Source organism: Micromonospora sp. CNZ295 (assembly GCF_004217535.1).
Genome location: NZ_SHKZ01000001.1, coordinates 1602781 through 1658434 on the forward strand (window position 1 = coordinate 1602781; position 55654 = coordinate 1658434).

A 55654-nucleotide genomic window follows, 5' to 3' on the forward strand; every position below is an offset into this window, starting at 1 on the left:
CATCGGCGGCGGAACGGGTGCGGTCGCGGAGGTCGCTGACCCTCGGCGAGGGGGCACGGTCCTCCGGTCCGCCGAGCGCGTGGCACCGGGCCGGGCCAGGATCCTCCGGGGATTCCAGGCTTGTGCGCGCGCTGCGTGCGATGCCGGGTCAGGCCAGGGGAGGGCCGCGTCGGGTGGCTGCGCCCGGGGCCGCCTCCGATGGTGCGGCAGCGTGGGCGGGGGCCGGTGCGCCGGCGAGGGACCCGCCGCGCGACCCGACGCCGGAGTACGCGGCGGGCGGGGGCACCGCCACCACCTCGCCGACGGTGGGCGCGTGGACCGTCCCGATCGAGGGTCGGGCCGGCTGCGGCGCGGCCAAGACGCTCGTGGGGTGCGGCGACGTGACCGCGACGATGTCCGTGCGGCGCTGCGACGGGGCCAGCGCGGCGACCGGCGACAGGGCCGTGCCGTCCACGCCGGTCGCGGCCATCCCGGGAGCTGCCGAGGCGGCCGGCGGCGCGACCGTCGAGGCGGCGGCGCCGAGCCCGGCCGAGAGCGCCAGAACGGCCACCGCCAGCCGGGTCATCTCGCGCAGCGATCGCAGCACGGCATCCCATAGCGGGTGGGCGGACGCGGCGGACGGCACGGGACCAAACCTATCCCCGGACCCGGCCGGTTGCAGCCGGTCGAGGGCCCGAGACGAGTGAGCACCGCCACGCGTGCACTGTGGACCGGCCGACCACGGACGGCGCAGGGGGCCACCGTCCGGTGGCCCCCGCCATGAATGGGGTTCAGCTGCCGAGCACCGGTGGTGCGCCCTCCGGGCCGTCGGACCAGACCATCTCGTCCTCGGTCAGCCAGGTCAGCCGCCCCTCGGCCGGCTCGTCGTTGCTGCCGTGGCCCGCGCCGAGCACGCCGGGACGGTTGGCGCCGGCGCCCCGGGCGGTGTCCGTGCGGCCCATACCGCCGATCGCGCGGTCGCCCGGCGCGCCCCGGCCGGCCGGGCCCTGGCGGAGGCCGCCGGTATCCCGGCCGGAGCCCTCGCCGCGGCGGCCGTCGATGCTGCGCCCGACACCGGTCGCGGAGCGCGTCTCCGGGGTTGCCGTGCCTCCCGCGGGCCGTGCCGCCGCCGGGGCGGTGCTGCTGGACCCGGCGAGCGAGCCGGTGCCCACGACTCCGCCGGCCGGGGTGCCCCCCGGGAAGCCGAAGTTGAGGCCGGGACCGGTGCCGGGGGTGGCCGGCGGGGCGCCGCCCGGACGGCCGAGCGCGGCGAGGCCGGCGGTCGCGCCGCCTACCAGCGCCCCGCCGACCAGCGGGTCGACGCCGGCCAGGGACGTGCCGCCGCCGGGGCCGGGTGCGGCGCCGAGCGGACCGGTGCCCGTGGTGCCGGAGCCGGTCGGGGTTGCCCCGCCGCTGCCGGAGGTCGGCCCGCCGGAAGCCCGGTCGGGATTCGCCACGGTCACACCGCCGGTCTGTGCGGTGAGCCCGGTCGCGGTGGGCGCGGCCGTCGGCGTGCCGACCGCCGGACCGCTCCGCGGCGCCGGAGCGCTGCCGTCGACGGTGCCCGGCGTGTCCGGCGGGGGCGGCGTCGGCGGGACCAGTCGCCCGTATGCGGACAGGTCGTAGCCGGCGGCCAACTCGGAGACCACGTTGACCATCCGTTGGTGGGCCTTCTCCTGCTCGGCCTTGTCCTGCTGGTGGCCGAGGAGACCGCCGACCACCATGCCGGGTACGCCGAAGATGGCGCCCTTGGCCGCGCCGGAGATCGCCTGGTCGTGGTCATCGGTCTCGGCCGGGCTCTCCGCCTGCTCGCGGGCGGTGCGCAGATGGTCGGCCATCAGGGTCAGCCCGCGGCTGACGTCGGCCATCCCCTCACCCAGCGACTCCGCCCAGGTCGTGACGAGACCGACCCGGCGCTGGAACTCCTGGCCCGCCGCACCCGTCCAGGTGTTGGCGAGCTTCTCCAGGTCGCCGGAGAGCTCGCGGCGCAGGTCGTCGACGATCCCCTTGAGCGCCGTCCACTGTGCCGCGACACCGTCGATCTGGCCGGGCTGGCCGGCCATCACGCCGTTGTAGAGCTCCTCGTGGCTCACGCCCTGGTAGCGCTGGGAGTATTCAGACACGCGGCTTCTCCTCCCGGGTCAGCGCCTCGTCGACCCCGGCCAGCGCGGCGGCGATGTCGGCGGCGTTGGCCTCGTTGCGGGCCTCGGCCGTGCGGTAGCGCGCGAGGATCGTCGCGGTCGCGCTCTGCGCCGCCTCGACGGCCGTGCGCAGCCGGGCGACGTGCTGGGAGTAGGCCAGGTGGATGTCGCTGTACTTCCGGGCGTTGTCGGTGGCGTCGGTGAACGTCCCCAGAGCGGGCGGCCGGCACTGCATCTCGGTGTCGAGCTTGCGCACCGCCCGCTCCGCCTCAGCCAGCCGGTCGGCGAGCTTGCGGTGAAAGTCCTCAAGGGACAGCAGGTCGACTGTCGTGCGCCCGGTCATGGCAGCATCCCCGTACGTCGTGAGTCGATAACCGTTGGCAACGCTCAGATTAGTCGACCGGTGCGACGCCGGGCGACCCACCGATGGTCCGAATGCCTCAATCGGCGGTCGGTGATCCGACCGGGTCGGCGGCCGGGGGCGGGTCAGCCGGGGCGTACCGGGTCAGCGCGTCCTCCCGGGCCAGGGTGGGGCCGGTCGGGATGAGGGCCAGCAACGACGGCGGCACGACCAGCGGGGTGACCCCCTCGTAGCCGAGCGCGGTGAGCGCGCCGGGGCCGAGCGGGTGCCGGATCCCCTGGGCGGTGACCAGGTGGACGGTCGCGCCCGGGGCGGCCGTGCCGCTCTCGCCGGAGCCGGTCGCGGCCTGGACCAGCACGCCCTTGCCGCCGGACAGCAGCACCGCCTCGGCGGTGCGTACGCCGTCCCGGCCGGACTGGCGGACCGGCTGCGGCCCCTGCGGCCCGCTGGACAGCTCGGCCGGTGCCCGGTCGAACACCTCGACCGTGGTGGTGGGCGGCCCGCCGTCCGCGCTCGCGCGGTAGGTGGCGCAGAGCACGGTGCGGCCGACCGCGACCGGGTGCAGGGCGGGCAGCGCCTGCGGGAGGCCCTCGGCCTCGACGCGCTGGTCGGTCAGCAACCGCCCGGCCTCGTCCGGGGTGATGTCCGTCACCGTGCCGCCGGTCCGGAGCAGCAGCAGGGCGCTCACCTCGCCGATCGACGCGAGACCCTCCCGGGTGAGCACGTAGTGCCGGCCCGCCGCCCGGTAGACCTGGCCGATCCGGGCCGGTGCGCCGCCGATCCTGACGTCGCTCGGCTCGTCGTCGCCGGCGATCGGCGGCTCACGCAGCACCGGCCCGGCCGGCACCGCGTTGAGCAGCTGCTGGCCGACGGTGAGCGTGGGAGCTCCGGCCATCCGCAGCGCGGCGACCGCCGGGTCGCCGCCGAGCAGCTGCAGCCGGGCGTCCCCGGTGAGCAGGTGCCGCTGGCCGTCGACCTGCACCAGCACCGCCCGGTCGCCCAGGGCGGTGCCGCCGGGCAGCGGCCGGTCGATCACCAGGCGGGTGGTGGAGCGCCCGGCGCCGGACTGGTCCGGCACGTCGCAGACCGACCACGGCAGGCCGCTGAGGGACTTGCGGTCCGGCAGGGCGTCCGGAGCGCCGACGATGCCCACGGTGCGGCCGCGGGGACGGTCCCGGATCGAGGCCTGGGACATGGTCCGGATCTCGGGGTCGGCCTCGCCGAGGATCAGCCGGGCCGAGGCGTAGTTGAGGGTGGGGTGCAGCTGGCCGTCCAGGAAGACGTACGTGGCGCCGGTCTCCCGCTCGATCACCAGAGTGTTCGGTTCGAGCGGGGCGGTGTTGCCGGTGAGCTGCCCGTACGCGCCGACGCCGCCGAGCACCACGGCCGCGGCGATCGCACTGCCGAAGACCGCCATGCCGAGTCGCCGCATCGGCAGGTTGCTCGTCTCCGGGTCGCCCGAGAGCAGGGCCGAGACGATGCGGCGGGTGACGAAGCGGTACGCCTGCACCTGGTCACGGCGGGTCCGCATGGCTAACCTCCGGCGGGGGTGGGTCCGCGACGATCAGGTCCGAGTCGGCGCCGCGGGCTTCCCTACGATAAGGGGCCGGCGGCGGGCCCTCGGGACCCCCGCCCGCGCCGGTGACGACGCCGCCGCGCACCGTCCAGGAAGGACTGCCACCGATGACGCAGGTTCAGGCGCCACCGGGCCGCCCGCCGCAGACCGGCGCCGCACCCGGGACGGCCGGGCCGACCCCCGGGCCGGCCGGTTCCGCACCGCGGCGGGGCCGGCTGGGTCCGGTCGGGGTCGGGCAGCTCGTCGTCCTGGAGCTGTGCGTCCTCGCGGCCGTCGCGGCGCTGGGCGGCCCGTCCTGGCTCGCCGCCGCCGTCGCCGTGGTCGCCGGCCTGGTGGTGCTCGCGGTGTTCGCCCGGCGGGGCGGCCGTTGGTGGTACGAGGACCTGCTGCTGCGCCGGCGCCTGCGTCGGCGCGCCGAGCGGGCGCGCAGCGGCGTCGCGGCGGGCACCGTGGCGGATCCGCGACTCGCGCCGCTGGCACCCGAGCTGTCCGTGGTCGAGCTGACCGACCGGGGTACGCGGCTGGGCGTCGGCCAGGACGCCCAGGGCTGGTTCGCCGCCGTGGCGGTGCAGGGCCGGCCGGGGCCCGGCCCGGTCGAGGCGTCCGTGGTGGACCGGGCGGTCCGGGTGCTCACCGAGTTCACCGGGCCGGTGACCCGGGCCCAGGTCGTGTCGCACACCCTGGTCTGGTACCCGGCCCCGGGCGCGCCGCCGGCCGCCCACCGCACGATCTGGGTGGCCCTGCGACTGTCCGTGCGGGACGCCCGGGCGGAGTCGGTCAGCCGGGGCGGCGGGATGGCCGGCGTGCACCGGACGCTGTCGGCCGGGGTCGGCCGGCTGGGCAAGGCGCTGACCGCCGCGGGCCTCACCCACCGCCCGCTCGGCCGGGACGAGCTGCGGGCCGCGGTGGTCTCGGCCGCCGGCCTGGACCTGGCGCCCGACGCACCCACCGAGACCTGGACGGGGCTGCGTGGCGGCGGCTGGACGCAGCGCTGCCTGACCCTGCGGGCCCGCACCGGGACCCCGTTCGCCCCGCTGATCGACGGGGTCACGGCGACCTCCGCGCCGTCGCACACGTTCGCGGTCGGGCTGCTGCCGGGCGGCCGGGTGGCGGCGCCGCTGCTCCGCGTCGCGGCGCCCGACAACCACGTCGAAGCGCTGGTCAAGGTCGTCCGGGAGGTCGCCCGCAAGTGCGGCGCCCCGGCCCGCCCGGCGGACGGCCAGCACGCGCCCGGCGTCTACGCCACCGCACCGGTGGCCGCCACCGCAGACCCCCCCACCCCGACCCCCTGACCCACCCCACCCGCCGCTCCCGCTCTCGCCCCGCGGTTTGCGGGCGCGGGGGTTGGGGGTTAGGGGTTAGGGGCGGAGGTTGACGATCCAGCCGTACAGGCCGACGACCCAGACGGCCAGCGGCACCAGCGAGATGATCAGCAGGATCTCGACGATGTCGAGCAGCCGGCCCCAGACCGGGGAGATCGGCTTGCCGGCCACGGTCAGGCCGTAGATCAGGCTCACCACCGCCGCGAGCAGGAGGCCGCCGAGGATCAGACCGAGGCGCAGCGCGGTCGAGCCGTCCGCGAAGGCCGCGGCGGCCGCCAGGCCGAGCCCGGCGGTCCCGGCGAACAGCACCGGTGTCCGCTGCGCGCGCCCGAGGAACGGCCGGGCCCGCAGCAACGACAGCAGGGCCAGGACGAGGCACAGCAGCACCGCCGGCAACCGCCCGTCGAGCGCGAGCACCACCTGGGCGCCGAGCACCAGTAGCGACACCGTCCACAACAGACCGGTGAGGAACTCGTCGGCCCGCTCGCTGAGCTGGAGCACCCGCCGCCCGTCGACCGACTCACTGTCGGTCTTGAGGTCCTCCGGCCCGGTGGGGATGGACGGCACCGGCAGTCGCGCCAGCCGGTACGCGGCCATCGGCAGCGCCGGAACGGCACCGAACGCCACCGCGGCCACCACCGCGGCGGCGGCCGCCGGCCCGATGCCGAACGCGAGGCAGTGGAGGGCGCCGACCGCGGTGGCCGCGCCGACCGCGACCGCGCCGAAGAAGACCGGCAGCCGGTCACCGACGGCCAGCGCCGCCACCGCCGCGCCGACCACGACCGCGGTGGCGGCGAGCAGCACGTGCGGCGCCGCCAGCTCGGTGAGGGTCCGGTCGCCGGCGAGCAGCAACAGGCCGCCGACGGCCGCGTAGCCCAGACCGGCCAGCGCCAGCGCCGACCCGGTGGCGCTGTCGGCGGCGGCCCGGGACAGCACCGCGGCGCCGACCAGCAGGGCGACCGCGACCAGCAGCGCGGCCAGCGCGCCGGGGAGCTGCGGGGGGCCGGTGAAGAGCGCCGCCAGCGCGCCGCCACCGAGCGCCGCCGCCGCGAAGAGCACCGCGAACGCCCGGGTCGTGCCCACCTGCCAGGCGCCGGGGCGCTGGTTGGTGGCGGTCGCCACGGCGTCCACCACGTCGTCGAAGACGATCTCTGGTGCCGAGGCGCTGCGCGGGTTGAAGTAGAGCACCTCGCCGTCGCGGATGCCGAGCTGCCCGGGGGTGCGGCCGCCGTCGAGGGGCGACCCGCCGAGCCGCGACAGGCTCCAGCCGCCGTGCCGGACGCCGTCGTCGGCCAGGTCCTCGCCGGCGTAGCGGAGCAGGGTCGGCAGCAGGTCGGCCAGGGGTACGTCGGACGGCAGCGCGAGGTCCATCCGCGTACGCGGCGCAACGATGGTGATCCGGCTCAACCCACCGGTCGCCGTCTTCGTCGCCACAGTGGCCTCCTCGCTCGTCCTCCGGCCCGACCGGGACCGCCCCGCGCGGGTCTCCGACGCCCACGGGAGATTACCTACGATGGCGGGCGCGTACGATGCCCACCCGACGACCCGGGCCGCCCGCGCGATCGTCTCAGGGGGAGGAGACAGCCGTGAGCACGGTGGTGTTCCGCCGACCGCCACGCCAGCCAGGCCCGGCCCTGCCGCGGGGCGAGGTCCTGCTGGAGTCGCCGCCGGAGCTGCCGGAGCCGACGCCGCGCGGGATGGGTCAGCTGCTGATGATCCTGCCCATGGTGTGCGGCGTCGGCGCGATGGCCTTCCTCTACGCGGGACGGGGCGGCGGCATGATGACGTACGTCGCCGGCGGCCTCTTCGGTGTCTCGATGCTGGGCATGGCGATCGGCTCGTTCGCCAACTCCGGCGGCAACGACAAGGCCGAGCTCAACGCCGACCGGCGCGACTACATGCGGTACCTGGCGCAGATGCGCAAGCGCACCCGGCGCGCCGCCGAGCAGCAGCGGGCGGCGATGGCCTGGCGGCACCCCGAGCCGGACGCGCTCTGGTCGATCGCCGCCTCGCGCCGGATGTGGGAGCGGCGGATCACCGAGGACGACTTCGGTGAGACCCGGATCGCGACCGGCCCGCAGCGCCTCGCCGTGGAGATCGTGCCGCCGGAGACGAAGCCGGTCGAGGACCTGGAGCCGATGAGCGCCATCGCGCTGCGCCGCTTCGTCCGCGCCCACTCGACCGTCCCGGACCTGCCGACGGCGCTGTCGGTACGCGCGTTCAGCCGGGTCGTGCTGCGGGGCGACCGGGAGCCGGTGCTGGACCTGACCCGGGCGGCCCTGGGCCAGCTGGCCACGTTCCACGCTCCGGACGACCTGGTGATCGCGGTGGTCGCCGCACCGGACCGGCAGGGCGCCTGGGACTGGGTGAAGTGGCTGCCGCACTCCCACCACAGTGGACGTACCGACGCCGCCGGCGCGCGACGGCTGGTCTTCGCCAGCCTCGCCGAGGCCGAGGAGGCCCTCGCCGGCGAGCTGGCCGGCCGGCCCCGCTTCGCCCCCGAGGCGAAGCCGCTGACCACGGTGCCGCACCTGGTCGTGGTGGTCGACGGCGGTGAGGTCTCCGCGACCTGCCAGCTGATGGGGGTGGGGCTGCTCGGCGCCACCCTGATCGACCTCTCCGGTGCCGTGCCCCGGGACGCCGGCCGGTGGCTGCTCTGCCTCGACGTCGGCGACGGCACCTCGCTGGAGCTGGTCCGGGGCACCACGTCGTCCCGGCTCGGCACGCCGGACCGGCTCGGCGCCGCCGCCGCGGAGGGGCTGGCCCGCCAGCTGGCCCCGTACCGGCTCTCGCAGCAGCAGACCACCGCGGACGAGCCGCTGGCCCGCAGCATGGAGCTGCCCGACCTGCTCGGCGTCGGCGACGCCGCCACGCTGGACGTCCGGCAGACCTGGCGGCCGCGCGGCCACCGGGACCGGCTTCGTATCCCGCTCGGCGTCGGCCCCGACGGCAACGTGGTGGAACTCGACTTCAAGGAGTCCGCGCACGAGGGCATGGGCCCGCACGGCCTGGTGATCGGCGCGACCGGCTCCGGCAAGAGCGAGCTGCTGCGGACCATCGTCGGCGCGCTCGCGGTCACCCACTCCTCCGAGGAGCTCAACTTCGTCCTGGTCGATTTCAAGGGCGGTGCCACGTTCGCCTCGTTGGAGGCGCTGCCGCACACCAGCGCGGTCATCACCAACCTGGCCGACGAGCTGCCACTGGTCGACCGCATGAAGGACGCGCTCGCCGGTGAGATGACCCGCCGGCAGGAGGTGCTGCGCGCGGCCGGCAACTACGTCTCCCGGTACGACTACGAGAAGGCCCGGGCGGCCGGCGAACCGCTGGAGCCGATGCCCAGCCTGCTCATCATCTGCGACGAGTTCAGCGAACTGCTCGCCGCGAAGCCCGACTTCATCGACCTCTTCGTGATGATCGGCCGGTTGGGCCGGTCGCTCGGGGTGCACCTGCTGCTCGCCAGCCAGCGGCTGGAGGAGGGCAAGCTGCGCGGTCTGGACACGCACCTGTCGTACCGGATCGGTCTGCGTACCTTCTCGGCCGTGGAGAGCCGGATCGTGCTCGGCGTTCCGGACGCGTACGAGCTGCCGAACGCCCCGGGCCACGGCTACCTGAAGACCGACACCAGCACGATGCTCCGGTTCCGGGCCGCGTACGTCTCCGGCCCGTACCGGGCCCCCGGGCAGGTCGCGGCGGCGTCGCAGGCGATGGTGCAGCGGCGCATCGTGCCGTACGGAGTGGACTACCTGCCGGTGCTCGACCCGCAGGTGCCGACGCCGGCCGCCCCGGAGCCGGAGCAGCCGGCCGAGGGCAAGACCGTGGCGATGCTCGACGTCCTCATCGACCGGATCAAGGGGCAGGGCCGGCCGGCCCACCAGGTCTGGCTGCCGCCACTGGCCGACCCGCCCGGCCTGGGCGAGCTGCTGCCGGCGCTCAGCGTCCACCCGACGTTCGGGCTCTGCACCGCGAACTGGGGCGGCCGGGGACAGCTCACCGTCCCGGTCGGGGTGGTCGACCGGCCGTACGAGCAGCGCCGTGACCCGCTGCTGGTGGAGTTGGGCGGCGCGGGCGGCAACGTGGTGATCGTGGGCGCGTCGCTCAGCGGCAAGAGCACGATGCTGCGTACGCTCCTCGCCTCGCTCGCGCTCACCCACACCCCGCGTGAGGTGCAGTTCTTCTGCCTCGACTTCGGCGGTGGCGCGCTGCGCAGCCTGGAGGGGTTGCCGCACACGGCGGGCGTCGCGGGCCGGCGGGATGTCGAGGCGGTCCGGCGGACCATCGCGGAGGTCGTCGCGGTGCTCGACGACCGGGAGATCCGGTTCGCCCAGCACGGCATCGACTCGGTGGCCAGCTACCGGCGCCGCCGGGCGGCCGGTGAGTTCGCCGACGACCCGTTCGGCGACGTCTTCCTCGTGGTGGACGGCTGGAACACGCTGCGCCAGGAGTACGAGGAACTCGAGCAGACCATCACCAATCTGGCCAACCGGGGCCTGGGCTTCGGCGTACACGTGATCCTGACCGCGGTCCGGTGGGCGGAGATCCGGATCAACATGCGGGACCTGCTCGGCACCAAGCTGGAGCTGCGGCTCGGCGACCCGAACGAGTCGGAGATCGACCGGCGGTCGGCGACGAACGTGCCGACCGGCTCGCCGGGGCGCGGCCTCACCCGCGACAAGCTGCACTTCCTCACCGCGATCTCGCGGATCGACGGCCGGCGCGACATCGAGGACCTGACCGAGGCGTCGGTCGCCCTGGCCAAGCACGTCGCCTCCGCCTGGCCCGGCCGGCCGGCGCCGAAGGTACGCCTGCTGCCGCGCAAGCTCCCCGTCGCCGAGCTGGCGCGGATCATCGACCGCTCCGCGCCGGGGCTGCCGATCGGCGTCAACGAGTCGGCGCTCGCCCCGGTCTACCTGGACCTGGCCAACGAGCCGCACCTGACCGTCTTCGGTGACGCCGAGTGCGGCAAGACGAACCTGCTGCGGCTGATCGCCCGGGGTGTCGCCGACCGGTACACCCCCGCCCAGGCCCGGCTGGTCATCGCCGACTACCGGCGCGGGCTGCTCGGCGCGGTCGAGGGGGACCATCTGCTCGACTACGCGCCGTCCAACCAGGCGTTCGCGCAGGGGCTGGCATCGATCCGCAGCGCGTTGTCCAACCGGCTGCCCGGGCCGGACGTCACGACCGCCCAGCTGCGTGACCGCAGCTGGTGGAAGGGCCCGGACCTCTACATCCTGGTGGACGACTACGACCTGGTCGCTTCGGGCGGGAACAACCCGCTCAGCGCGTTGCACGAGCTGTTGCCGCAGGCGCGGGACATCGGCCTGCACCTGATCATCACCCGGCGGGTCGGCGGCGTGGCGCGGGCGCTGTACGAGCCGGTGCTGCAACGCCTGCGCGAGCTGGACTCGCCGGGCCTGCTGATGTCCGGCAACCGGGAGGAGGGCGCGGTCTTCGGCACCCTGCGGCCGAGCCCGCAACCGCCCGGCCGTGGCACCCTGGTCCGGCGGCGTGACGGCCAGCAGCTCATCCAGACCGCCTGGTCGGAGCCCGGGTGAGCAGCGGTCTAAGATGGACGGTGATGCTCATGGATGGCTATGGGTGGAGGCGCGACAGGCCACGAGTGCATCACAGTCCGTAATATTTGGGCCGATGGGGGGCTGCGCCGCGTTGTGCAGGTCCGCTACGGTCTTCTGAGGAGTGTCCGTCGGTGGGGTTGTGTGCCTTGCCGCGGGGGAGGGCGCGGCAGATCCGCCGCCACGAGAAGACGGAGGGGTGTGAAGCATGGCGTTCGAGGTCGAGGCAGCGACTCTACATACCGCCGCGAGTGACGTGCGGTCCACGCGCAGCGAGGTCGACGGCGAGCTCAAGAAGCTGTGGAACGTGGTTGACGATCTGGCCATCGCCTGGAAGGGGCAGGCGTCCACCGGGTTCCAGACGCTCATGCAGAACTGGAACGCCAACACCACCAAGCTGCTGACGGCGATGGACAACATCGCCGACCTGCTCGACAAGTCGGGCACGACGCACCAGGTCAACGACGAAGAGCAGCAGCAGATGCTGGACAAGTTCCACGCTGCTCTCAACCCGTGATCCGCCGAGACGAGCAGGGGAGGAACTAGATGAGCATCAAGGTCGATTACGCGGTCCTGGAGAGCGCGAACCAGCAGATGCAGACCATCTCGCGCACCATCGACGAGAAGCTGGACACGCTGCGTTCCATGCTGTCGAAGCTCCAGTGGGACGGTCAGGACCGGGCTGCGTACGAGCAGCACCAGGCCCAGTGGGACTCGGCCGTGCGGGACATCAACCGCATCCTCAACGAGATCGGTGGCGCGGTGGGCATCGCCCGCGAGAACTACGTCAGCACCGAGATGAGCAACGCCAAGGTGTGGGGCTGACTCGAGCGTCGACGCGGCTCCGGTCCGGCCAGACCGGGCCGGAGCCGCGCCGTGTTCGGAGCCGGACGGGTCCTGGGGGAGTCATGCGTACGGGGAATCGCCGGCGGCTGTTGCCGGCCGTCGCGGCCGCCGTGGCGGCGTTGGCCGTCGGTGCCGGGCCGGTCGTCGCGCCCGCGCCCGTCCGGGCCGCCGACACCGTCCGCGGCCTCCAGTGGTATCTCGACGCGCTGAAGATCCCACAGGTGCACAAGACCACCAAGGGCCGCGGGGTCGTCGTCGCCGTCATCGACTCCGGCATCGACATCACCGTCCCCGATCTGCGCGGTCAGGTCCTGCCCGGAAAGGGCGTCGGGGCCGGAGTGGCGCCGGACGGCAGGCGCGACGCGGACCAGAAGGGCGGGCACGGCACCGCGATGGCCGGGCTCATCGCCGGGCGAGGCGGTGGCCAGATGCGGCAGCTCGGCATCGCGCCGGAGGCCCGGATCCTGCCGGTCGCGATCGAGCGCGGGGGTTACCAGCCGCAACTCGTCGCCGAGGGCATCCGGTGGGCGGCCGACAACGGCGCGGACGTGATCAACCTCTCCTTCGGTGCCGACCGGGCACCGACCAGGATCGAGGAGGACGCGGTCCGCTACGCGCTCGACAAGAACGTCGTTCTGGTCGGCGCGGCGGGCAACCGGACGCAGAACGACCGCAACGTGGTCACCCCCGCCCGGATCCCGGGCGTGATCGCGGTGACCGGCCTGACCAAGCGCGGCGACGCCTTCGGCGAGAGCGTGCAGGGACCGGAGGCCGTGCTGGCCGCACCCATGGAGGACATCATCTCCCCGGCGCCACGCTCGGTCTCCCCGAACGGGTACGGCGTCAGCAGCGGCACCAGCGCCTCGGCCGCCATCGTCTCGGGCGTGGTGGCCCTGCTCCGGTCCCGGTACCCGGACCTGGACGCGGCCAACGTGGTCAACCGGCTGATCCGCACCGCCAAGGACCAGGGCCGGGCCGGCCGCGATCCGCAGTACGGCTTCGGGTCGATCGACCCGCTCGCCGCGTTGAACCGTTCCGTGCCGGCGGTGCGCGCGCACCCCCTGGTGACCGCCGCCGACACCGGCGCCGCCGAACCCTCGGGCGGGGCGGTGGCCCGGGAGGACGACGGCCCGGCCGTGGCGATCACCATGAAGAAGGGCCCGGGTGCCTGGATCGCGGGGGCGTTCTGCCTCGCCGTGCCGATCGGCGTCCTGGTCCTGGTGATCGTGCTGGTCCGGCGCTCACGCCGCCGCCCGCCGGGCGCCGGCCCGCCCGGCTTCCCGCCGGGCGGTCAGCCCTACCCGGTCCCGCACGCCGGGCCGCCCGGGTTCCCGCCGGCCGCCGGCTACCCGCCCGCCCCGCCTGGCTACCCGGCCGCGGCACCGGGCCACCCGGCCGCGGCACCGGGCTTCCCGCCCGCGCAGTCCGCGACACCAGGATCCCCGGGGCACGGCGGGGCAGCGGCATCCGGCGCACCGATGCCCGGGCCCACCCCGGCGCCCCCGAGCGCTCCCGGCGTACCGCCGCCACCTCCGCCCGCCCCCGGCGGGCACCAGCACTAGGCCAGCATCCCAGTCGGCTAGGGGGAGGAACCGATGACGGAGGACCGGACCGGATCGCCGGACAGGACGGAGATCCCGGAGGAGATCCGGGTGGACAACCCGGTGCCCATTCCCATGACGCCGTTGGTGCCCACCATGCACCTCGACGGCATCACGATGGACAACGTCAACCGGGCGGAGCGCCCCACCGCCCTGATGCCGGGGTCGAACGAGGCCGGCGCGAAGACCGAGTGGGACGCGTCCAACCTGGACGAGGCGATTCGCTGGCTGGAGTCGCACGCCGACTTACTACACAAGCAGTCGTACAAGATGGTGGAGATCCAGGACAAGATGGGCGGTGCCGCCGCTCCCGGCGTACCGGGCCAGACGAGCCCGTTGGGCACGTTTCCCCGTGCGCAGGACCTGGCCGCCAAGCACTCGTCGTTGTTCACCAGCACCCAGCAGGGCGTCCGCAAGCTCGCCGAGGACCTGTACCAGGCGGCGAACGCATTGCGCGAGGTCAAGGAGAACTACGAGACGGCGGAGCGGGCCAACGCGATGTCCGCCGCCGAGATGAACCGCATTTTCGCCGACGCGTCCAACGAGCCGGCCTGAACGGGGAGGGTGAGCCGTGCCGAGCTGGGAAGAGATGTGCCAGCAGATCGTCGTGGCGGGCCGGCCGGGTGACGTGGCCACCGCGGCGTCGCTCTGGGAGCAGCTGCTGAAGAACGTGAACGCGGTCAAGGAGAGCCTGGAGACCAACGTCAAGGACCTCGGCGAGGTCTGGAAGGGCGAGGCGTACGAGGCCTTCAAGACGCACATCACCGGGATCGCGACCGAGGCCGATCGGCTGGCCAAGGACGCCGAGGGGCAGAACGGCATCGTCCAGTCGCTGCGGACCGCGGCGGACGACCTGAGCGCCGCCCAGGCCAGGTTCCCCATCCCGGCCAGCTGCGTGAACGACGTGCTGGAGGCGCGCAACGGGCGGCTCGTCATCGACACCGGGCTGTTCGAGATGAAGGTCAAGCCGGACTTCATGGGCCTGCTCGACCCGCTCACCTCGCTCTACGATTGGATCAACGACAAGTCGGAGGAGGCAGCCCAGGTCTACGGCGACGTCAGCGGCCAGTACCTGACGACCGACCAGGGCATGCCGGGCAACGTCGGGCCGGGCATCGACCGCCAGCCGACTCCGCAGATGCCGGATCTGGGCACCGGGCCCGGTGCGACCACGCCGGGCGGGGCGCCGGGCCTGGGCGGCATGCCGCCCAGCGCGAACCTCCCCGGCGGCGGTCCCTCGGCGAACCTGGACAAGCTGCCCGGCACCGGGACCATGCCCGGCACCGGATCCGGCGCCCACCCCGATCTCGGTGGCGGTTACCACCCGGGCACCGGCTACCCGGGCACCGGCAGCCTCGCCGACGACTACGGCAGCGGTCTCGCCGGTGCCGCCCCCACCACCACCGCACCCGGGCTCGGCGGCGGCCTACCCGGTACGAGTGGCCTGGGCGCGAGTGGTGCCGGTGGCGGCGGTGCGGGGCTGGCCGGCGGCGGGATGGTCCCGGGCGGCGGGTCGCTGGGCCGCCCGGTGTCGCCCGGCATGGCCCCGATGATGGGCGGTGGCATGGCCGGTGCCGGTCGGGGCGGCGGCCGGGGTGCCGGTGGCCGCCTCGGCGCGGGTGGCAAGCTGGGCGCGGGTGGCGGGATGGCGCCGATGATGGGCGGCGGTATGGCCGGTGCCGGTCGGGGCGCCGGTGGCCGGGGCGCCGGCCGGGGAGCGCCGGGCGCCGGCGGGGCCGGAGCGGGTGGCGCCGGTCGGGCCGCCGGCGCGGCGGGCGCCCGCGGCGGCGCGATCGCCGGCATGGGCGGTTCCGGCGGCGCCGGGTACGGCGAGGAGGAGGTCCCCCGCAATACCTGGCTGGAGGAGGACGAGGACGTGTGGGGCGCGGACGGCGGCGGCGCGCCCGGCGTGCTGCGCTGACCCCGATCCACGTCGAGGGCATCTCCGCATCGAGGAGGGGCCCTCGACGCACCGGCAGTGTGGGGTGCGTCAGGAGGTAGGGGACGGGTCGGCCGGCCGCCGTCCCGGCCGCCAGCCACGGCGGCGCCCCCGGATCAGGATCGGCTTGACGGCCAGCAGCAATACGGTCAGCAGCCCGCCGATCGCGGCTGCCCAGAGTGCCACGTCGCGCTGCCAGGCCAGCGGGTCCGCCGCGGGCGGCGGCGCGGCCAACGCGTCCAGTGGCGGGTCCGTCCGCTTGCCGAGCAGGTCAGACACCGCCCGGTACGGGTTCACCACCCCGTAGCCGACCTCGGCGTCGTGGCCGCCGGGCGGGTTGTCCGCCGTCCGGATGAGCCGGTCGGTCACCTGGTCCGGCGTGAGATCGGGGTACGCGGAGCGGATCAGCGCGACCACCCCCGAGACGTACGCGGCGGCGAAGCTGGTCCCGCCCTGCGGCACGCTCAGGTACCCGTCCCCGCTCGGGGCGGGGCCGACGATGTTCACCCCCGGGGCGGCGACGTCGACGTAGTCACCGCTCACCGAGCTACCGACGTGACCGCCCTGCTCGTCCACCCCGGCGACCGCGATCACGCCCGGGTACGCCGCCGGGTACGCGGTGAGGTTCTGCTGATCCTCGGAGCGATTTCCGGCGGCGGCGACCAGCACCACGCCCTCGTCGCGCGCGTAGCGGACCGCGTCGGCCAGCTCCGGCCGGTCGAGGGTGACCAGGGACAGGTTGATGACGTCGGCGTCGTTGTCCACCGCCCACCGGATCGCCTTGGCGATCTCGGCCGGCAACCCTTCGTCCGCGGTGGTCCTGCCGGCCTCGGGCAGGATGCGGACCGGGAGGATGCGGGCCTCGGGCGCGACACCGCTGAACGGGGCGCCGGTGCCCTCCCGCCCGGCGATGATCCCCGCGATGATCGTGCCATGCCCGTCCAGGTCGCACTGGCCCTGCTGCTGGGGCAGGTTGTTGAAGTCCCGGCCCTGGCGGACCTTGCCCCGTAACGTCGGATGGGTGGCCGACACCCCGGAATCGATGACGGCGACGGTGATCCCGTCGCCCCGGGTGAGGCGCCAAGCCGACGCGGGCTCCAGGCGGCGGGTCCCCCACGGGACCTCGGCGGGCGCCGCCGAGCCAGCCTTGCCGCACGTCGGTGCGGCTACGGCGGGCGCGGGAGCGACCGCGAACGCGCCGAGCAGCAGGGCGGCGGTGCCGGTCAGGAGGGCTCGGGCCCCGGCTCGGCGGGCGGGAGCGGGCCGGCCCGGTCGGAAGCTCTCGCGCACGCGGTGAGACTACCGTCGGGCGCCGTCGATCCGGGCACCGCCCGGCGCGCCCTGGGCCACCGGCTCCTCGGTGAAGAGCGCCAGCAGGGCACCGACCTGCTGATCCGCCTCGGCCGGGTGGCGGAAGCGGCCGGCGGGATTCAGGGTGTACTCGTTGCGCCGCCCGACCCGGGTGCGGAGCAGGTAGCCACCCGCCTCCAGATCGGCGACGATCGCCTGTGCGGCCCGTTCGGTGATGCCGACCTCGTCGGCCACGTCACGGAGCCGGGCGGTGGGGTTGCGCGCGATGGCGAGCAGCACGTGGCCATGGTTCGTGAGGAACGTCCAGTTTCGGGTGCTCCCCGGCTCTTCTGCGGTCGCCATGCCGCCATCGTATGACCCGTCCGGGGAGTGCTCACGACCACCGTGACTCCAAAGGGGCCGCGCGCAAGGGCTCGACAACATATGAAGCGCATATCACGCATCCCTTGACGTGCCTTTTGCTGCGTGTGACGGTGGGTGACAGCCCGAGTCCAGTGCCGGTCCGGGTCCCACCAGTTCGTCGCCGCAGGGACGAGGTGAGGCATGAGTAATCCCGGAACGCCCGGCACGCAGCCGGACCAGGCCCGGCAACCCGCCGCACCGGCGGGCGCAGGCCGCGCCGCAGACGCGGCCCCGGCCGGCCCGATCAGCCCGCCGGGAGCGGTCGTGGCCGCAGTCACCAACCCGGCGCAGGCGCTCGCCGAGCTGTGCGCCGGCAATCGGCGCTTCGTGGCGTGCGAGCCGCGCCACCCCAACCAGGACGCCGGCCGCCGGGCGGCCGTGGCGGACGGGCAGCACCCCTTCGCGGTGATCGTCGGTTGCTCCGACTCCCGGCTCGCCGCCGAGATCATCTTCGACCGGGGGCTGGGCGACCTGTTCGTAGTGCGTACCGCGGGGCACACCGTCGGGCCGGAGGTGCTCGGCAGCGTGGAGTACGCCGTGACCGTGCTCGGCACGCCGCTCGTCGTCGTACTCGGGCACGACTCCTGCGGCGCCGTGCAGGCGGCCCGTGCGGCCGCCGCCACCGGGGCACCCCCGCCCGGCCACCTCGGCGCCGTGGTCGACGCCGTCGTGCCGAGCCTGCGTCGGGCCGCCGCCGAGGGCATCGCCGGCATCGACGGGATCGTCGACATCCACATCGCGTGCACCGTGGAGGCGATGCTGGACCGGTCGGAGCCCCTCGCGGCCGCCGTGGCCGCCGGGCGGTGCGCGGTGGTGGGCATGTCGTACCGCCTCGCCGCCGGGGTGGCGCGGACGGTGGCCGCGGTGGGGGTTGCCGACCCCAGCGCGGCCGAGCGCGCGGCGGCCTGATCCGGCCGGCATCGGGCCGGCGGCCGAACGAGCAGCGCCGGGACCGCGGACGCCACGGGCCGCCCCGTGGGTCGTGGGGCGGCCCGATCGCGTGTGGTCGTCCTACAGGAGCGACACGTGGACGTGGTCGGTATGGTCGGACGCGCCGCTGTACGACTTCCAGCCGGTTGCCGGGAACCAGATCTGCCGGTTCCAGATCACGTAGTAGACGCCGAGCCGGTCGGCGTTCCGGACCAGGAACGCGGTCAGGTTGTTGCCGTACATCCGCATGTCGTTGTTGTGCCAGGAGGCGAACCCGCTCTTCTGGAGCGACCAGTCGCAGGCCCTGCCCTTGGGATGCTCGAACGGGCCGCCCGACCGGTGGCAGCCGACGAACCGGTTGAACCCGACCCGCTTGACCTCCTTGTACATGTGCAGCGTCCGGGGGGTGACGCAGCCGGAGGTGGTCGGATCGGGCTCGCTGCAGGACTGGGCCTTCCAGTCGCCGTCCGCGGTGCGGCCCGGGGCCACCCGGGCGACCGGCGAGGTAGCGTTGACCAGGCCGCCGGTGAGCCCCTTGCCGCCGACCAGGCGCAGCGCCTTCTCCGCCTCCCGCTTCTCGCGGTTGATGGCGTTGGTGAGCTTCTGCTGCTCGCGGATCTCGGCCTCGAGCGCGAGCTTGGCCTGCTCGGCGCGGTTCTTGACCGCGTTGACGACGCCGAGTCGCTGGTCGTTGACGAGGTTCAGCTCGTCCAGCGCGGTCGCGCGGGCGATGAACGAGTCGGGAGTGTTCGCGGTCAGCAGCATCGACATCGCGCCGATCCGGCCGGTCCGGTAGGACTGGGCGGCGATCTCGTTGACCTGCGGTGCCAGGGCGTTGAGGTCGGCCTGCGCCTTCCGGAGCTCCAGTTCGAGGGCGAGTCGGCGCTGCTCCGACTTCTTCAGCGCGGTGTTCGCCTTGATGAACTCGCGGTTGCGGGACTCGATCAGGTCGCCCAGCAGCTTGGGCTCCTCGTCGTGCCCGGAGGGCTGAGGGGGACTGGTGGGGGCGGCCGACGCCGGGGTGGGTCCGGCGAGGACCGCCAGCGCGGCGAGCACGGCCACCACGGGTGTCAACCAGCGGCGTAGGGGTGCCGTCACAGTGTTCCCTTCCGTCGACCGCCGACCGGGTTAGCTGACGGGTTCGGGACGGAAGCGGCCCCTACCGCTGGTGCGGATTCACCCCACGTACCTGGTTCCCCGGCTCGCCTGGTGGCGATTGGGCGGTGGCCCCGCAGACGCCGGTGCGCGCCTTCGGCGGTGACCGGCAGCGAGGTTACCTGACAGTCGTCCTGGGGATCTACGTCCCGAAGCCGACCAAACGCGCGATTTCGTCGGTGCACTGCGTAACCAGTGACGCGTTTATCAGGAGGATGCTCCTGGATCGTCACGCTCCGGAGTGTCACCATGTGGTGTCCGTGCTCCTGTCTCGATCGGGCCACCGGTCACCGGTGGCGGGGGTGGTCGTTCCGGCGCGGGCAACGCTGAGCGCCGCCAGCGCCTCGGTGCGTTCCCGGGCCGGCCGTGGCGGCGGCGCGGGGGCGTCGTCGCCGCCGGTCGTCCCGCCGCTACCCCGGCCGGCGGTGGTGACCAGGGCGGCCAGCCCGGTGGTCAACGGGACGGCGGCGATCAGTCCGAGCGTCGCGACCGCGCTGCGGACGATCTCCTGGGCGAGGAACTCGCTGGTCAGCATCTGGCTCACCGGCCGCGAGTCGGCGGTCAGCAGGAGCAGCACCGGCAGCGAGGCACCCGCGTACGCCAGCACGATGGTGTTCACCGTGGAGGCGATGTGGGCCCGGCCGACCCGGGTGGCGGACCGGTAGAGCTGGCGGCGGGACAGCCCCGGGTTGGCGTTCGCCAGCTCGGTGACGGTGGCCGCCTGGGTGACGGTGACGTCGTCGAGCACGCCGAGCGAACCGATGATGATCCCGGCCAGCAGCAGGCCGTGCAGGTCGACGCCGGCCTGGAGCATCGACAGCGTGGTGGCCTCCTCGCTGCCGTACCCGGTCAGGTGGGTGGCGGCGGTCGCGAGCATGCCCAGCACGCCGGTGAGCACCAGACTGCCCAGTGTGCCGAGCACCGCGACCGAGGTCTGCGCGGTGACGCCGTGGGTGAGGTACAGCACCACGAACATGATCAGGGCGGCGCCGACCACGGCGACCAGCAGCGGCGACCGGCCGGCGCTGATCCCCGGCAGCACGAAGGTCAGCAGGATGGCGAAGCTGGCGGCCAGGCCGGCGAGGGCGGCGAAGCCACGCCAGCGCCCGAACGCCACGATCGCGGCGGCGAACAGGGCCACCAGCCACACCAGTGGCTTGCCCCGCTGGTGCTCCGCGATGTTGTAGGCACGGGCCGACGGGTCGGCGGGGTCGGTCAGCTCGACCAGGATGACCTCGTCGCCGACGGCGACCGCCGGTGCTCCGGGCCCGGCGGGCACCGGGGTCTCGACCTGGCGTCCGGCGTCCGGCCCGTCGCCAACCCGTACGGTCACGGTGCCACACGGGCCGTCGCCGGTGGCCGGGCCGCCCTCGGGCGCCTCCGACGTCGGCGGGCACGGCTCGGTCACCACCCTGGTCACGGTGGCGTGGAAGCGGGGCGGCTCGGTGGTGGCGTCGGGCTCCCGGGTGTCCCGGGGCCAGAGCACGAGGGCGGCGACCACGGTCGCGACGAAGAGGGGGACCACCGTCGCGACGAGGATCCGTCGCACCCCGGGCGGGGCGGACGGAGCGGGACGGGTGTGGTCGGCGCCCATCGAGTGTCTCCCAACGATGTCAGGGCGGGGTACGGGCCGGCGGCTCGGACGGTTCAGCGTTCCCCGGAACTCCTCGCGGCGGGGTCCCGGCGGGTGGTGTCGTGGCCACGTACCGTGATGGCCGGGTCGGGCCTCGCATGGCCGCGCGCCGTCGGCGGCGGCACCGGCGCCCCGGGGTGGGCGGAGGCCGGGCGGTACGGGATCCGAAAGGCCATCGGCCGAATCGTAGCCAGCGCGGTCCCTGGACGCAGGTCGCGCGGTGGGGTGTCGGCGGTCGGGCCCGACGGTGGCGTCCGCGCGCCGGTTCCGCCCGGGCGCATGTCGACGGCTTGGCGGGGCATGATGCGGGCATGGCGGCGCACCCCAGGCCCGGCGGCGACCCGCCGCACGGCGGGCACCAGAGCGACGGCGGGCACGGACGCCACGGCGGGCACGGCGGGCACGGCGGCCACGAAACCGACGGCGGGCACGGCGGGCACGACAAGCACGCGGGGCACGACCCGGAGATGTTCCGCCGCCGGTTCTGGGTCTGCCTGCTGCTCACCGTGCCGGTCGTGCTGACCAGCCACATGGTGATGGACTGGTTCGGCTACCGGCTGGAGTTCCCGGGCCGGTCGCTGGTGGGGCCGGTGCTCGGCTCGGTGGTGTTCCTGTGGGGCGGCTGGCCGTTCCTGGTCGGGGCCGTGCGGGAGGTGCGGGACCGCGCCCCGGGGATGATGCTGCTCGTCGCCATGGCGATCACGGTCGCGTACGCCGCGTCGCTGGCCACCAGCCTGGGTGCGTTCGACCTGGACTTCTGGTGGGAGCTGGCGGCGCTGGTCACGATCATGCTGCTCGGCCACTGGCAGGAGATGAAGGCGATCGGGCAGGCCCGGGGCGCACTCGCGGCCCTGGCCGCGCTGCTGCCGGACGAGGCCGAGCGGGTGGAGCCGGACGGCGCCGTGAGCCGGGTTTCGGCCGGCGAGCTGCGGGTCGGTGACGTGGCGCTGGTGCGGCCGGGCGGGCGGGTGCCGGCGGACGGCCGGATCACCGACGGGACCGCGGAGCTGGACGAGTCGATGATCACCGGCGAGTCCCGGCCGGTCACCCGCGCGGTGGGCGACCGCGTGGTGGCCGGCACCGTGGCCACCGACTCCGCCGTCCGGGTCCGCGTCGAGGCGATCGGCGAGGAGACCACCCTCGCCGGCATCCAGCGGATGGTGGCGCAGGCGCAGCAGTCCAGCGGGCGGGCTCAGGTGCTGGCGGACCGCTTCGCCGCCGGCCTGTTCTATGTCGCCACGGCCGCCGCGGTGGCCACCGTGGTCGCCTGGACCGCACTGGGCAACGCCGACGAGGCGGTGGTCCGGACGGTCACCGTGCTGGTCATCGCCTGCCCGCACGCGCTGGGCCTGGCGATCCCACTGGTGATCGCGCTGTCCACGGCGCTCGCCGCCCGCTCCGGGATCCTGGTGAAGGACCGGCTGGCGCTGGAACGGATGCGGACCGTCGACGCCGTGCTGTTCGACAAGACCGGCACCCTGACCCGGGGGGAGCACGTCGTCACCGACGTGGCCGCGGCGCCGGGTGCCGACGGGGGCGAGGTGCTGCGGCTGGCGGGCGGCGTCGAGTCGGACAGCGAGCACCCGCTGGCCCGCGCGATCGTCGAGGCCGCGGAGCAGCGGGGCGGGGTCCCGGCCGCGAGCGGTTTCCGCTCCCTGCCGGGCCGCGGGGTGCAGGCCACGATCGAGGGCCGGGAGTACGCGGTGGGCGGGCCGGCGCTCCTGCGCGAGCTGGGCGTACGCCCACCTGCCGCGCTGGCCGCGGCGGGTGACCGCTGGGCCGACCGGGGGGCGGCCGTGCTGCATCTGGTACGGCTGCCGGACACCGTGCTCGGCGCGCTGGCCCTGAACGACGAGGTACGGCCCGAGGCGCGGCAGGCGATCGACGAACTGCGGGCGGAGGGGGTCCACACCATCGCCATGATCACCGGGGATGCCCGGCCGGTCGCCGAGGCGGTGGCCGCCGAGCTCGGTTTCCGGCCCGGGGTGGACGAGGTGTTCGCCGAGGTGCTGCCGGCCGACAAGGACAGCAAGGTCACCGAGCTGCAGCAGCGCGGCCTGCGGGTCGCGATGGTGGGCGACGGTGTGAACGACGCGCCCGCCCTGGCCCGGGCCGACGTCGGGATCGCGATCGGGGCGGGCACGGATGTCGCGATCGAGTCGGCCGGTGTGGTGCTCGCCTCCTCCGACCCACGCGGTGTCGGCGCGGTGCTCCGGCTGTCCCGGGCATCGTACCGGAAGATGCGGCAGAACCTGGGGTGGGCGGCCGGGTACAACGTGCTGGCCCTGCCGCTGGCCGCCGGGGTGTTCGCCTGGGCGGGGCTGGCGTTGAGTCCCGCACTGGCGGCGGTGCTGATGTCCGGATCGACGATCGTGGTGGCACTCAACGCCCAGCTGCTGCGGCGCGTCCGGCTGGAGAGCAAGGAAGAGCCCCTTGCCAACGCCGCACGAGGTGGACGGGACCCTTCTTAACGCCGCGCGCCCCGCCCGGGTCAGCCGCGCTTCATCAGCCGGCCGACGGCGGCCATCATCTCGGTGGCCATCTCGTCGGCCCGGCCCTCGACGGCACCTTCGTGCATGCAGTGGCGCGCGTGCCCGTCGAGCAGCCCGAGCCCCACCTTGTCCAGCGCGGCCTGGATCGCCGAGATCTGGGTGAGGACGTCGATGCAGTACCGGTCCTCCTCGACCATCTTCTCGATGCCCCGGACCTGCCCCTCGATGCGGCGCAGCCGCGCGAGCAACTGGTCCTTGCTGGCGGTGTAGCCCCGGATCGGGGCGGGCGTGGGTGTGGTCATGCGAACAAGGATAGCGTACCCCTGGGGGGTATGTTAGTGTCGTGAACAGTTACCCCTGGGGGGTATCGTTGGTGACGGAGAAGGAGAGGTTCCATGGTCACCACCACGTACCAGGTGCAGGGCATGACCTGCGGGCACTGCGTGAATTCGGTGAGCGCCGAGGTCGGCGCGATCACGGGCGTCCAGGACGTCCAGGTGGATCTGGCCTCCGGCCAGGTCACCGTCACGAGTGAGAGCCCGCTGGACATCGAGACCGTGCGCGCCGCCGTGGACGAGGCCGGCTACGACCTCGTCGGCGGCTGACGCACGGAGAAACCGAGGTACCCCATGAACACGGCGACGAAGCTCAGCGGCTTCGCGCTCGGTCTCGTGGCGGTGTTCGGCGCGGCGTACGGGGTCGGCCAGGTGACCGGCCCCGTCGCCCCCGCCGCCGAGACCAGCCACGGTGACACCGGGCACGCGGGTGAGCCCGCCCACACCGACGAGGCCGGGCACGGCGAGTCGTCGGGCGGGCATCTGCCCGGCGGCCTGCTCGTCTCCGACCGCGGTCACACCCTGCGCCCGGTCGACGCGCCGGCCGGGCGGTTCGCCTTCCAGGTCACCGGCCCGGACGGCGAACCGGTCACCGCGTACGAGCTGGCGCACGACAAGCGCATGCACCTGATCGTGGCCCGCCGGGACCTGTCCGGCTTCCGTCACGTGCACCCCGAGATGGCCCCGGACGGCACCTGGCAGGTCGACTCGCCGCTGGCCGGCCCGGGCGTCTGGCGGGTCTTCGCCGACTTCACGCCCGGCGGCGGGGAGCCACTGACCCTGGGCGTGGACGTGACCGTCCCCGGCGACCTGGTCGACCGGCCGCTGCCGGCGCCCGCGGCCAGCACCACCGTCGACGGCTACACGGTCACCCTGGCCGGTACGGCGCAACCCGGCCGGACCAGCGAGCTGACCCTGACCATCAGCCGGGACGGCGAGCCGGTCACCGACCTGGAGCCCTACCTCGGCGCGTACGGCCACCTGGTGGCGCTGCGCCAGGGCGACCTCGCGTACCTGCACGTCCACCCGGACGGCGCGCCGGGCGACGGGCGGACGAAGCCCGGCCCCGAGGTGACCTTCCTCGCCGAGGTGCCGTCCGCCGGCACCTACCGGCTCTACCTTGACTTCCAGCACGACGGCGTGGTGCGGACCGCCGAGTTCACCCTCGTCGCGGGGGCCGCCGGCGGGGCGACCACGGTCGCCCCCGCGCCCACGCCGACCACCAGCACCAGCGCACCCGCCCCGACCGGCGGCGCCGACCACGGCACCCCCGGTCACGGGCACGACTGACGGGACCGCGTGATGACCACCACGAGCAAGCCCCTGCCGATGGCGCCGAACCAGATCGAGCTGGCGATCGGCGGGATGACCTGCGCCTCCTGCGCCGCCCGCATCGAGAAGAAGCTCAACCGGATGCCCGGCGTCAACGCCACGGTCAACTACGCCACCGAGAAGGCCAGTGTCGCGTACGCCGACGACGTGACTCCGGACGACCTGATCGCCACGGTCGAGAAGACCGGTTACACGGCGGCCGTGCCGCCCCCGCCGGCCACGGCCGGCGAGCAGCCGGCCGCCGAGCCGGTGGACGAGCTGCGCGGACTGCGTACCCGGCTGTGGACCTCGATCGCGCTGACCGTGCCGGTGATCCTGCTGGCCATGGTGCCGGCCTGGCAGTTCACCTACTGGCAGTGGCTGTCGCTGACCCTGGCCGCCCCGGTGGTGGTCTGGGGTGGCCTGCCGTTCCACCGGGCCGCCTGGGTCAACCTGCGGCACGGCGCGGCGACCATGGACACGCTGGTGTCGCTGGGCACCCTGGCCGCGTTCGGCTGGTCGGTGTGGGCGCTGTTCCTCGGCACCGCCGGCACGCCCGGCATGACCCACCCGTTCAGCTTCGACATCGTCCGCGGCGACGGCACGGGCAACATCTATCTGGAGGCGGCGGCCGGGGTCACGACGTTCATCCTGGCCGGCCGCTACTTCGAGGCGCGGTCGAAGCGCACCGCCGGCGCCGCCCTGCGGGCACTGCTCGAACTGGGCGCGAAGGACGTCGCGGTGCTGCGGGGCGGCGCTGAGGTACGCGTGCCGGTCGACCAGCTCGCCGTGGGGGACCGATTCGTGGTCCGCCCGGGCGAGAAGGTCGCCACCGACGGCGTCGTGGAGGAGGGCACGTCGGCGGTCGACGCCAGCATGCTCACCGGGGAGTCCGTCCCGGTCGAGGTCGCGCCCGGCGACGCCGTCGTGGGAGCCACCGTGAACGCGGGCGGCCGGCTGGTCGTCCGGGCCACCCGGGTCGGCGGTGACACACAGCTCGCCCAGATGGCACGGCTGGTCGAGGCCGCGCAGACCGGCAAGGCGGCGGTGCAGCGCCTCGCCGACCGGATCTCCGGAGTCTTCGTCCCGATCGTGATCGCGCTCGCCGCCGGCACGCTGGGCTGGTGGCTCGGCAACGGGGCGGGACCGACGGCGGCGTTCACCGCCGCCGTGGCCGTGCTCATCATCGCCTGCCCGTGCGCCCTGGGGCTGGCCACGCCGACCGCCCTGCTGGTCGGCACCGGCCGGGGCGCTCAGCTCGGCATCCTGATCAAGGGCCCGGAGGTGCTGGAGTCGACCCGCCGGGTGGACACCGTCGTGCTGGACAAGACCGGCACGGTCACCACCGGGAAGATGACCCTGGTGGACGTGCTCCCCGCCCCCGGGGAGGACCGGGCCGAGCTGCTCCGGTTCGCCGGGGCCCTGGAGGCCGCCTCCGAGCACCCGATCGCCCGGGCGATCGCCGCGGGTGCCGAGGCGGAGGGCGCGCTGCCGCCGGTCGCCGGGTTCGCCAACCTGGAGGGGCTCGGCGTGAGCGGCTCGGTCGACGGCCGGGAGGTGCTGGTCGGTCGACCGAGGCTGCTGCGGGAGCGGGGTCTGGCGGTGCCGGAGGAGGTCGCGGAGGCCGCGGCCGCCGCGGAGGCCAGCGGCCGGACGGCGGTCCTCGCCGGCTGGGACGGGCAGACGCGCGGCGTCCTCGCGGTCGCCGACGTGGTGAAGCCGACCAGCGCGGCGGCGGTCACCCGGCTGCGGGAGCTGGGCCTGTCGCCGGTGCTGCTCACCGGCGACAACGAGACCGTCGCCCGTGCGGTCGCGGCCGAGGTCGGGATCGACGAGGTGATCGCCGAGGTGCTGCCGGCGGACAAGGTCGCGGTGGTCCAGCGGCTCCAGGGCGAGGGCAAGGTCGTGGCGATGGTCGGCGACGGGATCAACGACGCCGCCGCGCTGGCCCAGGCCGACCTCGGGCTGGCCATGGGAACCGGTACGGACGTGGCGATCGAGGCCTCCGACCTGACCCTGGTCCGGGCCGACCTGACCGCCGCCGCCGACGCGATCCGGCTCTCCCGGCGTACCCTCGCGATCATCAAGGGCAACCTGTTCTGGGCGTTCGCCTACAACGTGGCCGCTCTGCCGCTCGCCGCGGCCGGCCTGCTCAACCCGATGATCGCCGGCGCCGCGATGGCCTTCTCCTCGGTCTTCGTGGTCGCCAACAGCCTCCGGCTCCGGGGCTTCCGGTCGGTGGCCTGACCCACGCTTGGATGTCGGTCTCCGGGGTAACCCGGGAGGTGACGTAACCCCCGGACCCTGGAGGCCGACATGGGCATCGAAGACAAGGTCAACAACACCGCCGAGAACACCGGCGGCAAGATCAAGGAAGGCGCGGGACGCGCCACCGACAACGAGCGGCTCGAGGCGGAGGGCCGCAACGACCAGGCCAGCGCCAACCTGAAGCAGGCCGGCGAGAAGATCAAGGACGTCTTCAGGAGCTGAGGTTCGGCGTACGCGTCCCGCCGGGCCGGCCGTGCCGCCCGGCGGTGACGCGTCCCGCCGAGGAGTCCGCTCGTTGCCAGGACGACGCCGTGGGTGGCGTCGCGGTCGTCCACTCCGGACGTCAGGGTGCGGAACGGGGGTGAACCGGTGTCCCGGTCGGTCGTGATCGCGCGGCGCGCCGCCGCCGTGGCGGCACTGGCCGTACTGATCCTGACCGGCCACGGCGACCACCGTGGCGAGGCCGCACCCCCACCGCCGCCACCCGCCACCGTGAACCGCTGACGGTGACCCGGCCTCGACGCGGTTGCCGCCACTGTCGCTCAGTGAGTTCGCGGCGGCGTTGAGGGGGGCCCTTCCGTGCCCGGCGGCCGGCGCGCGCCCCGTGCCGCGCGCCGGCCGGGCTCGGGTCAGTGCAGGACGCGGTACGTCACGTGGGTCACCGTTGGGCCGGCGAGCACTCGGGTCTGGTGCAGCCGCAGAGCGGTCAGGCCGGCGAAGTGGGGCTCGCCCGCGCCCAGCACGATCGGCACGATGTGCAGCTGGAGTTGGTCGATCAGGCCGGCGTCGAGGTACTGCCGGACGGTGGCCGCCCCGCCGCCGATCGACACCTCCCGGCCGCCCGCGGCCGCGCGGGCCTGCTCCAGCGCCGAGTGGATCCCCTCGGTCACGAAGTGGAAGTCGGTGCCGCCGGCCATCGCCAGCGACGGCCGCGGGTGGTGGGTCAGCACGAACACCGGCGTGTGGAACGGGGGATCCTCACCCCACCAGCCGCGCCAGCCCTCGTCCCACGGCCCGGTGCCGCCGCCGAACATGCCGCGCCCCATCACGTACGCGCCGACGTCCCGGGTCAGCTCGTCGACCACCCGGGAGTCCACACCGGACTCACCGCCGGTCTCGCCGTGCTGTTCCCGCCACCGGTCGGCGGCGAAGAGCCACTCGTGCAGGCGCATCCCGCCGCGCCCCAGGGGATCCTGAAGGCTCTGGTCCGGCCCCGCCGCGTACCCGTCCAGCGACACCGCGATGTGACTCGTCACCATGGTCATGTCCGGGTAGACGAACGGGGCGGGAGAAAGTCACCGGTCCCGGCGACGGCTACCGCGTACCGGACGGGACGGCCGACCGGCGGCCAGCGACGCCTCGTCGGCGGCGGCCGTTCCCGACGACCAGCCCTCGGCGTCCCGAACGGTCAGCCGGGCCCGGGTGACGCCGGGGAAGAGGGTGTCGAGGCGTTCCCGCACCGCCTCGGAACGCGCGGCGAGCACCGGCAGCAGGCGGTCGGCCCCGGCCGACTCGGTGGCGGCTTCGGTCGCCGATCGCAGGCGCTCCCCGATCCGCAGGGCGAACGCGTTGAGGAACGACTCGTCGTATCCGCGGGTCCGCCGCCCACCGGTCTTCCGCCGCTGGTCGCGACCCCGCAGCATGGCCGCCGTGGCCTGCACGAGCAGCGAGGTGTAGAGCAGCTCCACCGCCTCCAGGTCGGCCGGCCAACCCAGCACGGTGCTGAAGCCCAGGTCGTCGGACCACACCGCCTCGCACCGGTTCGCCGCCGCGACCTCCTGCACCAGCAGCGCCTTCGCGCCGGCGTACGGCGCGTCGGCGCCGAGCCGCACGCCCGCGGGCAGGTCCCCCGATCCGGGGGCGGCCAGCAGCGCGGCCTCGATGCTGTGCCGCGCCATCAGCTCCTGGGCCTTTCCGGTCAGCGCCTCCGCCTCGGCCGGGAAGGTGGTCGACTCGGCCTTCGCCAGCAGTGCCCGCACCCGGTCGAGCATCCGCGACCCGCCGGTACGACCGCCGCCGCTCGCCGCGGCCGGTGAGCCGGGCGGCGCGCGTAGCACCGCGACCGGCGGCAGCCCGTCGAGCAGCGTCACCGCCTCGACGGCCGCGCGCAGGGCGGTGAACCGGTCCACTCCGGCGCGCGCCGACCAGGCGGCGAGATGGCCAGCGTCGACGTCCCACCAGACTGCCACGGCCAGCTCGCGCAGCTGCGCGTCCCACCACTCGGGGACCGGAGCGGCCAGGTCCCGGCGGTGCGCGGCGAGCGCGTCCGCCACCAGCCCCGCGTCGCGCGGCCCGAGCCGGCGGACCGCGATCCGGTCCAGGTCGACCGGCTGCCAGCCGCGCGTCCCGAGACGCCCGACGGCCCGGACCAGCCGGGCCAGCAGAGCCGCGTCCACCTCCCGCGCGCCCTCCGCGCCGCCGGGGCCGATCATCAGCTCGTCCAGCCGTCGCTCCGCGAGGCGTACGTCGGTGCCGCGTGCCGCCGTCACGGCGTCGCCCACCAGCTCGTCGGCACCCGGCACCGCCGCTTCCTCCCCCGGTCGTCACGAAACCTGTGGCCCGGCCGACCGTACCCCCGCACCGGCGACTCGTCCGGCGGTCGTGACCGGTGCCACCACGGGTGCGCCCACCGCTCGCGCCGGCGCGCTACGCGGGCCCGTGCCGCGCTGGCCGGCACCCACGTTTCGCCCCCGTCGGAAGGGGGACACCGGGGGGCGGCAAGCTACCCACGGCGAAGGTGGACGACATGGTCAACAGGTCCGGCACCACCACCGGTAAGCACCCGGTGCGCACCGCCGCGCAGGTCTCCGGCGTGGTCTTCCTGCTGATCGGGATCCTCGGGTTCATTCCCGGCATCACCTCCGACTTCGACACGATGAAGTTCGCCGGGCACGAGTCGGAGGCGAAGCTGCTCGGCGTCTTCCAGGTGTCGATCCTGCACAACCTGGTGCACCTCGCGTACGGCGTGGCCGGGCTCGCGCTGGGCCGGACGGTCTCCGGCGCGCGGGCGTTCCTGATCGGCGGTGGCGCGATCTATCTGGTTCTCTGGCTGTACGGCCTGGTCGTCGCGGACCACGACAGCGCGGCCAACTTCGTGCCGCTGAACACCGCGGACAACTGGCTGCACCTGTTCCTCGCCGTGAGCTTGATCGGCCTGGGTCTGGCCCTCACCCGCCGGCCCGCCGGCCGCCGCTGACCGGGCGCCGCCGTCGCCGGCCGCCGTTGACCGGGCGCCCCGGTCGCCGGCCGGAACGGCGGGCCGCACCTCCGGAGCGGGTCAGCGCGCGGTGTAGGGGGTACCGGCGGTCAGCCGGACGGTGAAGCCCTCCGGACCGCGGTGCCGGCTGACGTGGTTGCACGACTGATAGGTGATCCACATGCCGAGGCCGCCCGGCGTGCCGTCGCCGACCGGCAGCAGCCCGGCGAACGGGTCGGTCGGGCCGGGGCCGGCGTCGCTGACGGTGACGACGATGCGATCGGGAGCGGTCCACAGCCGCAGCCGCACCGTCGGCTTCCCGTGCCGCAGCGCGTTGGTGACCGTCTCGCTGACCGCGACCACCAGGTCCTCGACGTCGTCCGCCGGCAACCGGCCCGGGTCGACCCGGTAGACCGCGGCCCGGGCCTCGGCCGCGGTCGGGTCGTACAGGTCGAGCGCCGGTGGGGCCGCCTGGACCGGGTCCGGCGGGACCGGCCGGTCCTCGCGGAGGAAGTCCTCCGGGCGGGTCCAGGTCGGGCTGGCCGCGTGCCGCCCGTCCGGCGTGGCGAAGCGGGGATGGGTACGGGCCACGTCCGCCAGCACCTCCGGCGGGCAGATCCGGGCGTCGTACGCGCACATGCTCCACAGCGGGAACTCGTCGTACGCGTGGTTGATGACCGATTCGTACCGGGCCCACCAGTCCCACAGCGCGCCGAGCGCAACCTCCGGCACCTCGCCGATGATCCGGATCTGTCGCGCGCCGGCGGCGACCTGGTCGGCCAGGAGCTGGCGGTAGAAGCGGATCGCGACGGCGGGCCGCGCGTACAGGTCGCCGCCGGGCAGGAACTCCACCGGCGCCCCGGCCGGCAGCGCCGACCGCACCACCTCTCCGGTGCGCGCCCCCAGCGCCACGAACGTGGGTTCACCCGACTCGACGCCGCCGGCCAAGAACGGCACCGCGACGGCGAGCAGTTCGTCGTCGGTCTCGTAACGGACGGCCTCGTGGTAGTAGCCGGTGTGCCCCGCCGCCGCGCCGGTCCTCATCCGGCCGGCTCCACCGGGACTCCGGTGCGGTTCGGCGGCCGGACCGCGGCGGGCCGGCCCGTCCCCGGCACCGCGTCGCCGGCCGGCCCCGTCGGGCCGTGGCGCTGCACATGCGCGGCGAGAATCTGCCGGCCGTCGTCCGACGACCGGAGCTGACCGCGCGACGCCGACGGTTCCACGGCGCCAGTGTATGTCCGGCCGGTGACCGCGGCCTCCGGACCGGCCCGGCTCACTTCCGCGGGAAGGTCGCCCAGATGTTCTTGGTGGTGTCGGTGGCGTACCAGCCGACGTTCAGGGAGAGCCGCTGCGCGATGTGCAGGCCCCGCCCGCCCGCACCGGTCGGCTGCGTGTCGCCGAGCTCCGGGGGTGTGCTGAGGTCGTGGTCGGCCACGTCGAGGATGAGGCAGTCGTCGGTGGCGAGCAGCCGGACGATGGTCGGCGGGATGCCGTGCCGCAGCGCGTTCGTGGCGAGTTCCGTCGCGATCAGCACGATCATCTCGGGGACCTCGTCCAGGGCGGCGCCGTCGGGGAGCGCCGAACCGGTCAGCTCCTCGTGCAGGGAGGCGCGCAGCCCTCGCAGCTCGGCCGCGTCGGACAGCCGCCACCGCCGCAGTTCGGTGGCGCGCGGCGGCGGTGGTGCGGTGCTGAGTCGGCCCATGGCCCCTGTTGTACCCGGTCCCGGCCAGAGTCACGCCGGTCAACATGGCGGCGCCGGTCACGCCGCGAGGACGATCGTCATCGCGGCGTAACTGCCCAGCAGCACGATCCCTTCGAAGCCCAGCCGTCCCCAGCCGCAGGCCTGCCGCACCAGCAGTCCGCCGAGCAGGACCGCCGTCATGAACATCGCGCTCGCGGTCACGAACAGCTCCTCCGGGCCGGCGGCGTGGTAGATCGATCCGCCGCGGTAGGCGATGTCACCGACCACGAGATTGAGGGCGTCGAGGGCGTTGCCGCCGAGGACGGCCGCGATGGCGAGGGTGGGTGCGCCCCGGCGGACGGCGGCCACGGCGGTGACCGTCTCCGGCAGGGCGTTCACGGCGCCCATCAGGATCGCCCCGATGAATCCCGCGGTGAGGCCGGTGACCACGACCAGGCTCTCGGCGGCCCGCGCGATGGCCCAGCCGCCGACCGAGACCAGCAAACCGACCGCCGCGAACCGCACCCACAGCCGGGCGGAGCTGGTCCGGTCGAGGACGCCGTGGTCGTGCGGGACGTCCGGCAGCGTCTCGGTGGTGGCCACGGCCTGCCACAGCGGGCTGGACCCGGACCGGCGGATCAGGTGCAGGCCGCCGACGTAGGCGCCGACCAGGGCGAACGAGACGGGGTGCAGGCCGGCCAGGGTGACGTCCGGGGCGTACGAGCCGAGCAGGGTCAGCGCGAGCAGCGCAATGAGCAGTGCCCCGAACAGTACGTTCGACAGGGACGCGGCGGCGTGCTCCAGGTTGACCCGGCGGTGGAAGGCGTCCGCCACCGCGACGGCGGTGGTCTGGGCGGCGATCCCGCCGACGGCGTTGCCGTACCCGAGCTGCGGCTGGTCCGCCGCCGCCGTGACGGCGGTCATCACGACGCCGGACAGCCCGGTCGCCAGCCCGAAGAAGACCGCGCCGAAGAACGCCTCGCCCCAGCCGGTACGGTCGGCGAGGGTGTCGCCGAGGGTGACCAGACGGATGCTGCCGAGCACCGTCAGCACGCCGGCGACGCCGAACACGGCCATGCTCAACCCCGGCGGCCAGGGCGCGCTCGTCAGGAGGTCCGGCACCGGGCGGGGGTTCCCACAACCGGCCCGTTGAATCCCGCCTCGCGGCGGATGTCCGGATCGCTCCGGGCCGGTTACGGCGTCGCCGGGCTCAGCCGTCGATGGTCAACTGGAGGCGTACCGTCTCGCCCACGGCCAGGCCCTCGCTCCGCCGGACGGCATCCTTCACCGGCACGACGTAGCCCCCGTTCTTGGGGAAGAGCGAGGTCGTCCAGTGCGTCTCCCCGATCCGGGCGGTGACCGGGACCATGCCCCAGCCGTAGCTCACCGCGGGCGCGACCGCCTCGATGGCGCGGCTGTCGCCGTCCGGGACGGTGACGAAGTGGTACGGCGACGGGCCGCGCCAGAACCAGATCTCGCCGTCGAACTCCAGCCGCATCGGCTCAGGATAGGGCGGGCCGGCCCCCGCGCCGGTGGCACGGGGGCCGGCCCGGCGCGGGTCAGCAGTAGAGGTTCGCCCCGGCGGGTACGCCGAGGATGCCCACGAACTGCTGGTACCGGCTCACCCGGCTCTGCACCTGGGCGGGGTTGCCGCCGTTGCACTCGATCGAGCCGTTGATGCTGCGGATGGTCTCACCGAAGCCGGCGCCGGTGACCATCGCGGAGTGTGCGGTCATCCGGCCCGGCCCGTTCTGGGTCATCCAGTACCAGATGGCGGTTTTCCAGGCCACCGCGGCGTCGTTCTGCACCAGCCAGGGGTTGGTCAGCAGCGGTAGCCCGAGCGCGTTACCGGCGGCGTTGTAGTTGAAGTTCCAGCTCAACTGGATCGGGCCGCGCCCGTAGTACGCGGCCTGGCCGGCGGGGCAGCCGTACGGCTGGCTGGCGTCGCAGTAGTGCGGGTAGTTGGCCTGGTTCTGTTCGACGACGTGGACCAGGCCGCCGGTCTCGTGGTGCGCGTTCGCCAGGAAGGCCGCCGCCTCCTGCCGCTGCACGGTGGTGCTGCCGGTCCTGGTGAACGCCGGGTAGGCGCTGAGGGCCGTGACCAGTCCGGAGTACGTGTAGAAGGAGTTCCGGCCCGGGAACATCTGGTTGAACTGGGCCTCGGTCACCACGAAGCCGCCCGGGTTGGTGGGCGGCGGGCCGCTGGTGGGCGGCGGGCTGCCGCAGGTGTACGGGTCCCAGTACCAGGTGCTGATGGTCGGGTCGTAGCCCGGGTTGTCGTGCTCGGCGATGTAGTACAGCCCGTTGGTGTACCGCACGATGCTGCCGGCGGGGTACCAGGTGCCGGCGGTCCAGTTGGGATGGTTGCAGCTTCCGCTCGGTGGTGGCGTGGAGCCACCCCCGCAACTGCCCAGGTCCTGCCAGACGCCGGTGGTCCCCGGGGGTGCCTCGTTCTGCGTCCACCACCGTGCCTGGTAGTTCCGGCCGTCGTGCGAAACCTGTGCCCCTCCGGTGTAGACGGCCGAGGCCTGCCAGGGTGTCGCGCAGGTGGCGGCGGACGCCGCCGTCGACGGGATGATCACCATCAGGCCACCGGCCACGGCCAGCGCCGCGAGTGCGATCAGGGCGCGCAGTCTCGACATGTGCTCACTCCTCCCCGGGATTGCCCCGAGCCGGCGACACAAGGGGCCAGTTATCGATGGCGCTCACTGTAGCACTACTGTTCACAATCTTTACAGTTGATTGCGCGGTGGTGCGGGGCGGAGCGTCGGGAGGGTGTCCTGCGGCCGCCGTCAGTCGCCCGGGCAGAGGAGCGGGTCGACGATCGGCAGTTCGACGAGGCCCACGCAGACGGTGAGCAGGTCGGCCGTGGCGGGCGGCGGGGTGGTGCTGGTCGGTTCCGGAGTCGCGCTCGGCGCGGGGCTCGGGGGCGGGGCCGTGGTCGGGGTTCCGGCCGGCGCCGGGCTCGTGCTGGGCGTGCCGCCGGGCGTACCGACCGCCGGCTTGACGGTGGCCCGCGGCCGCGGCCTGGTCGGCGGTGCGGGACGTGCCGCCGGGCGCGTCCGGGCGGTCGGCACCGGCGGGCCGGGAGTGGCGGCGGGCGGGGTGGGCGCGCCGGCTGCGGCGATGGCCGGCGCCGGAAGCGCCACGCCGGCCGGGCTGGGCCGGTGGGCGGTGCCGGACAGGGTCGCGGCCATCTCGTCGCGGTCCGGCCGCTCGGCCGGCTCGCCGTCGACGACACCGGCGGTCAGCGCGGTGAGCGTCACCGCCGCGGCGACCGCGGAGCCGAGCCGACGGTCCGGCCGCAGCGCGGTCAGCGGGGCGTCCGCCGGCTGCGCCGGTGCCGGTGCGGCCGGCCGTGCCGCCTCGTGGGCCGCCAGCAGGGCGTCGAGTTCGGCGACGACGGCGTCCCGCCGGTCGGTCGCGGCGGCGAACGCGAGGGTGAGGTAGAAGCGGGCGTTCAGCGCGCCGGCCGGCTCGGCCAGCAGCCCGGCGAGGCGTCGGCAGTCGAAGGTGTGCAGCAGCGTCAGCGGCACGTCGGGGTGGTGTGCGACGCCCGTGACGTCCGCGTACCGCCACTCGCGTCGGGTGTCCGGCCCCGCGAACGCCACCCGCCGGTCGGTGACCACGGCGGCGCCGGCCGCCACGACGCGGAAGCCGCGTGGCAGGCGCCCGTCCAGCGGCCGGGCGCTCGCGCCGACCGTCAGCTCGGGCACCGGCAGCCCTCGGATGTGCCGTGCCGGGACCTCGACCAGTCGTGCCGTCGGTACGACCCGGAAGACCACCTCGTCGTCCTCGAACCGCACCGGCAGGCTGTCCCGCGCGGGGTCGCAGCCGTGGAAGCCGGCCGCCTCGATCTGCAGCCGCAGAAGGTGCTCCCGGTGCCGGTGCCAGGCTTCGACCGCTTCGTCGTACGCGCGCCGGCGGCGGTGGTCCTCCCGCCGGGCCCAGACCGTCCGCCAGCGGGGTGGGGCGGTGGTGTTCGAGCCGTCGATGACCGCTGATGTGGCTGTCACACCCGGTTCAACCCGCCACCCACGGAAAAGGAAACGTCACTAACCGTTACTTCCGATAAGACCCGAACGTTGTATTTGTCCACTTGACCCGGTCGAGCGGTCCCCGTCCGCGCCCTCGATGCGGCTCACCGGGGCCACGACCAGGTCGTGCATCCGCCAGTCGAAGTCCCGGGCGAACGCGCCCAGTTCCTCGAGGCGGTCGACCAGGCGCTCGGTGCCCGGCACCGGCACGACGAGCAGCTCGCCGACGAAGACGTGCCCCTCCTCGCGCAGGCGTAGCCAGGCGTCGGCGACCCAGTCGTGGTCGCGGACGCCGTTGAGCAGGTTGTCGTACAGCGGGTGCGGGCGGCTGCCGTCGACCACGCGGGGCCGGTTGTCCATCAGGTTGGCCACCGCGCTGCGCAGGGTCCGCGTGCCGTCCCGGACGATGTCCCCACCGATCACCAGGGCGGCGACCGCGTCGGCCCACCACAGGCCGGCCCCGATCCCGAGTACGCCGAGGATCGCCGCCCCGGCGGTCAGCCAGTCGGCCCGGTTCATCTCCGCGTCCGCGTACAGCACCTTGTCGTGCAGTTGCCGGGCGATGCGTTGCTTAACCCGGCCGAGCAGGATCGCCGGAACCATCGTGATGAACAGCACGGCGATCATCAGCCAGCCCAGCCACACCTGGTGGCCCAGCACCTCGATCAACCCGATGGGCGGGCGTTCCCGGGCGATCAGCCGGACGAGGGAGTCGTAGACGACGTACGCCCCGAGGCCGAGCAGCGCGACCGCCCCGGTCAGGAAGGCGACGCTGACCGAGCGGTGGTAGCCGTACGGGAACCGGCCGTTGGGCCTGCGGTTGCGGAACCGGGCGGCGATCAGGAAGGCGGCCGGAGGGACCAGACCCAGCATGTCCTCGATCCAGGCCGCCTTCATCGCCTGCGACTGCCCGAGGGTGAGCGCCAGTAGCGCGACCGCCGCGACGAAGAACGCGATCGTCAACCACTCCAGGCGTACCGCCCGCCGGTGCAGGTCGGCCTTGTCCGGTGGCAGCTCGAACCGGTCGTACACCCTCATGCCGACGCTTCCTCGCGCTCGGCGGCGACCAGCAACGCCTCGACCTCGTCGTGCGACCGGTCCAGCAGGAAGCGCTCGACCTCCACCTGCCAGCCGTTCTCTCCCGGCGGCACCGCCCAGACGTGGTCGTGGATCGCGAGTTCGTGCTCGGACTCCCGCAGCTCCAGTTCCGCCAGCCGCCACTCGCCGACCACCACCGGCAGCCCTTCCCGGCCGGTCACCTCGGCCACCGGCACCGGCACCGCGTCCTCGCCCCGCAGCGCCGCCACCTCGGCGGTGCCGGCGGGCACCGCGACCCGCGCGCCGGCCAGGTCGGCCGGCACCCGCACGCCGGCGGGGGCCGCCACGACCGTCCGCATCGTCACGTAGGGCCGGGTCAGCGCCGCCTCCTTCGTCCAGGGCGCCTTCGCGTCCAGCCCGCCCACCACGAGATCGACGACCCGGCCCTGCAGGGCCGCCATCAGGCTGGACTCCGAACCCGGATACCACTCGACCCGGGCGCCGAGCCGCTGCGCCAGGCGCTCGACCAACCGCGCCTCGGCGCCACTCACCGCTCCGTCGTCGGCGACCCGGGTCCACGGTGGCGACTCGGTCACCCCCACCCGGAGCACGCCGCCCCGGACGTCCTCCAGCGTGTCGCCGGTGTCCCGCGGCCACCGGCATCCCGCGACCAGCAGCAGCACGACAGCGACCAGCACCAGCGTCCGGCGCATCGCGACCTCCTCTCGGCCGTCGCGCACCCTCCTACCCCGCCGCGCACCCGTCCACCCGTGCCGCACGCGCCAGCCCGGCGGCCATATAGGCGTACGCCGATTGACAAAGTTTGGAATCCAAACTTAATCTCGCTTGGACCTGGCCCCTCCGGGCCACCCGCACCCCGCACACCACCACCGTTTCGGAGGCACGTCATGACCGGTCTGCGCGGCACCGTACGAAGAACGAGAGGGCGGCTGAGCCTGATCGCGACCGCCGTCGCCACGCTGTTGGCGGGCTCCGCCCTGGCGGTCGCCGGTACCGCGCACGCCGCGGCCGGCTGCCGGGTGGTCTACTCGGCGCCCTCGCAGTGGCCGGGCGGTTTCACGGCCAACGTGACCGTCACCAACCTCGGCGACCCGATCAACGGCTGGCGTCTGACCTGGACGTTCCCCGCCGGGCAGCGGGTGACCCAGGCGTGGAACGCGGCCATCACCGGCAGCGGCGACCAGGTCACCGCCAGCAACGTCGACTACAACGCCAGCCTGCCCACCAACGGCTCGGTGTCGTTCGGCTTCAACGGCTCCTGGTCCGGCACCAACCCCGCGCCCATGACGTTCGCGCTGAACGGGGTCACCTGTACCGGGTCCGTCGGCGGCACGACGCCGCCGCCGAGCAGCCCGCCGCCGACCACGCCGCCACCGACCACGCCGCCGCCGGCCACCGACGCGATGGCGGCCGTCGCCGCGATGCAGCCCGGCTGGAACCTGGGCAACACCCTCGACTCCACCGGGTCCGACGAGACCTCCTGGGGCAACCCCCGGGTCACCGAGGCGCTGCTGGAGAACGTCAAGGCGCAGGGTTTCAAGAGCATCCGTATCCCGGTCACCTGGTCGGCGCACCTGGGCGGAGCACCGAACCACACCATCGAGGCCGCATACCTGAACCGGGTCCGGGAGGTCGTCGACTGGGCCCTCGCCGACGGCTTCTACGTGATGATCAACATTCATCACGACTCGTGGCAGTGGATCAACACCATGCCCACCGACCGGACCAACGTGCTGAACCGGTACAACGCCATCTGGACCCAGCTGGCGAGCGCGTTCCGCAACTCCTCCCCGAAACTCGTGTTCGAGAGCGTCAACGAGCCGCAGTTCACCGGCAGCTCCGGGGACGCCCAGAACGCCAGCCTCCTGAACGAGCTCAACACGTCCTTCCACCGCATCGTGCGCCAGTCCGGCGGCAACAACGCCACCCGACTGCTGGTGCTGCCCACCCTGCACACCTCGTCCGAGCAGGCGCGGATCGACGAGTTGGTGGCGACCTTCAACACGCTGAACGACCGGAACCTGATCGCGACCGTGCACTTCTACGGGTACTGGCCGTTCAGCGTCAACGTCGCCGGCGGCACCCGGTTCGACGCCACCGTGCAGAAGGATCTGACCGACTCCTTCGACCGGGTGCACAACGCGTTCGTGAGCCGGGGCATCCCGGTCATCATCGGGGAGTACGGCCTGCTCGGCTTCGACCGGCACACCGGCACCGTCGAGCAGGGCGAGAAGCTGAAGTTCTTCGAGTTCCTCGGGTACTACGCGCGGACCCGGAAGCTGACCACGATGCTCTGGGACAACGGGCAGCACTTCAACCGCACCAGCTTCCAGTGGCGGGACCCGGAGTTGTTCGCCCAGATCTCGTCGAGCTGGACCACGCGCTCCGGTACCGCGTCGTCCGACCTGCTGTTCAACGCGCGGGCCACGGCCATCACCAGCAAGTCACTCACGCTGAACCTGAACGGCACGTCGTTCGTCGGGGTCCGGCAGGGCGGCACCGACCTGGTGCGCGGCACCGACTACACGGTCTCGGGTGACCAGCTGACCTTCACGGCGGCCGCGCTGACCCGCTTGACCGGCAACCGGGCGTACGGGGTGAACGCGACGGTGCACCTGCGGTTCTCGACCGGCGTGCCGTGGCGGGTCAACGTCATCACGTACGACCGGCCGGTGCTGTCCAACGCCTCCGGAGCGACCGGCTCGTTCGCGATCCCCACCCAGTTCCGCGGCGACCAACTCGCCACCATGGAGGCGAGGTACGCCGACGGCAGCAACGCCGGCCCGCACAACTGGACCTCGTACAAGGAGTTCGACGTGACCTTCGCGCCGGACTACGGCGCCGGGGTGATCACCCTGACCTCGGACTTCTTCGCCGAGGTCAACGACAACAACCCGGTCACCCTGACCTTCCACTTCTGGAGCGGGGAGCGGGTGACCTACCGGGTCACGAAGAGCGGGAACAGCGTCACCGGCGTGACCGGCTGACCGACACCGGCCGCGGGCACCGGGATGCAGCGGTGCCCGCGGCCGGCGTCGCCGGCACGCGTCGGCTCTGCGGCCACCGAACGTAGTCGCGCTCGCTGCCCCCGACCCTTACGACTGCCGCCTTTGCTCTGCTTACCAATACGCACCAGCTACTCTGCGCAGCCGGCGTCGGCTGGGCGGCTGCGGGCGGACGCCGAGAAACCGCTGTTCGGCGGACTTGTGCGTATAGGTAAGCAGAGCAAAGGGGCTTTCGGTCGGTCGGTCGCCTGGCAGCGGCGGACACGGAGCGTAAAGCGGAAGGGTGAGGGCGTTCGCGCACGCTGAGTGACGGCGGGGGTGACGGGCTCGGTCCCGTTCCGACTATGGGCGGCGGAGTGAGGTTCGGCGCTCCGGCCGGATCGACCCGGGTCGGGACGGGTGCCGGGTCCTGATGCCCTGGTCCGGCGAGGCACCACCGTTCGGCTTCAGCCCGGACAGCGCGACCGGGGTGCCGTGGCTGCCTCAACCGGCCGACTGGAAGGACCGGACGGCCGCCGCCCAGGCCGGCGACGGGCGATCGATGCTGGAGCTGTACCGGGCGGCGATCGCCGTCCGCCGGGCCGAGCCGGCGCTCGGGGACGGAACGATGGCCTGGCTGCCCGCGCCGGACGGGGTGCTCGCGTTCCGCCGCGACCCCGGCTTCACCTGCCTGGTCAACCTGTCCACGGCGGCGGTGCCGCTCCCGCCGCACAGCGAGCGGCTGCTCGCCAGCGGGCCGCTCGACGACGACCTGTCGCCGCCGGACACCGCGGTCTGGCTGCGTACCCCCCACGGGTCGCCGACCGGCGACCCGGCCTGACCGCGCGGTGCCGCCGACACCGTCCCGCCGGCGGCGTCCCATCCACGAGCGTCGGCCGCTGCGCCCCGGATCTTCCCGCAGCAGTTCGGGCTCGCCTGGCGTCCGACGTGCCCGCGGCCGACGGCGGGTGGCCCGGTCGCGCCCGACGCGACCGGGCCACCCGCCGGGTACGGGTCAGCCGCCGAGACTGGCGGCCGCCGACTGGATCGCCGAGGCGAACGTGCTGACCTGGGTGTAGACGCCGGGGTAGTTGGGCCGGGCGCAGCCGTTGCCCCAGCTGACGATGCCCACCTGGATCCAGGCGTTGGTGGCGTCCCGGCGGAACATCGGGCCACCGGAGTCGCCCTGGCAGGTGTCGACCCCGCCGCTCGCGTAGCCGGCGCAGATCTCCTCGCTGGGGATGATCTGGCCGCGGTAGTACTGGTTGCAGGTGGTGTCGTTGACGAACGGGACGTTGGCCTTGAGCAGGTAGCGCTGCTGCGGCCCGCCCTCCCGCGCGGCGCCCCAGCCGGCAACGGTGAAGGTCCCGTTGTCGTACGCCGTGCTGGTAGTGATCTTGAGCGTGGCGAGTGAGGTGACCGGGGTGGCGAGCCGGATCAGCGCCCAGTCGTCGCCGTTGCCGTTGTAGCCGGGGGCCCGGTAGACGTAGTTGGAGCGGACCTGGATCCGGCTGGAGGACTGCAGGTCCACCACGCCCAGGGTGGCGGTGATGCTGGTGTTGGAGCCGGTACGGCCGACGCAGTGTGCGGCGGTCAGGACCAGCCGGGGGCTGTAGAGCGATCCGCCGCAGCCCATGGAGAGCCGGACCATGAACGGGAACTCGCCCTGCGCCGCCCGGGTGCCGCCGACGACGAACGGCGTCACGTCACCGGTCGGCGCCGCACCGGCGGGCGCCACCATCGTGACGGATCCCGCGGTGACCGCTACCAGGACGGCCGCCAACCGGCCGAGGAATCTACGCCAACGCACCATGGGTCCCTCCAAGACATCGACGGCGTGCCTCCTGGCCGCGCCGCATCCGCAGTGGCAGGGAGCCTATGGGTAGACATCGATGAACAGCAATGCATCTGGACATCCCGTATTCGTCATACGGCGGCCGGTCCGGCCTGATCCGTCGCTGGCGGGGTAGTTGGGTGGCATGCCACTACCGACCCTTGGTCAAGACCGCGGCGGCCGTCGCCGCGACCGCCGCCGCCGGCAGCGCGGCCACCGCCTCCGGCAGCTCCTCGCGCTGGTACCGCCGGCTGCGCAAGCCGGCCTGGCAGCCGCCGTCGACGGCGTTTCCACTGGTGTGGACCCCGCTGTACGCACTGATCGCGGTGGCCGGCGCCCGCATCCTGGATCGCGCGGGCGGCACCGAACGCGCCGCGTTCGCCCGCGACTACGCGCTCAACCTGGCCCTCAACGCCGGCTGGAGCGCCCTGTTCTTCCGCGCCCGCAGGCCGGCCGCCGCGCTGGCCGAGATCGCCGCGCTGAACGCCTCCAACCTGCTGCTGCTGCGCCGCGCGGCGCGTACCGATCGCCTCACCGGCGCCGCGCTGGCCCCGTACGCCGGGTGGACGCTCTTCGCCACCGCGCTCAACGGCGCCATCGTGCGCCTCAACAGCAACAGGTGACCGGACGGCGCCGGGAGGAGGCGAGCCTAGGGAGTGACGTCTTCGGCGCCGGGCCGCATGAGGAATCCGCCGCGACGCAGGTCCTCGCTGTCGTCGTACTTGTACGCGAGCTCGTCCACCACGTCGACGACGCCGGCGACGCCGACGACAAGCCGAACGATGAGATCCTTGGTGCTGCGCCGGCCGGTCGTGCCGGCGAGCGTGACCACCCCATGTGCCACCGACACCGAGATCGTTTCCGGATCGATCCACAGCGTGCGGACCAGGACCTGGTCGATGATCTCGTCGCGGATCTCGTTGTCGGCACGCAGGAAGACGCGTACCAGGTCGCTGCGGGAAACGATGCCCACCAGGCAGCCGGCCTCGTCGACCACCGGGAGGCGCTTGACCTTCTCGTCGTCCATCAGCTTCGCCGCCCCGGCGACCGACACGGTCGCGGCGACGGTGATGGCCGGGCTGCTCATCAGGTCGCGCGCGGCATCGGCGGAGGCCTTCGCCCTGGCGGCACGTCGCTGCTTACGCTGGAGGAAGCGGAGGTGCGGCTCGGGGCCGGCGCTGTCCAGTTTGTGCAGCAGGTCGGCCTCGGAGACGACGCCGACGACCTTGTTGGCGGCGGTGACGACCGGCACGGCACTCACCCGGTGGCGCACCAGTGTCTCGGCGACGTCCTTGTACGGCGCGTCCTCGGACACGACGACGACATCGGTGGTCATGACATCACGGACACTCCACTGCATGATCGACAACCCTTCCGGTCGTGGTCCGCTACGGTGCGGCCCGTCTCAAGCCTCGACCCGGGTCGGTTCGGATGCAAGGCCGAAGGTCCCTGTTCACGTACCGCGGGGGTGGACAGCCCGGCCGGCGGCCCGACCGAGGAAGCCCCAACGACGGATCACCTCCTGGCCGGTGGCCGGCGGCGGGGACCACTCCGGGTGGCCACGACCGGACTACGCGAAGCTCAGGCCATCGGCCCGGGCGCGTTTGAGTTCGGAGAAGGCTCCGCAGGCGGCGAGCAGGCGGGCTCCGTCGAAGACGCGCAGGGCCTCTTCCCCGCGGGGGATCGAGGTCAGCACAGGGCCGATGAAGGCCACGTCGTCGACCAGCACCGTCGGGGTGCCGAGGTCCTCGCCCACGAGTTGCTGCGCGGGCGGTGCTGGCCCGCAGCTGCGGGTCGACGTCGCTCCGGCGGGCGGCATCGGCCAAGTCGGCGGGAAGGCCCGCCTCGGCCAGGGCCGCCGGGACGACGGCGTCGAAGTCCTCGGTCGAGGGTAAGTCGCGCGTGGGCGCCGGTGTCGAGGTAGGCCAGCCACCAGGGCCGGTCGGGGTGTGGGTGGGGGTGTGGTCCTGGGCTGGGCGAACGGGGGTCCGGGGAACGTGGGTGAACGTCGGCCACTACCTGCCACCTGAGTAGACCGCCCAGGTCGGTAGACTGAGCGCTCGCGCCCTCGTAGCTCAGGGGATAGAGCATCGGTTTCCTAAACCGTGTGTCGCAGGTTCGAATCCTGCCGGGGGCACCAGGTCAGAGCCTTGATCACCGATCACTGATCCGCCTTCCGGGGCTGTCGTGCCCGCTGCGTGCCCGATCGCCCCGCCATCTTCTTCTAGCTCCAGGCCGTCGCCGAGCTGGACCAGCGACTCCCCCGGCACCTGTCCCGCCCCATGGCCGCGTATTCGATCACGATCGCTCAGGGCCGCGAGTCCGCATCTGGTCCGCGAGCGGCCGGTGGACGGTTGGGGAGTGGTGAGAGGTGTCGAGAGGCTCCTCAGCGTCCGCCCAGGTCCAGCAACCCCAGCAGGTGGCGCAGCGTCTCCTCAGGCGCCTCTTCGGGCAGGAAGTGGCCGGCCCGGACGGGGCCGCCCCGTACGTCGGTGGCCCAGGCCCGCCAGACCTCGATCGGGTCGTACCACTGCCCAACCGGGCCGCTGGCACTCCACAGGACCAGGGTTGGACACTCGATGCGACGGCGGCCCTGATCGGCGTGGTCGTCGGCCACGTCCAGGGTGGCCGCCGCCCGGTACTGCTCACAGACAGCGTGAACCGTCCGGGGATCGGTGAATGCCGCCAGGTAGGCCGCCCGGACCCGGTCCGGGAAGGCGTCGGGAACGACGGACCAGGCGTCGAGCATGTGGTTGACCAGAACATCCGGTGCTGCCGCGATCATCTTCTCGGGCACCGGTTCCGGGGCGGCGAGAAATGACCAGACCCAGTAGCCGAGACTGAAGTCCGCGTCTGCGCGGGCGTACGTCTCGCCGGTCGGTACCACGTCGAGCACGGCCAGATGGCTGACCACGGCCGGATCGTCCAGCGCCAGCCGGTAGGCGCAGCGGGCTCCCCGGTCGTGGCCGACGACCGCGAACCGGTCGAAGCCCAACTCAGCCATCACCTCGATCTGATCGCCGGCGATGGCACGCATCCGATAGGGCTCGTGATCGGGCGTGCTCGGCGGCTTTCCACTCGCGCCGTACCCGCGAAGGTCGGTCGCGACGACGGTGAACCGCTCGGCCAGAGCTGGCGCGATCCGATGCCACATCAGGTGGGTTTCCGGGATGCCGTGCAGCAGCAGGACCGGCGGCCCTGACCCGGCCCGGACGCCATGGATCGTCGTCTGCGACGTCGCGATGTCGAACGTCGCGAAACCCTCGAACACCGTGACCACGCTACTCATCCGGCCCGTACCTCGTGGGCTTCTGGCGAGACAACCGGTTCCGGCTCCTCGACCCGATGTACCGCGTCCACCAAGCGGGAGGTCGCTGGTCGTGCGCCCGACGTTCCGCCGGTCAGACGGCGGTGAGCAGCGCGTCGAGCGGCCGCGGCAAGGCGTCCCGGTCGACCGCCGCCTCGACGAGCAGGCGGGCGTACCGCAGGTTGCGGCGCGAGCTGCTGCGCAGGAACCGCCACAGCTGCGCATCGGGTTCCCGGCCCCGCCAGGCGGGCTGGCTCTGGAACGAGTGGAATGACCGGAGGTCGCCCTGCGCCTCGAAGAGAGCCTCGACCCGCGCGGTGCCCACGGCACGGATCAGCTCCTCCTCCAGGTCCCTGACGCAGACGTGGAACCCGAGGTGCTCCATGTCGGAGCGCGTCCGGGGTGAGCCGAGCCGGGCCGCGGTCAGGCCGCGCCGGAAGATCTCCTCCTCACGCAGGTCGCACAGACCGGCGAGCCGCGTGCCCAGGGGAGCCAGCCTCGTCAGGAACCGGCCGATCGCGTGGGCCCCGCCGATCGGCACGATCACGACCCGCTCCGCCGCCAGGTCCCGGCCGCCGGCCACCGCGGCCGCTTCCAGGGCGATCTGGTCGCTGATGCCTTCGACGAGCACCACGGCCACCGCGGAATCGACCTTCGCCAGGGCGCGGGCCATCGCCCGGACCGAGGCGGCGTTGCCACCCAGGTGGCCGTCGACGGCCTCGGTGGTGCCGGGGTCAGCTCGTCGGGCCGTGGCCATGACGCCATCATCGGTGCTGTGCCCGTCGGACGGCCAGGAGTTTTGCCGCCCCCAGCCGCAGCGCACCGCGACCCGCAAGCGAGTTCCGCCGAGGACAGGCCGGGGTGAGCGGCGCCACCGGCCGGATCCTTGACCTCAACCGCACTTCACCTGGTCGGATCGAGACATGCACGCGATCCGGCTTCACGAATTCGGTCCCGCCGACAACCTCGTCCTCGACGAACTGCCCGACCTCACACCCGGCCCCGGGGAGGTGCGCATCGCCGTCGAGGCGAGTGGCGTACACCTGCTCGACACGACGCTGCGGCGCGGCGAGGCCGGCGGCCCGCTCCCGCTGCCGGAGCTGCCGACCATCCCCGGCCGCGAGGTCGCCGGCACCGTCGACGCGCTCGGGCCCGGCGTGGCCGGGGAGTGGCTCGGCCGGCGGGTCGTCGCCCACCTGGGGATGGTCCCCGGCGGGTACGCCGAACAGGCGGTGACGGCCGTGGCGAACCTGTACCCCGTACCCGGCGGACTGACCTTCGCCGAGGCGGTGGCCGCGATCGGCACGGGCCGGACCGCCCTCGGCATCGTCGAGCTGGAACGGCCGGTCGCCGACGACGTGGTCCTGGTGCCGTCCGCGGCCGGCGGTGTCGGCTGGCTGCTGGTCCAGGCGGCGCGGCACGCCGGGGCCGCCGTGGTCGCGGCGGCGCGGGGCGCCGAGCGCACGGGCGCGCTGGCCGGTGCCGGCGCCGACCTGGTCGTCGACTACGGGCGCCCGAGCTGGGCGGACCGGGTACGCGATCGGTTCGGCGGTGTCAGCCTGGTGTACGACGGCGTCGGCGGCGCGGTCGGCCGGACGGCCCTGGAACTGCTCCGGCCGGGCGGCCGGTTCATGATGTTCGGCTGGTCCGCCGGCGAGGCGACCCGGATCGACACGGCCGACCTGATCGGGAGCGGCTTGACCGCCGGCTGGCTGGGGCAGCGGATGCGAGCGCTGCCCGGCGGTATCCCCGCGCTCGCCGGCCGCTCCCTGGAGCTGACCGGTCGGGGCTGGTGGCGGCCGCTGGTCACCACGTACCCGCTGGCCGAGGCGGCCCGGGCGCACGCGGACCTGGAGGGCCGGCGGGCGCTCGGCAAGGTGGTCCTGGTGTCGCGTTAGGACGGTCGAGGCTGGCAGGGAATCCTCCTTGCCCCCTCGGCGTAACGAAATTCGGTCCGAAGACGCTGCGAAATCTCGCCGAGCGGATTCCCGGAGGGCGCGAATAGGCTCGGATGCACGACGGTTCTGCCGGCCGGTCGGCTCCGTCGCACGTGCCGGGGGTCGGACGCGATCGAGGGGGCGCGTCCGGCGTCGGTACGCGTCCACCGTCCCGCCCGGGCGGGACGGGGACCCGCGCGTACGTACGGCGTGCCCTCACGCCTCGTTGAGCTGGGCCGCCCGCGCGATCACGTGGTCGATGAGCCCGTACTCGCGGGCCTGCTCGGCGGTGAACCAGCGGTCCCGGTCCCAGTCGCGCTGGATCTCCGCCAGCGTCCGGCCGCTGTGCCGGGCGATCAGCTCCTGCATGGTGTGCTTCACGTGCAGCATGTTCTCCGCCTGGATCCGGATGTCGGCGGCCGTGCCGCCCATCCCGCCGGCGGGCTGGTGCATGAGGATCCGCGAGTGCGGCAGCGCGTACCGCTTGCCGGCCGTCCCCGCGCAGAGCAGGAACTGCCCCATCGAGCCGGCCAGCCCCAGCGCCAGCGTGGCCACGTCGTTGCGGACGAAGCGCATCGTGTCGTACACCGCCATCCCCGCGCTCACCGAGCCGCCGGGGGAGTTGATGTAGAGGGTGATGTCCCGCTCCGGGTCCTCCGCGGCCAGCAGCAGGATCTGGGCACAGATCCGGTTGGCCGACTCGTCGGTCACCTCAGTGCCGAGGAAGACGATCCGTTCCTTCAGCAGCCGCTCGAACACCTGGTCGCCGAAGCTCCGCTGCCCGTCGTCCAACATCTTGATCATCACGCCGACCTCCCGCACGCCGGCGGGCGATCGCACCGCCCGGGAACCGGCCAGTCCAGCCTGCGCGGGCCGGCGGGCGGGAGCCCAGCGGATCTGCCGGCGGCAGATCGGCTCAGGGCAGAACGGCGCGGGTCAGCGCGCGGCCAGCCGCCGCCGGCCCTTCCGGGCCCGGCGCCGGGCCAGCACCCTTGAGGTACGCGCGGCGGGGTGGCCGCCCGGCGCGGAGGCGAACAGGTGAACCCGCAGGCCGGAGCCGCCCGCCCAGCCGGGGGTGCCGGTCAGGTCGGGACCGATGGGCGTGGCCATCGGGCCGACGTGGAGCAGCCGCCCCGACGCCGCCCCGGGGCCGCTCAGCGGGCCGGCGATGGACGCGGTGGGGCCGCCGGCATGGAACCCGAGGCGCACGCGCGGGCCGCCGGCCTCGGCGCGGGTGCCCGGCGCCCGGTCGGCCCGCCCGGTCGCGAACCCCACCGGCTCGTGCCGCTCCTGCCGGCGCAGGTCGTCGCGGGCCTCCTCCAGCAGGTCGGAGAGGCGGATGCCGAGCGCCCGGCAGACCGCGGCGAGGACCTCCGACGAGGCCTCCTTGCGCCCGCGCTCGATCTCCGACAGGTAGGGCATGGAGACCCCGGCGGCAGCGGCCACCTCCCGCAGCGTGCGGCCCTGGCGCAGGCGCAGCCGGCGCAGCACCCCGCCGATCACTCGTCGCAGCAACGACATGCTCCGCCTCGCTCTCGCCGTCGTCGTCCGGGGACCTCCCCATCATGCCCGGCTGCCGGTGGTGGCGGCGTCCCCCGCCCGGCCGTGCGGATCGGCAGGTAACCGCTATGTTGTGGTCGTGCAGGCGACAGCGGGGCCCTGGCAGGCCCGACAGTGATCCACTTCCCGGCCCAGCGCCGTGGCCCGCTGAGCGCGCTGAGCCTGCGACTGGCCGCCGCGGTGGGGCTCGTGCTCGCCACCGTTGCCGTGGTCTACCTCGACCGGGGCGGTTACCGCGACGTCAACGAGGACGGCATCACCCTCCTCGACAGCTTCTACTACGCGGTCGTCACCCTCTCGACCACCGGATACGGCGACATCACCCCGGTGTCCGAGTCGGCCCGGCTGATCAACGTCGTCTACATCACGCCCGCCCGGGTGCTCTTCCTGATCATCCTGGTCGGCACCACGCTGGAAGTGCTCACCGAGCAGTACCGCACCGGCCGTCGCCTGTCGCGATGGAGGAGGACCGTGAAGGACCACGTCATCATCTGCGGCTACGGCACCAAGGGCCGCAGCGCGGTCTCCGCCCTGCTGGAGAACGGCTTCGACAAGTCCCGGATCATCGTGGTCGAGCGCAGCGGCGCCGCCCTGCGGCAGGCCACGTCGGCCGGGCTGGTCGCCATCGAGGGATCGGCGACGCGCTCCGCCACGCTGAACGAGGCGCACGTCCGCACCGCCAAGGCGGTGATCATCGCCACCGACAGCGACGACGCCTCGGTGCTGGTGGCGCTGACCGTCCGGCAACTCACCGCCGGGCAGGTACGCATCATCGCCGCCGCCCGGGAGGCGGAGAACGCTCCGCTGCTCAAGCAGAGCGGCGCTCACCACGTGATCGTCTCGTCCGCGACCGCCGGCCGGCTGCTGGGCCTGTCCACCTCCGCGCCGCCGCTGATCGACGTCGTGGAGGATCTGCTCACCCCCGGCCAGGGCATGGCGTTGGCGATGCGGTCGGCGGAGCGGCACGAGGTCGGCCGCTCACCGCGCGAGCTGGACACGCTGGTCATCGCGTTGGTACGTCGCGGCAAGGTGGTCACCCTCGCCGACCGGGCCGGCGCCGTGATCGAGACCGGCGACATGCTCGTCCACGTCCGCGACGACCGCCCCACGGCCACTCCGGTGCCCTGATTCAGCCGGCGTCGGAGCAGTCCTCGTCCACCAGGGCATCGGCGCACGTGCCGGCCGACCCGGCGGCTCGCCGCAGCAGGTCGTAGAGGGTTGCCCGCTCGCCCGGCGCGAGCGCGCCGAGCACCTCGTCCTCGGCTGAGGCCAGCGCGCATTCCGCCTCGTTGAGGCGCTTTGCACCGGTCGTCGTCAGCTCCACCACGTGGCGGCGCCGATCCTGCGGGGATCGGCGCCGCTCGACCAGACCGGCCGCCTCCAGCTCGTTGAGCAGCCCGACGACGTTCGTCCCGTCCATCTCCAGGGTGCCGGCGAGCGCCTGCTGACTGCTGCCGCCGCTGTCGCGAAGGACGGTGAGCGCGACCAGGTGCCGGGGGCGCAGGCCGAGCGGCGCCAGCACCGACTCCGACCGCAGCCGCATCCGCCGGGCCAGGTACTCGAGGAGCGCGCCGGACCGGTGCTCGGACTGGTCGACCGGCGCGGCTGGCATGTGACCGAGTTTACCCGCGCGGTGAAACATCGCCCTGCTATAAATGGTTGGCGCTACACAAACGATCCGTGGAGGGTTAGCTAATGGCACACCTGTTGCACATCGACTCGAGCATCCGGGGCGAGAACTCCGTGAGCCGGCGGCTCACCGCCCGGGCCGTCGCCGCCTGGTGCGCGGCGCACCCGGGTGGCACGGTCACCCGTCGGGACCTGGGCCGGGAGCCGCTGCCACACCTGGACGAGGCGGCCGGACTGGCCCGGATGGTGCCGGCCGAGCAGCACACCCCGGCCCAGCGCGCCTCGTGGGCGCTCTCCGAGAAGTTGGTGGACGAGGTGAAGCGCGCCGACACGATCCTGCTCGGGCTTCCGCTCTACAACTACGGGGCGCCCAGCAGCGTGAAGGCGTGGGTCGACCACCTGATCGCGCCGGGCCTCGCGTACGACCCGGCCACCAACGCCGGGCTCCTGGGCGGGCGCGACTTCATCGTGCTGGCCAGCCGGGGTGGCGGCTACGGTGCCGGCACTCCCCGGGAGGGCTGGGACCACGCCGAGCCCTGGCTGCCGCACGGCCTCTCCCTGACCGGCCTCGAGCCCCGGTTCATCACCGCCGAACTCACCCTGGCACCCGCGGTCCCGGCCATGGCCGAGCTGATTCCGCTGCACGAGGCGAGCCTCGCCACCGCCGAGCGCGAGATCGACGAACTCTGGACCCCGATCCCGGCCGCCGCCTGACCCCCGCCCGGTCACGCAGGCGGCCTCGAACCCGGAAAGAGTGTCCATTCCGCGCGGAATGGACACTCTTTCCGGGTGCGCCGGTGGCGGCGCGAGGCTCAGCGGATCGTCCAGGTGTCGCCGCTGTTCAGCAGGCCGGCGAGCTGCTGCTCCGGGGTGTCGGTCACCTTCTCCCGGGCGGTGGCGAGCTGGCCCTGCACCACGCTGTCGTACGACGGGCGGGGCACCGAGCGGAAGACGCCGATCGGGGTGTTCCGCAGATCCAGGCCGGGCAGCCGGGACAGCGCGAACGCGTAGGCCGGGTCGGTGACCGTGGCGTCGTGCACGACGATCTCCTCCGCCGGGGTGGCCGCGGTCTCGCGGACCTCCAGGCCGAAGCCGCCGGGCGGGTGGACGACGCAGAACTGCCCGTCCTTGCCGAACGTGATCGGCTGGCCGTGCTCCAGCCGGATCAGGTAGTCGTCCCGGGTGGCCGGCTCCTTGACCGGGTCGAAGGCGCCGTCGTTGAAGATGTTGCAGTTCTGGTAGATCTCGACGAACGCGGAGCCCTCGTGCTCGGCGGCGGCCCGCAGCACCGACTGCAGGTGCTTGCGGTCCGAGTCGATCGTGCGGGCGACGAACGTCGCCTCCGCGCCCAACGCCAGCGAGAGCGGGTTGAACGGCGCGTCGGCCGAGCCGACCGGAGTCGACTTGGTGATCTTGCCGACCTCGGAGGTGGGTGAGTACTGCCCCTTGGTCAGCCCGTAGATCCGGTTGTTGAACAGCAGGATCTTGAGGTTGACGTTGCGCCGCAGGGCGTGGATCAGGTGGTTGCCGCCGATCGACAGCGCGTCGCCGTCACCGGTGACCACCCAGACCGACAGGTCGGGTCGGGTGGCCGACAGGCCGGTGGCGATCGCCGGGGCACGGCCGTGGATCGAGTGCATCCCGTACGTGTTCATGTAGTACGGGAAGCGCGACGAGCAACCGATGCCGGAGATGAAGACGATCCGCTCGCGGGGGATGTTCAGCTCGGGCATGAAGCCCTGCACGGCCGCGAGGATCGCGTAGTCACCGCAGCCGGGGCACCAGCGCACCTCCTGGTCGGACTTGAAGTCCTTCGCGGTGAGCTTGAGGGCGACGGGCTCAGACATTCTTCAGGACCTCTTCCAGCATCGTCTCCAGCTCGTTGGCCGTGAACGGCAGGCCGCGGACCTGGGTGTAGCCGATCGCGTCGACCAGGTACTTGGCGCGGATCACGTGCGCGAGCTGACCGAGGTTCATCTCGGGGATGACCACCCGCTCGTAGGACCGCAGTACGTCGCCGAGGTTCGCCGGCATCGGGGCGAGATGCCGCAGGTGCGCCTGGGCGACGGAGAGACCCCGCTGGCGCAGACCGCGGCAGGCCGCGCCGATCGGGCCGTACGTCGAACCCCAGCCGAGCACCAGCACCCGGGCGTCGCCGTCCGGGTCCTCCACCTCGACGTCCGGCACCGGGATCGTCTCGATCCGGGCGGCGCGGGTGCGCACCATGAAATCGTGGTTGGTCGGATCGTACGAGATGTCGCCGGTCTTGTCGGCCTTCTCCAGGCCGCCGATGCGGTGCTCCAGGCCCGGGGTGCCGGGGATGGCCCACGGCCGGGCCAGCGTCTCCGGGTCCCGCAGGTACGGCAGGAACGTCGTGCCGTCCTCGCCGTTCGGCTTCGTCGCGAACTCGACCCGCAGGTCCGGCAGGGACTCGACGTCGGGCAGCAGCCACGGCTCGGAGCCGTTGGCGACGTAGTTGTCGGACAGGAGGATCACCGGCGTGCGGTAGGTCAGCGCGATCCGCGCCGCCTCCAGCGCCGCGTAGAAGCAGTCCGCCGGAGACTTCGGCGCGATCACGGCCACCGGCGCCTCGCCGTGCCGGCCGTAGAGCGCCATGTTCAGGTCGGCCTGTTCGGTCTTGGTCGGCATGCCGGTCGACGGCCCGGCCCGCTGCACGTCGACGATGACCAGCGGAAGCTCCAGGGCCACCGCGAGCGAGATGGTCTCGCCCTTCAGGGCGACGCCCGGGCCGCTGGTGGTGGTGACGCCGAGCGCCCCGCCGTACGAAGCGCCCAGCGCCGCGCCGATCGCGGCGATCTCGTCCTCCGCCTGCATGGTCAGCACGCCGAACCGCTTGTGCTTGCTGAGCTCGTGCAGGATGTCGGACGCCGGCGTGATCGGGTACGCCCCGAGGAAGACCGGCAGCCCGGAGCGGACGCCGGCGGCGACCAGCCCGAGCGAGAGCGCCGCGTTGCCGGTGATGTTCCGGTAGGTGCCGGGCTGCATCTTGGCCGGCTTGACCTCGTACCGGACGGCGAAGTCCTCGGTCGTCTCGCCGAAGTTCCAGCCGGCCTTGAACGCGGCGACGTTGGCCGCCACCAGCTCCGGGCGGGCGGCGAACTTGCGCTCCAGGAACCGGAGCGTGGACTCGTACGGGCGGGAGTACATCCAGCTCAGCAGGCCGAGCGCGAACATGTTCTTGGCCCGTTCGGCGTCCTTCTTGGACACCGCGTGCTCGGCGAGCGCGCCCACGGTCATCGAGGTCAGTGCGACCGGGTGCACCACGTAGCCGGCGAGCGAGTCGTCCTCGAGCGGGTTGCTCTGGTAGCCGACCTTGGCCAGGTTGCGCTTGGTGAACTCGTCGGTGTTGACGATGATGTCGGCGCCCCGCGGCAGGTCGACGAGGTTGGCCTTGAGCGCCGCCGGGTTCATCGCGACCAGCACGTTCGGCGCGTCGCCGGGGGTGAGGATGTCGTAGTCGGCGAAGTGCACCTGGAAGCTCGACACGCCCGGCAGGGTGCCGGCGGGTGCCCGGATCTCCGCCGGGAAGTTGGGCAACGTGGAGATGTCGTTGCCGAGCTGGGCGGTCTCGGAGGTGAACCGGTCGCCGGTGAGCTGCATGCCGTCGCCGGAGTCGCCGGCGAAGCGGATGACCACCCGGTCCAGTTGACGGATCTGCTTGGTCACGGCCGCACCTCGCTTCGGTCGGCCCCGTCGCCCGGGCCGCCGCACCTGCTCCTGACCCCGCCCTGCCCGGTCACGTGACCTCCTCGGCGCACCGCCGCGACCCACCCTGCTGGTTGTCCGGCCCGCTGTCGTTTCTCACCTGAGAGCCTACGTCGGATCACCTCGTCACCAACTCGAGAGGTCCGCCGACTGGGACCGGGAAAGCGCAGTATCTGCCCCGTTTGGGGCTGTTTTGGCCGGCGCGCCGTAATCCAGATCACCGGGTGGTACGGACCCCATCGCGCGGATCCCGGCGCGCTGTCCGGTTTGCCGTGGGTGTCGTGTGGGCGGGGCCACCCGGGTCGTGGAATGGGTGGGTGGGCCCGGTCGTTGTACATGGTCGTGACCGCAGGCGCGGCCCGCTCCCGGTCGGGTCGCCGGTCCCCGGAATGTGTCGGGGCCCGCGACGGTTACCTCCCCGGACCCCCGAGCACCCCCGCCGGGCTGGTCCTTCGCGAAACACCTTTCCTGGCGCGTCGGCGCGCCCCCCTTGTGCCGACTCTCGCGCACCCCCGAGTGAAAGGGCTTCGATCATGCGTACCGATCTGCTGCGTAAGACCGTGCTGACCACCGCTGGTGCCGTGTTCGCCGGTGGTGCGATCGCCGCACCGATCACCGCGGCCTCCGCCTTCAACGCCGCCCCCACCACCGACAAGCCGGCGGCCGTGCAGGCCGACCGCAAGGGCGAGCGGGAACTGCGGGTGGACTACCAGGCACAGCCGAACTTCTACTACTGCGGCCCGGCCGCGGCCCGTAACGCCCTGTCCGTGCAGGGCAAGGACATCGACGTCGACTCGATGGCCGAGCGGATGGGCACCACCGAGGCCGGCACCAACTCGATCAACGACATCACCCCGGTGCTGAACAAGGAGACCGGTAAGGACGTCTACCGCAGCGTCGAGATCAGCTCGCCGCGCGCCGACGACAAGCAGACCGACAAGCTGCGCGCCGACATCGTGCGCACCATCGACGACGGCCGGGCCGTGGTGGCCAACATCGCCGGCACCGCCACCGACGTCGACGGCGGCCTGCACTCCTTCGAGGGCGGACACTACATCTCCGTGACCGGCTACCGCGACAGCGGCCACGAGGTCAAGATCGCCGACTCGGCGAACCCGAACACCGCCGAGTACTGGATCACCACCGACGCTCTCGCCGACTGGATCGCCACCCGCGGCTACTCCACCAACTGACCCCAACGGGCGGGTCCCCACCCGGGGGCCCGCCCGTTGGCGTGCCGGCAAGGGCCTCTTCGTGGCAGGGGCCCTTGTCGACACGCACCCTTCAGTCGCCGAAGCTGACCGGCGGCACGGGGTCGGCAGCCGTCCCCGCCGTGCGTCGCCGTAGCGAGGTGGTCGCGAGGGTGAGCGCCAGCACGACCAGCAGCGTGGAGACGGCGATCAGGATGACGGCGGTGCGCTGCACCGAACCCGCGCCGACGCCGGTGGCGTCCGGCGCGCCGACGGGCACCGCCTCCTGGGAGCCGACCGGCCCGGGCGGCGCCGCTGCCGGAGTGGCCAGGGCGGCGGTGG

Annotated in this window: 53 protein-coding genes, 1 tRNA gene and 1 riboswitch (1 of these 55 cut by a window edge); of the genes, 23 read left to right on the forward strand and 31 right to left on the reverse strand. The window is 73.5% G+C overall.

All coding sequences use genetic code 11. The annotated features are described in order from the left end of the window. Window positions 1-148 precede the first annotated feature (148 nt). From EV376_RS07680 to eccB, 4 genes are all read right to left on the reverse strand, one after another. The gene (locus EV376_RS07680) at window positions 149-625 is read right to left on the reverse strand and encodes a hypothetical protein (protein ID WP_130321433.1); all 477 of its coding nucleotides are present in this window, start codon (window positions 623-625) and stop codon (window positions 149-151) included. 145 nt (window positions 626-770) lie between these two features. Next, window positions 771-2102, reverse strand: a complete 1332-nt coding sequence (locus tag EV376_RS07685) for a WXG100 family type VII secretion target (RefSeq protein WP_130321434.1) — start codon at window positions 2100-2102, stop codon at window positions 771-773. Continuing rightward, entirely contained in the window at window positions 2095-2463 is a 369-nt protein-coding gene (locus EV376_RS07690; protein ID WP_130321435.1) for a hypothetical protein, read from the reverse strand. Before EV376_RS07690 ends, EV376_RS07685 begins: the two co-directional genes overlap by 8 nt. Window positions 2464-2560: 97 nt before the next feature. Beyond that, window positions 2561-4012, reverse strand: coding sequence for a type VII secretion protein EccB (eccB, locus tag EV376_RS07695; protein WP_130321436.1), 1452 nt, complete (start codon window positions 4010-4012; stop codon window positions 2561-2563). 152 nt (window positions 4013-4164) lie between these two features. On the opposite strand from eccB, the gene EV376_RS07700 reads away from it, so the two are divergent. Next, window positions 4165-5349: a type VII secretion protein EccE gene (locus EV376_RS07700; RefSeq protein ID WP_130321437.1), complete on the forward strand. Its 1185-nt coding sequence runs from the start codon at window positions 4165-4167 to the stop codon at window positions 5347-5349. Window positions 5350-5415: 66 nt separating this feature from the next. Here the strand turns inward: EV376_RS07700 and eccD are convergent, their stop codons facing one another. Further along, on the reverse strand, window positions 5416-6813 hold the full coding sequence (gene eccD, locus EV376_RS07705) for a type VII secretion integral membrane protein EccD (RefSeq protein WP_130321438.1): 1398 nt from the start codon (window positions 6811-6813) through the stop codon (window positions 5416-5418). A gap of 152 nt (window positions 6814-6965) precedes the next feature. Between eccD and eccCa the strand changes: the two genes are divergently transcribed. The 6 genes from eccCa (at window position 6966) to EV376_RS07735 (ending at window position 15317) form a co-directional block, all read left to right on the forward strand. Further along, complete coding sequence (eccCa, locus tag EV376_RS07710; protein WP_130321439.1) at window positions 6966-10931, forward strand: type VII secretion protein EccCa; 3966 nt, start codon at window positions 6966-6968, stop codon at window positions 10929-10931. A gap of 226 nt (window positions 10932-11157) precedes the next feature. Further along, window positions 11158-11466 (forward strand): WXG100 family type VII secretion target, encoded by a 309-nt coding sequence (locus tag EV376_RS07715; RefSeq protein WP_130321440.1) that lies wholly within the window; start codon window positions 11158-11160, stop codon window positions 11464-11466. A gap of 29 nt (window positions 11467-11495) precedes the next feature. Then, complete coding sequence (locus EV376_RS07720; protein ID WP_130321441.1) at window positions 11496-11774, forward strand: WXG100 family type VII secretion target; 279 nt, start codon at window positions 11496-11498, stop codon at window positions 11772-11774. Window positions 11775-11857: 83 nt separating this feature from the next. Beyond that, window positions 11858-13357 carry a S8 family serine peptidase gene (locus tag EV376_RS07725; RefSeq protein WP_130321442.1) on the forward strand — a complete coding sequence of 500 codons (1500 nt, stop codon included), beginning with the start codon at window positions 11858-11860 and terminating at the stop codon, window positions 13355-13357. A 33-nt stretch (window positions 13358-13390) separates the two neighbouring features. Further along, window positions 13391-13951: a hypothetical protein gene (locus tag EV376_RS07730; RefSeq protein ID WP_130321443.1), complete on the forward strand. Its 561-nt coding sequence runs from the start codon at window positions 13391-13393 to the stop codon at window positions 13949-13951. 16 nt (window positions 13952-13967) lie between these two features. Next, a complete protein-coding gene (locus tag EV376_RS07735; protein ID WP_130321444.1) occupies window positions 13968-15317 on the forward strand; it encodes a hypothetical protein in 1350 nt (449 codons plus the stop codon). Window positions 15318-15386: 69 nt separating this feature from the next. Here EV376_RS07735 and mycP read toward each other — a convergent pair whose 3' ends face one another. Both mycP and EV376_RS07745 read right to left on the reverse strand, forming a co-directional pair. Then, a complete protein-coding gene (gene mycP / locus EV376_RS07740) occupies window positions 15387-16625 on the reverse strand; it encodes a type VII secretion-associated serine protease mycosin (RefSeq protein WP_486482550.1) in 1239 nt (412 codons plus the stop codon). A gap of 9 nt (window positions 16626-16634) precedes the next feature. After that, window positions 16635-16988: a MarR family winged helix-turn-helix transcriptional regulator gene (locus EV376_RS07745; protein WP_130321445.1), complete on the reverse strand. Its 354-nt coding sequence runs from the start codon at window positions 16986-16988 to the stop codon at window positions 16635-16637. A 201-nt stretch (window positions 16989-17189) separates the two neighbouring features. On the opposite strand from EV376_RS07745, the gene EV376_RS07750 reads away from it, so the two are divergent. Further along, the gene (locus EV376_RS07750) at window positions 17190-17957 is read left to right on the forward strand and encodes a carbonic anhydrase (protein ID WP_130321446.1); all 768 of its coding nucleotides are present in this window, start codon (window positions 17190-17192) and stop codon (window positions 17955-17957) included. A 102-nt stretch (window positions 17958-18059) separates the two neighbouring features. Here EV376_RS07750 and EV376_RS07755 read toward each other — a convergent pair whose 3' ends face one another. After that, window positions 18060-19076, reverse strand: coding sequence for a VldE C-terminal domain-containing protein (locus tag EV376_RS07755; RefSeq protein ID WP_130321447.1), 1017 nt, complete (start codon window positions 19074-19076; stop codon window positions 18060-18062). A 4-nt stretch (window positions 19077-19080) separates the two neighbouring features. Further along, window positions 19081-19211: riboswitch (cyclic di-AMP (ydaO/yuaA leader) on the reverse strand. Between the two features lie 166 nt (window positions 19212-19377). Then, window positions 19378-20727: a YibE/F family protein gene (locus EV376_RS07760; RefSeq protein ID WP_130321448.1), complete on the reverse strand. Its 1350-nt coding sequence runs from the start codon at window positions 20725-20727 to the stop codon at window positions 19378-19380. A 350-nt stretch (window positions 20728-21077) separates the two neighbouring features. Between EV376_RS07760 and EV376_RS07765 the strand changes: the two genes are divergently transcribed. Next, window positions 21078-23237, forward strand: coding sequence for a heavy metal translocating P-type ATPase (locus EV376_RS07765; RefSeq protein ID WP_130321449.1), 2160 nt, complete (start codon window positions 21078-21080; stop codon window positions 23235-23237). Window positions 23238-23257: 20 nt separating this feature from the next. Here EV376_RS07765 and EV376_RS07770 read toward each other — a convergent pair whose 3' ends face one another. After that, entirely contained in the window at window positions 23258-23560 is a 303-nt protein-coding gene (locus tag EV376_RS07770) for a metal-sensitive transcriptional regulator (protein WP_130321450.1), read from the reverse strand. Window positions 23561-23653: 93 nt separating this feature from the next. Here EV376_RS07770 and EV376_RS07775 point away from each other — a divergent pair, with 93 nt between their 5' ends. The 5 genes from EV376_RS07775 (at window position 23654) to EV376_RS30765 (ending at window position 27676) form a co-directional block, all read left to right on the forward strand. Further along, window positions 23654-23863 carry a cation transporter gene (locus EV376_RS07775; RefSeq protein WP_130321451.1) on the forward strand — a complete coding sequence of 70 codons (210 nt, stop codon included), beginning with the start codon at window positions 23654-23656 and terminating at the stop codon, window positions 23861-23863. A gap of 24 nt (window positions 23864-23887) precedes the next feature. Further along, window positions 23888-24883: a hypothetical protein gene (locus tag EV376_RS07780; protein ID WP_130321452.1), complete on the forward strand. Its 996-nt coding sequence runs from the start codon at window positions 23888-23890 to the stop codon at window positions 24881-24883. A 12-nt stretch (window positions 24884-24895) separates the two neighbouring features. Beyond that, on the forward strand, window positions 24896-27151 hold the full coding sequence (locus EV376_RS07785; protein WP_130321453.1) for a heavy metal translocating P-type ATPase: 2256 nt from the start codon (window positions 24896-24898) through the stop codon (window positions 27149-27151). 69 nt (window positions 27152-27220) lie between these two features. After that, a complete protein-coding gene (locus tag EV376_RS07790; protein ID WP_130321454.1) occupies window positions 27221-27394 on the forward strand; it encodes a CsbD family protein in 174 nt (57 codons plus the stop codon). A 147-nt stretch (window positions 27395-27541) separates the two neighbouring features. After that, window positions 27542-27676 (forward strand): hypothetical protein, encoded by a 135-nt coding sequence (locus tag EV376_RS30765; RefSeq protein WP_486482948.1) that lies wholly within the window; start codon window positions 27542-27544, stop codon window positions 27674-27676. A gap of 125 nt (window positions 27677-27801) precedes the next feature. On the opposite strand, the gene EV376_RS07795 is transcribed toward EV376_RS30765, so the two are convergent. After that, window positions 27802-28437, reverse strand: a complete 636-nt coding sequence (locus EV376_RS07795; RefSeq protein ID WP_130321455.1) for a dihydrofolate reductase family protein — start codon at window positions 28435-28437, stop codon at window positions 27802-27804. Window positions 28438-28467: 30 nt separating this feature from the next. Continuing rightward, complete coding sequence (locus EV376_RS07800) at window positions 28468-29694, reverse strand: DUF2786 domain-containing protein (protein WP_130321456.1); 1227 nt, start codon at window positions 29692-29694, stop codon at window positions 28468-28470. Window positions 29695-29918: 224 nt separating this feature from the next. Between EV376_RS07800 and EV376_RS07805 the strand changes: the two genes are divergently transcribed. Continuing rightward, window positions 29919-30368 (forward strand): DUF4383 domain-containing protein, encoded by a 450-nt coding sequence (locus tag EV376_RS07805; RefSeq protein ID WP_130321457.1) that lies wholly within the window; start codon window positions 29919-29921, stop codon window positions 30366-30368. An 81-nt stretch (window positions 30369-30449) separates the two neighbouring features. On the opposite strand, the gene EV376_RS07810 is transcribed toward EV376_RS07805, so the two are convergent. The 8 genes from EV376_RS07810 to EV376_RS07845 form a co-directional block, all read right to left on the reverse strand. Further along, window positions 30450-31412 carry a sensor histidine kinase gene (locus EV376_RS07810; protein ID WP_130321458.1) on the reverse strand — a complete coding sequence of 321 codons (963 nt, stop codon included), beginning with the start codon at window positions 31410-31412 and terminating at the stop codon, window positions 30450-30452. 229 nt (window positions 31413-31641) lie between these two features. Continuing rightward, window positions 31642-32070 (reverse strand): ATP-binding protein, encoded by a 429-nt coding sequence (locus EV376_RS07815; RefSeq protein ID WP_130321459.1) that lies wholly within the window; start codon window positions 32068-32070, stop codon window positions 31642-31644. Window positions 32071-32127: 57 nt separating this feature from the next. Then, window positions 32128-33171, reverse strand: a complete 1044-nt coding sequence (locus tag EV376_RS07820) for a cation transporter (protein ID WP_130321460.1) — start codon at window positions 33169-33171, stop codon at window positions 32128-32130. Between the two features lie 88 nt (window positions 33172-33259). Then, on the reverse strand, window positions 33260-33547 hold the full coding sequence (locus tag EV376_RS07825; protein WP_130321461.1) for a DUF1905 domain-containing protein: 288 nt from the start codon (window positions 33545-33547) through the stop codon (window positions 33260-33262). Window positions 33548-33608: 61 nt separating this feature from the next. Further along, window positions 33609-34691, reverse strand: coding sequence for a glycoside hydrolase family 19 protein (locus EV376_RS07830; RefSeq protein ID WP_130321462.1), 1083 nt, complete (start codon window positions 34689-34691; stop codon window positions 33609-33611). 150 nt (window positions 34692-34841) lie between these two features. Further along, entirely contained in the window at window positions 34842-36065 is a 1224-nt protein-coding gene (locus EV376_RS07835) for a hypothetical protein (RefSeq protein WP_130321463.1), read from the reverse strand. A 39-nt stretch (window positions 36066-36104) separates the two neighbouring features. Beyond that, a complete protein-coding gene (locus EV376_RS07840) occupies window positions 36105-37124 on the reverse strand; it encodes a cation diffusion facilitator family transporter (protein WP_130321464.1) in 1020 nt (339 codons plus the stop codon). Next, window positions 37121-37837 carry a transporter substrate-binding domain-containing protein gene (locus EV376_RS07845; RefSeq protein WP_130321465.1) on the reverse strand — a complete coding sequence of 239 codons (717 nt, stop codon included), beginning with the start codon at window positions 37835-37837 and terminating at the stop codon, window positions 37121-37123. Before EV376_RS07845 ends, EV376_RS07840 begins: the two co-directional genes overlap by 4 nt. Before the next feature lie 195 nt (window positions 37838-38032). Here EV376_RS07845 and EV376_RS07850 point away from each other — a divergent pair, with 195 nt between their 5' ends. Beyond that, the gene (locus EV376_RS07850) at window positions 38033-40132 is read left to right on the forward strand and encodes a cellulase family glycosylhydrolase (RefSeq protein ID WP_130321466.1); all 2100 of its coding nucleotides are present in this window, start codon (window positions 38033-38035) and stop codon (window positions 40130-40132) included. Window positions 40133-40562: 430 nt separating this feature from the next. Next, window positions 40563-40970 carry an alpha-amylase family glycosyl hydrolase gene (locus EV376_RS07855; RefSeq protein ID WP_130321467.1) on the forward strand — a complete coding sequence of 136 codons (408 nt, stop codon included), beginning with the start codon at window positions 40563-40565 and terminating at the stop codon, window positions 40968-40970. A 174-nt stretch (window positions 40971-41144) separates the two neighbouring features. Here the strand turns inward: EV376_RS07855 and EV376_RS07860 are convergent, their stop codons facing one another. Continuing rightward, window positions 41145-41942, reverse strand: coding sequence for a serine protease (locus EV376_RS07860; protein WP_130321468.1), 798 nt, complete (start codon window positions 41940-41942; stop codon window positions 41145-41147). Window positions 41943-42124: 182 nt separating this feature from the next. On the opposite strand from EV376_RS07860, the gene EV376_RS07865 reads away from it, so the two are divergent. Then, the gene (locus tag EV376_RS07865; RefSeq protein ID WP_486482551.1) at window positions 42125-42586 is read left to right on the forward strand and encodes a TspO/MBR family protein; all 462 of its coding nucleotides are present in this window, start codon (window positions 42125-42127) and stop codon (window positions 42584-42586) included. Between the two features lie 26 nt (window positions 42587-42612). Here the strand turns inward: EV376_RS07865 and EV376_RS07870 are convergent, their stop codons facing one another. Continuing rightward, window positions 42613-43299: a CBS domain-containing protein gene (locus EV376_RS07870; RefSeq protein WP_486482552.1), complete on the reverse strand. Its 687-nt coding sequence runs from the start codon at window positions 43297-43299 to the stop codon at window positions 42613-42615. A gap of 234 nt (window positions 43300-43533) precedes the next feature. After that, window positions 43534-43719 (reverse strand): mycothiol-dependent nitroreductase Rv2466c family protein, encoded by a 186-nt coding sequence (locus tag EV376_RS07875; RefSeq protein ID WP_207228076.1) that lies wholly within the window; start codon window positions 43717-43719, stop codon window positions 43534-43536. Between the two features lie 308 nt (window positions 43720-44027). Between EV376_RS07875 and EV376_RS07880 the strand changes: the two genes are divergently transcribed. Next, a tRNA-Arg gene (locus tag EV376_RS07880) sits at window positions 44028-44103 on the forward strand. A 246-nt stretch (window positions 44104-44349) separates the two neighbouring features. On the opposite strand, the gene EV376_RS07885 is transcribed toward EV376_RS07880, so the two are convergent. Both EV376_RS07885 and EV376_RS07890 read right to left on the reverse strand, forming a co-directional pair. Then, window positions 44350-45252, reverse strand: a complete 903-nt coding sequence (locus EV376_RS07885; RefSeq protein WP_130321471.1) for an alpha/beta hydrolase — start codon at window positions 45250-45252, stop codon at window positions 44350-44352. Between the two features lie 112 nt (window positions 45253-45364). Further along, window positions 45365-46027 carry a toprim domain-containing protein gene (locus EV376_RS07890; RefSeq protein ID WP_486482553.1) on the reverse strand — a complete coding sequence of 221 codons (663 nt, stop codon included), beginning with the start codon at window positions 46025-46027 and terminating at the stop codon, window positions 45365-45367. A 166-nt stretch (window positions 46028-46193) separates the two neighbouring features. Here EV376_RS07890 and EV376_RS07895 point away from each other — a divergent pair, with 166 nt between their 5' ends. After that, window positions 46194-47168 carry a zinc-binding dehydrogenase gene (locus EV376_RS07895; protein ID WP_130321472.1) on the forward strand — a complete coding sequence of 325 codons (975 nt, stop codon included), beginning with the start codon at window positions 46194-46196 and terminating at the stop codon, window positions 47166-47168. A 255-nt stretch (window positions 47169-47423) separates the two neighbouring features. On the opposite strand, the gene EV376_RS07900 is transcribed toward EV376_RS07895, so the two are convergent. After that, complete coding sequence (locus EV376_RS07900) at window positions 47424-48011, reverse strand: ATP-dependent Clp protease proteolytic subunit (RefSeq protein WP_130321473.1); 588 nt, start codon at window positions 48009-48011, stop codon at window positions 47424-47426. A 132-nt stretch (window positions 48012-48143) separates the two neighbouring features. Then, entirely contained in the window at window positions 48144-48728 is a 585-nt protein-coding gene (locus tag EV376_RS07905; RefSeq protein WP_130321474.1) for a helix-turn-helix domain-containing protein, read from the reverse strand. 153 nt (window positions 48729-48881) lie between these two features. On the opposite strand from EV376_RS07905, the gene EV376_RS07910 reads away from it, so the two are divergent. Continuing rightward, a complete protein-coding gene (locus EV376_RS07910) occupies window positions 48882-49895 on the forward strand; it encodes a potassium channel family protein (protein ID WP_130321475.1) in 1014 nt (337 codons plus the stop codon). Window position 49896: 1 nt separating this feature from the next. On the opposite strand, the gene EV376_RS07915 is transcribed toward EV376_RS07910, so the two are convergent. Then, window positions 49897-50379, reverse strand: a complete 483-nt coding sequence (locus EV376_RS07915) for a MarR family winged helix-turn-helix transcriptional regulator (RefSeq protein WP_130321476.1) — start codon at window positions 50377-50379, stop codon at window positions 49897-49899. Between the two features lie 83 nt (window positions 50380-50462). Between EV376_RS07915 and EV376_RS07920 the strand changes: the two genes are divergently transcribed. After that, the gene (locus EV376_RS07920) at window positions 50463-51110 is read left to right on the forward strand and encodes an NAD(P)H-dependent oxidoreductase (protein WP_130321477.1); all 648 of its coding nucleotides are present in this window, start codon (window positions 50463-50465) and stop codon (window positions 51108-51110) included. A gap of 98 nt (window positions 51111-51208) precedes the next feature. Here the strand turns inward: EV376_RS07920 and EV376_RS07925 are convergent, their stop codons facing one another. Then, window positions 51209-52243 carry a 2-oxoacid:ferredoxin oxidoreductase subunit beta gene (locus tag EV376_RS07925; RefSeq protein ID WP_130321478.1) on the reverse strand — a complete coding sequence of 345 codons (1035 nt, stop codon included), beginning with the start codon at window positions 52241-52243 and terminating at the stop codon, window positions 51209-51211. Then, on the reverse strand, window positions 52236-54083 hold the full coding sequence (locus tag EV376_RS07930) for a 2-oxoacid:acceptor oxidoreductase subunit alpha (RefSeq protein ID WP_130321479.1): 1848 nt from the start codon (window positions 54081-54083) through the stop codon (window positions 52236-52238). Before EV376_RS07930 ends, EV376_RS07925 begins: the two co-directional genes overlap by 8 nt. 572 nt (window positions 54084-54655) lie before the next feature. On the opposite strand from EV376_RS07930, the gene EV376_RS07935 reads away from it, so the two are divergent. Beyond that, entirely contained in the window at window positions 54656-55315 is a 660-nt protein-coding gene (locus tag EV376_RS07935; protein WP_130321480.1) for a C39 family peptidase, read from the forward strand. Between the two features lie 91 nt (window positions 55316-55406). Here EV376_RS07935 and EV376_RS07940 read toward each other — a convergent pair whose 3' ends face one another. Continuing rightward, window positions 55407-55654, reverse strand: the end of a protein-coding gene (locus tag EV376_RS07940) for a hypothetical protein (protein WP_130321481.1). Its footprint extends 1171 nt past the window's final position; 248 of the gene's 1419 nt are visible here — the last part of the coding sequence; its start codon lies beyond the right edge, outside the window — the gene reads right to left on this strand; the stop codon is at window positions 55407-55409.

What these genes read in the sequence shown, in the direction of transcription:
- EV376_RS07905 (WP_130321474.1), bottom strand. Translation starts at nt 48,728, where the DNA reads ATGTCGTTGCTGCGACGAGTGATCGGCGGGGTGCTGCGCCGGCTGCGC.
- EV376_RS07855 (WP_130321467.1), top strand. Translation starts at nt 40,563, where the DNA reads ATGCCCTGGTCCGGCGAGGCACCACCGTTCGGCTTCAGCCCGGACAGC.
- eccB (WP_130321436.1), bottom strand. Translation starts at nt 4,012, where the DNA reads ATGCGGACCCGCCGTGACCAGGTGCAGGCGTACCGCTTCGTCACCCGC.
- EV376_RS07935 (WP_130321480.1), top strand. Translation starts at nt 54,656, where the DNA reads ATGCGTACCGATCTGCTGCGTAAGACCGTGCTGACCACCGCTGGTGCC.
- EV376_RS07885 (WP_130321471.1), bottom strand. Translation starts at nt 45,252, where the DNA reads ATGAGTAGCGTGGTCACGGTGTTCGAGGGTTTCGCGACGTTCGACATC.
- EV376_RS07870 (WP_486482552.1), bottom strand. Translation starts at nt 43,299, where the DNA reads ATGACCACCGATGTCGTCGTCGTGTCCGAGGACGCGCCGTACAAGGAC.
- EV376_RS07825 (WP_130321461.1), bottom strand. Translation starts at nt 33,547, where the DNA reads ATGCGGCTGGAGTTCGACGGCGAGATCTGGTTCTGGCGCGGCCCGTCG.
- EV376_RS07720 (WP_130321441.1), top strand. Translation starts at nt 11,496, where the DNA reads ATGAGCATCAAGGTCGATTACGCGGTCCTGGAGAGCGCGAACCAGCAG.
- EV376_RS07750 (WP_130321446.1), top strand. Translation starts at nt 17,190, where the DNA reads ATGAGTAATCCCGGAACGCCCGGCACGCAGCCGGACCAGGCCCGGCAA.
- EV376_RS07915 (WP_130321476.1), bottom strand. Translation starts at nt 50,379, where the DNA reads ATGCCAGCCGCGCCGGTCGACCAGTCCGAGCACCGGTCCGGCGCGCTC.
- EV376_RS07840 (WP_130321464.1), bottom strand. Translation starts at nt 37,124, where the DNA reads ATGAGGGTGTACGACCGGTTCGAGCTGCCACCGGACAAGGCCGACCTG.
- EV376_RS07775 (WP_130321451.1), top strand. Translation starts at nt 23,654, where the DNA reads ATGGTCACCACCACGTACCAGGTGCAGGGCATGACCTGCGGGCACTGC.
- EV376_RS07850 (WP_130321466.1), top strand. Translation starts at nt 38,033, where the DNA reads ATGACCGGTCTGCGCGGCACCGTACGAAGAACGAGAGGGCGGCTGAGC.
- EV376_RS07795 (WP_130321455.1), bottom strand. Translation starts at nt 28,437, where the DNA reads ATGACCATGGTGACGAGTCACATCGCGGTGTCGCTGGACGGGTACGCG.
- EV376_RS07760 (WP_130321448.1), bottom strand. Translation starts at nt 20,727, where the DNA reads ATGGGCGCCGACCACACCCGTCCCGCTCCGTCCGCCCCGCCCGGGGTG.
- EV376_RS07810 (WP_130321458.1), bottom strand. Translation starts at nt 31,412, where the DNA reads ATGAGGACCGGCGCGGCGGCGGGGCACACCGGCTACTACCACGAGGCC.
- EV376_RS07895 (WP_130321472.1), top strand. Translation starts at nt 46,194, where the DNA reads ATGCACGCGATCCGGCTTCACGAATTCGGTCCCGCCGACAACCTCGTC.
- EV376_RS07715 (WP_130321440.1), top strand. Translation starts at nt 11,158, where the DNA reads ATGGCGTTCGAGGTCGAGGCAGCGACTCTACATACCGCCGCGAGTGAC.
- EV376_RS07700 (WP_130321437.1), top strand. Translation starts at nt 4,165, where the DNA reads ATGACGCAGGTTCAGGCGCCACCGGGCCGCCCGCCGCAGACCGGCGCC.
- EV376_RS07830 (WP_130321462.1), bottom strand. Translation starts at nt 34,691, where the DNA reads ATGTCGAGACTGCGCGCCCTGATCGCACTCGCGGCGCTGGCCGTGGCC.
- EV376_RS07745 (WP_130321445.1), bottom strand. Translation starts at nt 16,988, where the DNA reads ATGGCGACCGCAGAAGAGCCGGGGAGCACCCGAAACTGGACGTTCCTC.
- EV376_RS07815 (WP_130321459.1), bottom strand. Translation starts at nt 32,070, where the DNA reads ATGGGCCGACTCAGCACCGCACCACCGCCGCCGCGCGCCACCGAACTG.
- EV376_RS07860 (WP_130321468.1), bottom strand. Translation starts at nt 41,942, where the DNA reads ATGGTGCGTTGGCGTAGATTCCTCGGCCGGTTGGCGGCCGTCCTGGTA.
- EV376_RS07790 (WP_130321454.1), top strand. Translation starts at nt 27,221, where the DNA reads ATGGGCATCGAAGACAAGGTCAACAACACCGCCGAGAACACCGGCGGC.
- EV376_RS07785 (WP_130321453.1), top strand. Translation starts at nt 24,896, where the DNA reads ATGACCACCACGAGCAAGCCCCTGCCGATGGCGCCGAACCAGATCGAG.
- EV376_RS07920 (WP_130321477.1), top strand. Translation starts at nt 50,463, where the DNA reads ATGGCACACCTGTTGCACATCGACTCGAGCATCCGGGGCGAGAACTCC.
- EV376_RS07890 (WP_486482553.1), bottom strand. Translation starts at nt 46,027, where the DNA reads ATGGCCACGGCCCGACGAGCTGACCCCGGCACCACCGAGGCCGTCGAC.
- EV376_RS07900 (WP_130321473.1), bottom strand. Translation starts at nt 48,011, where the DNA reads ATGATCAAGATGTTGGACGACGGGCAGCGGAGCTTCGGCGACCAGGTG.
- EV376_RS07725 (WP_130321442.1), top strand. Translation starts at nt 11,858, where the DNA reads ATGCGTACGGGGAATCGCCGGCGGCTGTTGCCGGCCGTCGCGGCCGCC.
- EV376_RS07730 (WP_130321443.1), top strand. Translation starts at nt 13,391, where the DNA reads ATGACGGAGGACCGGACCGGATCGCCGGACAGGACGGAGATCCCGGAG.
- EV376_RS07925 (WP_130321478.1), bottom strand. Translation starts at nt 52,243, where the DNA reads ATGTCTGAGCCCGTCGCCCTCAAGCTCACCGCGAAGGACTTCAAGTCC.
- EV376_RS07770 (WP_130321450.1), bottom strand. Translation starts at nt 23,560, where the DNA reads ATGACCACACCCACGCCCGCCCCGATCCGGGGCTACACCGCCAGCAAG.
- EV376_RS07765 (WP_130321449.1), top strand. Translation starts at nt 21,078, where the DNA reads ATGGCGGCGCACCCCAGGCCCGGCGGCGACCCGCCGCACGGCGGGCAC.
- EV376_RS07690 (WP_130321435.1), bottom strand. Translation starts at nt 2,463, where the DNA reads ATGACCGGGCGCACGACAGTCGACCTGCTGTCCCTTGAGGACTTTCAC.
- EV376_RS07780 (WP_130321452.1), top strand. Translation starts at nt 23,888, where the DNA reads ATGAACACGGCGACGAAGCTCAGCGGCTTCGCGCTCGGTCTCGTGGCG.
- EV376_RS07845 (WP_130321465.1), bottom strand. Translation starts at nt 37,837, where the DNA reads ATGCGCCGGACGCTGGTGCTGGTCGCTGTCGTGCTGCTGCTGGTCGCG.
- EV376_RS07805 (WP_130321457.1), top strand. Translation starts at nt 29,919, where the DNA reads ATGGTCAACAGGTCCGGCACCACCACCGGTAAGCACCCGGTGCGCACC.